The organism is Campylobacter concisus (assembly GCF_003048445.1).
In the GTDB taxonomy this organism is placed as follows: Bacteria; Campylobacterota; Campylobacteria; order Campylobacterales; family Campylobacteraceae; genus Campylobacter_A; species Campylobacter_A concisus_BF.
The window spans coordinates 1-57,671 of the sequence record NZ_PIQW01000002.1 but is presented as its reverse complement, the minus strand read 5'-3'; the positions used below and the strand labels follow the sequence as shown (position 1 = coordinate 57,671).

Below are 57,671 nucleotides of genomic sequence, written 5' to 3'. Positions count from 1 at the left end.
AAAAGTTTCTTGAGTTACCACAACTACATCCTCTATACCATCTTTATTTAGATCACCCTTTATGGCATCATATAGTGCAGTTTGGTTTGGCAATGATGCTTGCACTACCGCTAGCATCTTATCATCTAGCTTAGATAAATTCTCTATCTCATACTCATTGCCAGAAAAAGGTATGCTCATCTGCTTTAGAGTTTTTAGCATAGATGTTGAGTTTTTCTCTACATTACTCGTATTAAGATCTTGAGCAAAGGTAAAATTTAGCATTAAAAAAAGAATACAAACGAGAACTCCAAATTTAAACATTTTTGTTCCTTTATCTTTACATTGCTATATAAATTTAAACTAAAATTTCCCTCTGACCCTTTGCATTTACAGGGCTTAAAACGCCCATTTTTTCCATCTGTTCGATTATATTTGCAGCTTTGTTGTAGCCTATTTTTAAGCGTCTTTGTAGGTAACTGATAGATGTTTTTTGCTCGCTTAAGATGATCTCTTTTGCCTCTTCGTATAGCTCATCAAGCTCATCTTCACCTAGCGCACCAGCAGCTGAGCCTGCATTAGAGCCCTCCTCTGCTAGAAATTTCTCATCGTAAATCACATCTTGTTGCTCTTTTAAGAAATTTACGATCGTCTCGATCTCTTTTTCGCTCGCAAATGGCGCATGCAGTCTGATCACTCCAGGACTTCCAGGAGGCGTAAATAGCATGTCCCCACGTCCTAGCAAGCTCTCAGCTCCCATTTGATCTAGGATGACCTTACTATCGATCCTCTGCCCTACTCTATAGCTTATCCTGCTTGGTAAATTTGCCTTTATAAGACCAGTCACGACATCGACACTTGGGCGCTGAGTGGCGACTATCAAGTGTATGCCACTAGCCCTTGCCATCTGCGCTAGACGGCCTATATAAAGCTCCACATCCTTGCCGCTAGTCATCATAAGATCAGCCAGCTCATCGATGATCACGACGATGTATGGGAACTGCTCGCCGCCCTCACTCTTCATCTTTTCGTTGTAGCTCTCAATGTTTTTTGTGCGAGTTTGGCTCATTATCTTATATCTTCGCTCCATCTCAGCGACCATGTTTGAAAGTGCTGTGATCGCCTTTTTAGCCTCTGTGATAACAGGCGTCAAAAGGTGCGGGATGTCGTTATATATGCTAAACTCAAGCATCTTTGGATCGATCATCATTAGGCGCAAAGTTTGTGGGCTATTTCTATAAAGCAAGCTTAAAAGCATCGCGTTTATGCCCACACTCTTGCCAGATCCTGTTGTACCTGCGATTAGTAAATGTGGGAGCTTTTTGAGGTCAGTCACAAAAGGAGCGCCCACGATATCCTTGCCAAGAGCCATGGTTAGCGGACTGCTCGCGTTTTTAAAGACTTCACTTTCTAAAATTTCTTTTAGATAGATCGTCTCTAAATTTTGATTTGGCACCTCGATACCAACGACGTCTTTGCCAGGGATCGGCGCTTGGATACGGATAGTTTGAGCCTTTAGCGCCATCGCTAGGTCATCTTGCAAAGTGAGGATTTTACTCACTTTGATATGTGGGGCTGGGCGAAACTCAAATGTCGTGACGATAGGACCAGTATAGGTTCGCACCACGTCACCATCTATCTTAAATTTACGCAGCTTATCGAGTAAATTTGAAATTTGCTGGTCGATCTCTGCCTCATTTATATTGTGCGAGCGCTTTGGCGGGTCGTTTAGAAATTTAAGCGGTGGCAAGACAAAGTCTTTTGGTTTTTCGACCTTGCCGCGCTCTATCTGATCAAGAAGTTTTTTGTTTTCAGCCACTTCATTTAAAATTTCAACCCCGCCTATGGTTGCAGGTCTGCTCTCTTGTGCCGGCTCCATCTCTGGCTCTGGTTCAAATTCTGGCTCACTATCTAAATTTGGCTCATCATCATTTAGCACCTGAGCGTCTATAAGCTCTTCTTCTTTTATCTCTTCAGCTTTTGGCTTTTTGCGCTCTATCTTTGGTATCTGCCTTGCCCTTACCTCTTTTACGCTTGCGCTTTTTTCTTCATAGCTATTTGGCTCTTTATCTACAAAAGCCTTTCTTAAAACGATGATAAAATTTTCTCTAAAAGCAAGTCCAAGTGAGATGATAAATATCATAAGTATAGCAACCGCAGTGCCGATAGCGCCGATGACTTCTTTTAGCGCTGAGACTATAAAGCCGCCTATAACGCCGCTATTTGCTCCAGATGTTGTGAGAGCTTGAAACATCAAAAATGCGATAAAAAATAGAAAAATCCCAACTACAAACTGAGCAAAATCAAAGTCAAATTTCTTAAAATTTTTATATACAAAATAGCCTAAAACGATAAGTAAAAATGGATAAACATAGGCTATAAGGCCAAAATATTTAATATTAAAAACGCCAAGGCTTTGTCCAAGTGAGCCTACAAAATCAGCAGTCGGAGCAGCCGTAGCGATGCCAAAATATATAAAAAAACAAACAAAAATAGTAAATAATATATGTCTTAAAATTTTAGATCCTTTTGTTAAAAAGGCTTATTATAGCACGCTTGAGTTTAATTTTTAAAAAATCAGCAAGCTAGGCCTGCTGATTTATCATTTTAGTTTAGGTAGTTTAACAAGCTTAGTTGATTTATCTTAGCGCTTGCTTGAAGAGTAGCTTGATATGAGAGTGAAAGCTGTGTAAATTTAAGATATGACTCTGCATAGTCTGCGTCTATGACGTCATTTTTAACAGTTAGCACATTTACTTTCATGACCTCTGCACGCTGATTTGTCGCAGTTAGTAGCTTTGTTTGAGAGCCTATCTTTGTAAGCTCTTTATTTGCGTGATCTATCAAGTGATCTAGCCTTTTTAAAGCGCCTTGCATGCCGGTATTTCGTGGATCGTGATTGTTAGCATCTGCTCTATAGTAGCCATTTCTAACGGCAAATATCATATCATCAAGGTCTTGAAAGACGCTTGTGCTTGGCTCATCGATACTTAAAGCGTTATTTTCGTTAAAGCTAAATACTGAGCCCTTGCCTTGAGGGTGGCTTGCAGCGCCGGCTGTGTTCATACCAGTGCTATCTCCGTCAAATATATCTCCATTTTTCGCATCATACATGGTTAGCTCTATATTTGTAACAGATTTCGTCTTATCAGTTAAAACCATCCTGCCTTTATCGTCTAAATTTACTTCTACTGCGCCTTTAGTCTTTGACAAAGCGTCTTTATAGGCATTGTAGTTTTGATCTCTTCTTACCTTTTCGATATCTGTATCAAAGTTTGCATTCTCTGCGTGCGGAGGATTTGGGATGTTATCGCTTGCAGCCATCGCTACGATATCCATTAGCTGGCGATATGTAAAGTCGCTTGCATAGGTTCTGTAACTGCCAAATTCATCTGAGTTATAGACGGTCAAATTTCTAGTTGGAGATACCACGCCAGCAGCAGTTGTTGATGTTATTTGAAACTGCACTGGGGTATTTACACCACCTGCTTCGCCCATTTTTACTTTGATGTCATACATTGTGCCAGTGATTGATTTTACTTGAAGACCTATCTCTTGATTATCTATATTGTAAAGCTCTCTCTTTCTAGCATCGACATCTTTTGGGTATAAATTTCTATTGTAGCTCTCTTTTGTGCCAGAGACCTCGCTTAGCTTTGTCTGATCAGTTGCAAACTCGCCTGTTCTTCTAGCTACTTGAGGTAAATTTGCTATTAATTCATTGTCTTTTCGCTCAAATCTAACCTTGTCATAGTCAAATGCGTTTGTCAAATTTCCATCTTTATCAAGGTATTTGCTCTTTGTAAATTCAGTTATATGAACCGTTTTTGGCACAGCATTTGCCATATTTTCAAGGCTTTGTAGAGAATTTATCGTATCAAGGGTATTGTTTGGAGCTATCGCACCACGATTTGCCGCCACAGAAGTAGCTGCAACCATGTGAAAGTCTATAGTTTGATTGCCTTTAGTAAGGTCTTTTATGTTAAATTGTCCGTCGTTATTTATGCTCACATCGACAACTTTTGTCGTCTTTGTGTTGCCAAATTCCATACCGATCTTCTCCATCAAACCAGCCATTGACGTATCAGCACTCATCTTAAATTTACTTGTAAATGTCGTGCCGTCTGGCTTTTTGCCCTGCATGAAAAAGTATGTGTCAGGGAAATTTACATTTGAAGTATCCAAAAAGTCAAAATCAGGCTCGATCGTACCTTTATAAGAGCCGTCACTGCCCACGACTGAGTCGCTTGCGTAGTTTAGACCGATCATATTTTTTATCTTGCTATTTTCATTAAGATATTTTGGCGCATAAGAGATGTCGGTTCTAGTTTGATCAGCTAGCATCACGTTTGTTGTTAAAATTTTGTTGTAGTCGCCATCTTTTCCTAAAAATAGATCAAATCCTGGGATGTTGTAAGGTAGCTCTACCTGCGCGCCAGCTGAAGTTTTCATATAGTCGCGGTTGCCTTGATATTTACCTGAGCCATCGATCGGCTTAGTATCCACAGCACTTCCTGAGAATAAAAACTGCCCATTTATAGAGGTATTTGCGATATTTACAAGGTGGTTTTTAATGCCTTGAAGGTCGTTTGCCAAAGCTTCAAGAGATGTTGTGCTATGCACGTCGCTGGCTGCTTGAACGACTTTTGTTTTAAAATTTTCAAGTTGTTTTTCAAATTCTTGCAGCGCATTGTCCGTGTTTTTTGCAAAATTTACTGACTTACCAGTAGCATCTGCCACTTGAGTGAGAGTGGTCGCTTCATAATCAAGCCTCATCGCATCGTTATAAACCGCAGCACCGTCGTATGGATCTTGAATTTTTAGTCCGTTTGAGAGCTGCTGGTAGCTTTTATTTACGCCAACCATATTTTTTTGATAGTCGTGCAAAGTCTGACTAAAACGTAGTTGATTTGTAATTCTCATAATTTTTCCCTAAATTTTTATTCACTCTAAGCAAGAATAATTCCGCTTTGTGATATATCGGTGAAAATTTGATTTTTTTTAGTGCAAAAAAGTTTTATTGTATAATCTGCCAAAATTTACATATATAAAATAGGAAAGAAAATGGCATTAAAAATCCTCTTCTCACCAAGCGAAAGCAAAATTTCTCTAAATACAAATGATAAATTTGATGGTAAAAATTTGATATTTTCTGAGCTTTTTGGCAAAAGGGCTGAAATTTTAAAAAGATATGATGAGTTTTTAAAAAGTGCAAATTTAGACGAGATAAAAAAGCTTTTTGGACTAAAAGAGCTTGAGGATAGCGAGCAGCTGCGAGAAAGTTTATCTAAAAAAGGTAGCATAAAAGCTATCTTAAGATATGACGGAGTTGCCTATAAGCACCTAAACTACCGCGGACTAAGCGATGAGGCTCAAAAATATATAGATAATAATGTTTTGATATTTTCAAATTTATTTGGGCCAATTTTAGCAAAAGATGAGATAGCTGAGTATAAACTCAAGCAAGGCGAAAAGCTAGCCGGCTTTGATATTTGTAAATTTTATGAGCAAAATTTTAGCAAGGCAGTCGATAGCTTTTTAGAAAATGATGAAATTTTAGATCTTAGAGCTAAATTTTATGAGAAATTTTATGTGGTAAAAAAAGAATTTACGACATTTTGCTTTTTGAAAAACAAAAAGATACTAAGCCACCATGCAAAAGCTTATAGAGGTGAGGTTTTGCGCCAGATCGCAAATGCTAAAGTGACAAACAAAGATGAGCTAATGGCTCTAAATTTTGAAAATTTAAAGCTTGTAGATATGAAAAAGATAGGGCTAAAAAACGAGCTTACGTTTGAAATTTGTGAGTGAAAGTTCAAATTTTGGTCTTTTTTACTAAAAAAATGCAAAAAAAGAGCTAAATTTAGGGAAAAAGTATTGTATTTTTTTTTAAAAGAGTGTAGAATTGCCGCATAACTTCTTAAAAGGATGGTTCATGAAAAAAGCTGAATTTATTCAAGCGGTTGCCGACAAGGCTGGTCTTTCAAAAAAAGATACTCTAAAAGTTGTTGATGCTACTTTGGAGACAATCCAAGCGGTTCTTGAAAAAGGCGATACAATTAGCTTTATAGGCTTTGGTACTTTCGGTACTGCTGACAGAGCTGCAAGGAAAGCTAGAGTTCCTGGAACTAAGAAAGTAATCGACGTTCCTGCTAGCAAAGCAGTCAAATTCAAAGTTGGCAAAAAACTTAAAGAAGCAGTTGCTGCTGGTGCTGCTAAAAAAGGTAAAAAGAAATAATTTTCTTTTTCGGGGAGCAAGTCTCCCCTTTTTCTTTCTTCTCACAAATCTAAAAATTCAATCTTAACTTAGCCCGAGTGGTGAAACTGGTAGACGCGTCAGACTCAAAATCTGATAAGGGCAACCTTGTGTCGGTTCGAGTCCGACCTCGGGCACCATTATAAGCTTAAACGTTTTATAAATTTAGCCGATACTATTTGCAACATCTTTAAAAGGATTTTAGATGAATGTTGCACTGCAAAAATATGATTTTATAAATTTAAATGATTTACAAAATCTCTCCAAAAGATTTTCAAATCATAGCGATCAAAACAGTTCAAAAGTAAATTTAAGCCAGTTTAACGAGCTTTATGAAGCAAATAAAACAGATACTATCTACATAACTGAAGCTGATATCAAAGAATACAACAAACGTCTAGCAACACAAAAAGCAAAAGAAATTTTGAAAGATTACACGCAAAATTTAATAGATAGCAACAATAAAATTTACTCAGACGAACCTTCTAATGGCTTTAGCAAAAACGCCTACTTTAAAAACATAAACGCCACAGATGATGCTGCCATGCTACCTGTCTTAAAAAGTGGCTACTTAGAAAATACAAAATTTAAAAATTTAAACGACTACGCCTACTCAAACACTCTAAAGACAAATTATGGTGAAGTGGAAGTCTTTTTAGACATTTATGGCGATAACGATGAGCTAGGCATTGGAAAGCCAGAAAACAACAGCACACTTTTTAGCTTCGATAGCAATAATGACGGCATGCTAGATCAAAAAGATATGCTCTTTGACAAGCTAAAAGTAAGAGGATACGACAAAGACGGAAATGAAAAAATAGCAAATTTAAGCGATGTTACGGCTAGAGTTGATCTTAGGCAGTTTATCAGCACAAATGTCATAAACCACAATCAAATAGCAAGAGAAGAGCTAAACCATAAAGCAATAATCACAAATAGACCCGATCTTTACGTAGATACAAAAGAGATCGATCACAGGCACTCCTACTACTCCTCAGATCCAAATACCTTATTTGCTGCAGAAAATAGATATGAAAAGATAGGCAAAAATGATATAAATAATTTCTTTAAAAAATACGCTCAAAATGACGGCTGGGTCGATCTAAGACACAATAATATCTTTGGCAAGGATAGCTCTTTTAAAAATTTCGCTTACACAAAAATAGGCTTTGATGAGAGCGCAAGACTAAGCGAGTTTAACCCGATCATCGAGCCAAGCAAAGAGCAGAAAAAAGATGAAAATTTCTCATACACAAAATTTCAAAAAGATAGTTTTATGAAATTTTATAATGACTACAACGCTGAGCTTGATGCACACAATAAGATGATAGAAAATCTTAGCGCTAATTTAAAGAAATTTGACGAAAATGCGGACGCTTACATATCAAAGCTTGAAGATACAAAATCAGCCAAAATGATTGCAATGGAAAATGAATTTAAGCAAGCAACTGGGCTTGATTTTAGCATCTCAAATCTAAAAAAGGTAAAAAAGGCTTTTAGCGCAAATGAAGCCACAGCTGCCACTGCACTGCGAGATAGCGATAGCGTCATAGCTATGAAACTAAATCAAGATGGCACGATAAGACTAAAATTTGATAGCGGCAGAGAGCTGGACGTAAATGAGCTTTACAATGACACTGGCAAGCTAAATACGCCAAGCGAGCTAAAAACTAGCGTAAATTTAGATGCAAAAAAGATGGATGATGGGCAGCTAAATGGGCTAAATTTCAATGATATCGGCGTCATGCAAAATGGCAAAATCACAAGCTTGAAAGATGCTGGAGCAATAGCTATCATCAACCTATCAAATAAATTTGAGAGTAAATTTTTAATCAGCCTAAATAGCGGCAAAAGCATATCTGCAAGAGAAATTTATAATATCAGCTATCTTGAAAACGATCTAAAAAATAAAGAAAAGATAGATGAGAGGGATAAATTTTACAAAAAGGTTGATACTAGGGTTTAAATTTGAGGGTAAAATCCAAAAAAGTTTATTGTAATTTAATCTTTTGGGGCATATAATCAACTCTTTGTAAATTCCAAACTTAAAAGAGACTGCTATGAATTTCACACCACTTTTTGCAATATTTTTCATAATCGCAACTGGTTTTTTTGCTAAAAAAGTCGGCATTGTTGAGCAAAAGCACTCGATCCCTTTTGTGGATTTTGTCCTTTGTTTTGCAATGCCTGCGCTAATCTTTGATAAAATTTACCACGTAAATGTCGATGCCTCGCTTATAAATACGATCTTAATAGGCTTTGCCTCAACCGCCATTAGTGCTGCTTTAGCATTTGTCATAGGTAAGGTTTTTAAATTTACCAAAATAACAACCGTCAGTATGGTCATGCTAAGCCTTTTTGGTAACACCCTATTCGTCGGTATGCCTGTCATTCAGGGCTTCTTTGGCGATGCGATGGTAAATGAGGTTATCTTTTACGACCAAATAGCCACTGGTATCCCGCTTTCTATCCTTGGACCACTCATCCTATCTTTTGCCGCACCAGAGAAGGTTTCGCTATTTCAAAATACAATGAAAATTTTAAAATTTCCACCATTTATCGCGCTTATTATGGGGCTTGTCTTAAAAGAAGTCCCGCTTCCAGATTTTATCTTTGCGCCACTTAGGATGTTTGAAGGCAGCGTCACTCCAGTGGCACTTTTTGCGATCGGCGTTGGTCTTAACTTTAGCAGTATCACAAGCTCATATAAAGGCGTTAGTGTCGTGCTTTTGTGCAAGATGATCTTGCCAGCTATCGTATTTTTCATCATATTAAAAGTCTCAGGTATCCAGATGAGCAAAACTTGGGTCGTTGGTCTCTTTCAATGTGCGATGCCAACATCAGCTCTTGCAAGTGCGATGGTCATAAAAGCTGGACTTGATAGCTCACTAGCCATCTCATCAGTTGCTATTGGCGTGCTTTTTTCATTTATCACGCTTCCAGTTATCTATTTTGTATTTGCGTAAATTCACACTTATTTCACACTAAGTGACTACAATTGCAACATAATTTAATTTAAAGGAGACTTTATGAAAAAGTTAATCTTAGTTGCACTTGGTGCTATGTTTATGTTTGGCGGTCTTGCAAATGCTACTGAAATGATGCAAAAGGACAAGATGGGCAAAGATGAGATGATGAAGAAAGAGCAGATGATGAAAGATGATATGTCTAAAAAACATCCTGTCAAAAAACACGAAGCTAAAAAAGAAGACATGGGCATGAAAGACGACATGGGTATGAAAAAAGACGACATGGGCATGAAAGACGAAATGAAAAAAGATGACATGGGTATGAAAAAAGACGACATGGGCATGAAAGACGAAATGAAAAAAGGCATGTAAAGGCACTTGATGGTCAGAATTTTGCTCGTTGAAGATGATGAAACATTACTTGATCTAATAAGCGAGTATCTGGGCGAAAATGGTTACGATGTCACCACTACAAACAATGCCAAAGACGCACTAGATCTTGCATACGAGCGAAATTTTGACCTACTTATACTAGACGTCAAACTCCCGCAAGGCGACGGCTTCTCCCTACTTTCATCGCTACGTGAGCTTGGCGTCACAACACCTAGCATATTTACCACCTCGCTAAACACCATAGACGACCTTGAAAAAGGCTACAAAAGCGGCTGCGATGACTATCTAAAAAAGCCATTTGAGCTAAAAGAGCTACTTATCCGCATGCAAGCTCTCATAAAAAGAAATTTCTCACACCAAAACGGCGAAGATATCAAAATTTTAGATGATCTTTGCTTTCACCCACAGAGCAAAACTCTAAGTAAAAACGGCGAAAATGTAAATATCTCGAGCAAAGAGAGCGACCTGCTCGCCCTATTTTTGCAAAACAAGGGCAAAATTTTAACCAAAGATGAAATTTTTAATAAAATTTGGAAATTTGACGAGGAGCCAAGCGAGCTTAGCCTTCGTGTATATATCAAAAATTTACGCCAAATTTTAGGCAAAGATGCCATTTTAAACAAGCGTGGAGACGGCTACATCTATGTCTGAAAAGACGCAAATTTTATTTAAAATTTTATCCCTCTATCTTGTTAGCTCCGTGCTCTTTCTGGGCTATTTTTTCATAAATGACTATAAAAATAAAAAAAACGCGCTCATCTTAAACGAGGTCAAAATGCTAAAAGAGATAAAGATGGGCATTTACATGAAAGCAAGGACAAATGGTCTTAGTTCGGTTTCAAGCCTAACAAAAGAAAAAGGGGTAAAAGCTTGCATCATCTCAAAAAATGGAGCGAAAATTTATCAAGACTTTGCCTGCGAAAATATAGATAAAGAAAAAAATATAAATTTGATAAACGGCAAGGTCACGATCTTTGAAAACATCCAAAGCATGGATAACGACATAACAGACGAGCTATCTAGCGCTGAGATATTTTTAGTAGGCAAGGACATCAAAAAAGAGATATTATCCCTTGTAATTTCATGCGTTGTGGATGCTATATTTTTCCTTTTTATACTGCTTTTCATCGCCTTTTACTTAGCAAAACTGAGCCTAAAGCCACTTTATGAAAAGATAGATACGCTAAATCACTTCATAAAAGACTCAACGCACGAGATAAACACGCCCCTAAGCGTCATCTCGATGAGCATAGAAACGGCCGATCGTGACAACCTAAATGAGCGAAATTTAAAGCGTTTTAACAACATCAGCCTTGCCGCAAAGAGCCTAGGCAGCATCTACGATGCGCTCGTTCATCTAAGCTTTAACCTCGATAAACCAAGTAAAAAAGAGCTAATCGATCTAAATTTACTAACCACGCAAAGACTTAGCTACTTCTCGCCATTTTTTGCTAAACGCGGGCTTAAGATAGATGCTAGCCTAAAGCCAAGCTTCATAAACGCAGACCTTGAGGATGTGAGTAAAATTTTAGACAACCTCTTAAGCAACGCCTCAAAATATGCAGCGCCAAATTCAAAGGTTAGCATCGTTTTAGAGCCAAATTTCTTTAGCATAAGTAACTCTGGGCGCGGCATCAGCAAAGAGGATCAGATGAAAATTTTTGATCGCTACACGAGATTTAACGACGATCAAGGCGGCTTTGGCATAGGGCTAAATTTAGTCAAAGAGTGCTGCAAGAAAAATGGCATCACCGTAAAATGCACAAGCGAGCTTGATGGCGAGACTACGTTTTTGCTCTCTTGGCAGAGTTAAATTTAAAACCACTCTACTCTAAATAATAAAATTTATTAAAAAAGAGAATTTATATCCAAAATTTATTTTTGATAAATTTTATTAATATTATAATCCTTTTACAAAATCTTAATCAAGGAGAAAAGTATGAAACTACTTGAAAAATATGGGCTTTTCATAAATGGTGAGTGGCGCGACGCAAAAGACGGTGCTACACTTGATGCCAAAAATCCAGCAAACGGCGAACACCTTGCAAAGATCGCTGACGCTACCGAAGAAGATGTAAATGACGCAGTTCGTGCTGCACGTGAAGCTTTTAATAAATTTAAACACACCACAGTTAGCGAGCGCGCAAAGCTGCTAAACAAGATCGCTGATATCATCGATGAGCACAAAGAGCACCTCGCAAAAGTTGAAAGCATGGACAACGGCAAGCCAATCCGTGAGACGCTAAATGTCGATATCCCTTTTGCAGCAGAGCATTTTAGGTACTTTGCTGGCGTTATCATGGGCGAAGAAGGCAGCGCAAATGTGCTTGACGAGAAGCAACTCTCTATCGTTTTACGCGAGCCAATAGGCGTCGTGGGTCAGATCGTGCCTTGGAATTTTCCATTTTTAATGGCAGCTTGGAAGCTAGCTCCAGTGATCGCAGCAGGCGATGCGAGCGTGTTTAAGCCTTCAAGCGAGACAAGCCTAAGCGTGCTTGAGCTATTTAGGCTGATAGATAAAATTTTGCCAAAAGGTTTGATAAACATAGTAACGGGCAAAGGCAGCAAGAGCGGCGAGTGGATCAAAAACCACCCAGGCCTTGACAAGCTAGCATTTACTGGCTCAACCGAGATCGGCCGTGATATCGCCATAGCTGCGGCTCGCCGTATCATCCCAGCTACACTTGAGCTTGGCGGCAAGAGCGCAAACATCTTCTTTAGCGACGCAAATTTAGACAAGGCGCTTGACGGCCTTCAGCTTGGAATTTTGTTTAACCAAGGTCAAGTTTGCTGCGCGGGATCGAGAATTTTCGTAGAAGAGAGCTTTTATGAGAAATTTATAGAGGCTGCGGTTAAGAAATTTAGCACTATAAAAGTTGGCGATCCACTTGATCCTAACACTCAAATGGGCTCTCAGATCAATAAAAAACAAGCTGAACAAATCCTAAACTACGTCGAGATTGGCAAAAAAGAAGGTGCAAAAGTGGCAGTCGGTGGCAAAGCATACACAGCAAATGGTTGCGACAAGGGCGCATTTGTCGAGCCAACGCTGCTAGTTGATGTGACAAACGATATGAGAGTGGCTCAAGAAGAAATCTTCGGACCAGTTGGCGTTGTCATCAAATTTAAAGATGAAGCCGAGCTTATCAAAATGGTAAATGACAGCGAATACGGCCTTGGTGGTGGAATTTTCACGCAAGACATCACAAAAGCACTTCGCGTTGCAAGGTCTATGGAGACTGGCAGGGTCTGGATCAACACTTACAACCAAATCCCAGCAGGCAGCCCATTTGGCGGATACAAAAACTCAGGTATCGGCCGTGAGACGCACAAGATCATCCTTGAGCACTACACTCAGATGAAAAACATCATGATCGATCTAACTGGCAAGGTTAGCGGCTTTTACGCACAATGATTTTAGGGGGTTTAGCCCCCTCTACTGCTTTAAATTTCATAAATAACTTTTCTTTCTAATTTTATCAGCAAATAACAATCTTTATTTTTAAGTTTAATAGACTAAAATTTGGCGCAAAGGAGAAAATTTGAGCGAGCAAATTTACATTATCGGCGACGTTCACGGCTGTTTTAACACGCTTTTAGAGCTTATCAAGCAGTTTCCAAACAAAGAAAAATCTCAAATTTGCTTTGTTGGCGACGTGATAGATCGTGGGCTTTTTAGCTGCGACGTGGTCGAGCTTATCATGCAAAATAACTATAAAATGGTAATGGGAAATCACGAGCGAAGGCTGCTAAGTAATAAACTTGAATTTCTAAACAACAAAGTGCCATTTGACAGGAGCTGGTTCTTTGGAAACGGCGGAGAAGCGACATATAGATCATATCTTGGACAAAGCGTAGAGTTTAAGCAAAGGCATGTGGATTTTTTAGAAAGCAGGCCAGTTTATCTGGAATTTAAAGAGTGCAAAAACCAAAATGGCGAGCATCTAGTCGTCTCTCACTCAGCCGTTGGCAATATGTGGGAGCTAAGAAATGACAAATATGCTAGTGAAGAGTTTAAAAGGCATCTGCTCTCAGGCAGAGGCGACGAGATGCAAGTTAGTGGCATCTTTAACGTCTATGGTCACACGCCAGTAAGAGAGGTGAAATTTTATAAAAATAGCGCAGATATCGACACAGGCTGCGTTTTTAACGAAGTTGGTTATGATAAACTAAGTGCGTTAGAGTTTCCATCGATGAAAATTTATACGCAAAGAAATATTGAAAATTTTAACAAAAAGGATAAAGATGTGGTTTTCTAAAAAGAGTTCTAGCTTTGCTAGCAGGGTTGATAAATTTTGGAGCGAATTTGGTAAAAATTTAGACAAGATCAAGCAAAATTTAGAGGATAAAAATTACGAATCTGCAAGTAAAATGACTGAGGAGGCTCTAAATTTATGTTTAGTTGATCCAACCTTTATGATAGGCCTTGTTAATGACAAGATCGATCTAGTGCTAACACCAGAAGGGATGAAATATAGGCTTTTTTGGCTTAAATTTATCAAATCACGCATGCCAAAAGAGTATGAGACAAAGCTTACTTGCACGCTTGGCAAACCACGTGCACCGCGCGAAGTAGCCACTATACAGATGTATGGCGTGAGTGTTGATGCAAACGAGGTCATGGTCTATGCAAATTTTGAAGAAAAAAGCGTGGATATGTGCCTATACAACGAGACTTTAAGCAAGCTAAAAAGCGAAGATGAAAACAAGGCCTACACGCTAGCTTTTATACTTTGCGACAACGTTGTTGGCGAGACGGCGATGATAAACACGCTTGGAGAGTTTGAGATCGTGGACGAGCCAAGAGAAAAAGGCGTACCACTAATCGACTTTGCCGATCTTATAGATGATAAATTTGGCAAAGAGGCATCAAGCGAACCGCTAAAGCAGTTTAGCTTTTACGAGCTAGAGCCTCGCTCAGATACACTAAGAGATGATGTTTTTATGGGATATACAAGCCTAATCCCACTGCTAAATGAGTACTATGACGGCAAAAGCGATATCTATAATGAAGCCTACGAGCTTGGTATAAATTTCTGCTTTTTAGTATTGTATCACGGTGGCGACGTGCAGTTTGGCATTGATAGCAAAACTAAGATAGAAGATGAGCTTGAAACTAGCACTTTTTGCGAAGGCATGGGCGCAGCGACTGGCACTAAGTACTCTTATGTTGATCTCATCTGCTTTGATAAAGACGAGCTTGAGAAAAAGGCTAAAGAATTTAGCAAAGAGCTTGATATAAAGATAGAAATTTGCGAATTTAAACGCTAGATACATAAAATTTCACGTAAAATATTGCATATTCTGCTAGCTGGTAAATTTACAAATTGCCAGCTAACAATAAATTTATCCTTTAAATTTAGAGCTGTTTGAGAGATAGGCGCAAAACTTAAGCCCATATAAAAAGATGATCCACGAGATGTAGATCCACACAAAGAAGAAAAGTACGGCTGAAAATGAGCCATAGACGCTTAGGTAGGTCTTGTTGTAAAGGACGTAATAGACAAAGGCTGACTTGCCAAGATACCAAACAAGCGAGGCGGCAAACGAGCTAAAAAACGCGCTTTTAAATTTTATCTCGTCATTTACTGAGATGAGATATGTGACGCAAAATATCGCCCAAATGATGAGATATGGCACTATGCTTAAGAAATTTATCGAGCTTGTGATCACGTTTGAATTTAGCATATCCTGAATGAAGCTTGATAGATAAAAGCTGCCAGCAAGGCCAAGTGGCGCAAGCGTGATGAGCGTCCAGTACGAGCTAAGTGCCGACCAAAATCCCCTAGCCTTGCTAGCTCTTGTCACTTTTAAGACTACGTATTCATAATCGCTAAAAAACATAGCCGAAGTAAATATCATCGCCACAAAGCCAACTATGCCTAAATTTCCGCTATTTTGAAGAAAATTTTGCAAGTAGTTTGAGATAATCTCTTGGTTACTTGGCAAAAGAGCTGAGAAGACAAAGTCTTGAATTTTGGCGTAATAATCCTCAAAGCTAGGCAGTTTTGTAAAGATAGAAAACGATATAAGAAGTATAGGTATGATCGATAAGATCGTATGAAAACTAAGGCTTGCTGCGTAGTGAAAGAGCTCTTTGTCCTTAAGAGCAGCTAGCAAATTTAAACCACTCTTTAAATCGCTCTTGCTTAAGGACAAACGGCTCATTTATCAGTTATCTTCTTCAAAAAGTTTTTCGTAGTGAGCGTCGTAGTTGTTGATGTGCTCGCTATTTAGTTTCCAAAATACAGTGTCTATGTCGCTAACTCTTGTGTAAAATGGTAGTTGATAGTACTCAACCTCGCCAGTTTTAAACTCTTTTAGCACCTTAAAGCTTTGGCAATCAGCAAAAACGCTTCTGCCATCCATCGCGACAAAGATAAGTCCAGCTGCACTTTGAGCGCACATCTTTCTAAAGTCATCTCTGCTTGGATTTGGCTTGTATTCGTAGCTTAAGTATGCTCCGACAAGGTCTGGGTGGATAAATATCATATTAGGAAATGCGCCCAAAACCTCTTCATAAATTTCTTTATTTGGCACGACGATTAGTGAGCGGTTATAAAGGTAGTTTAGCACGACTATATCACCACTTGCAGGTGCGATGCCAGGGAGTGGAAGAGCCTTTTGCTCGAGCAGATCAAAGACCTCAAATCTAACCTTTGCAAAGCCGGCATTTTTAGAGACAACGCTCACTCTTGCTATGATAGAACTATCAGTGTCAAATTTGTGAAGCACGACACCGCTTGATCCGATCAAAATTTCAGGACTATCAACTATCGTTGCTGTGCCGTCACTCTCGACGCTAATAAGAGGAGTTCTATACTCATTTAAAGAAAAATCAGCCCCAAAAGCAAAGCCAAAAAACAGCGATAAAATCACGATTATACGTTTCAAAAATATCTCCTAAGTTTAAATTTTTAGAGCGATTATAGCCTAAAATGCTTTATCTTTTGCAAAATTAAAGCAAGTTTTAGTTAAAATCCCATCCAGCTTTTTAAAAGGATATCGATGCCTCGTATTTTTGTGATTTTTGCAATATTATGTATAAATTTATATGCCATAAAACCAACTGTCGATGAGCTTAGTTGGCCAAATGGCAGCAGCTTTTTAAATTTCCTAGAGACAAATAAAATCCCACTTTCACTTTACTACAACCTAGCAAGCGAAGATCAAGAGCTAACAGAAGAGATCATAGCCGGCACAAAATATCAAATTTACAAAGACGATAACGGCGAGGTTAAACAAGCTCTCATCCCAGTTAGTGACGAGCTTCAGATACATATTTATAGAGATGACAAGGGTAAATTTCAGCTTGAGTTTATCCCGATCTTATACCAAAGCGAAGACAAAGTTTTAGCCCTAAAAGTAGATAAATCAGTCTCTGAAGATATCTTTGACTACACTGGCTCTGGCACGCTAGCACTTGGTTTTAAAGAGGTTTTTAGCGGCAGCGGGATCGATTTTAAAAAGATAAATAAAGGCGATACGATCGCTATTGTCTATAACCAAAAGCTACGCATGGGGCGCTCTTTTGGCACGCCTGAAATTTACGCAGCGATGATAGAGACTAAAAACAAACGCTATGTGATGTATAAATTTGAAGATAAATTTTATGATAAAAACGGCAAGAAAAATGACAAATTTTTGCTCGTTCGCCCTCTTGCAAACGCTAGGATCACATCAAATTTCACTCTAAAAAGATGGCATCCGATCCTTCAAAGATATAGAGCGCACCTTGGAGTTGATTACGGTGCTCCAAAAGGCACACCGATCAAGGCTGCAGGCGATGGCACGGTCAAATTTGTCGGTCAAAAGAGTGGTTATGGCAGAACTGTCATCATCTCTCACGCTGGCGGCTACGAGACACTTTATGCCCATCTAAATGGCTTTGCAAAGGGCATAAGAAGCGGTCTTAAAGTAAAACAAGGCACGCTAATAGCATACGTTGGCACAAGTGGCATGAGCACTGGCCCTCACTTGCACTTTGGCCTCTATCTAGGTGGCAAGCCGATCAATCCAGAAAGCGCCATCAAGGTCGTAAAAAACATAGAAGACAAGAAAGAGTCGGCTAAATTTAAAGCAGTCATAAATAGAAATGATGAGCTGATAAGACAAGCTCTAAGCAACGACAAAGAGTATCACAAGGTGGAATTTTTCCCTAACGTAATAGATTTTTAAAGGTAAAACTTGAGCCAAGAACTAGAAGAAGCAAAAGAGCTGATAGATCAGCACTTAGATGAAAATTTAGAAGACGGCGAGCTCTCTGCTTACGAGCTAGCCCAGCATCTTAAAACACTTAAAAAGCACGATGAAGAGCTTTTTGCCAAGTATCTTGAAAAGCTAGATCCTGAAATTTTGGGTGATGTGGCGATAGAGTTACCTGATCACATGCTAAAAGACGTGATCGACACGCTCCCAGCTGAAAAGATCGTAGAAGCGCTTGAAGAGCTAGAGAGTGACGATGCGACAGACCTACTTCAATACATCGAAGATATCGATGAAGACAAGGCTAGAGAGCTTTTTAACGAGCTAGATAAAGAAAATCAAAACGAAATTTTAAGACTTAGAAGCTATGACGAAGATAGAGCTGGTGCGCACATGCAAACAGAGCTATTTTCAGCTCATCTTGAAGAGAAACTTGGCAGCGCAGTCGCAAGACTAAGACAAGAGAAGCAAGAAGGCAAACTAGAAAATGTCTCACAGCTTTTCATCATCGATAAAAATAGTGTCTTGCAATACGCCATCCCGCTTGAAGATCTCATCCTTTTTGACTTTACAAAGACGCTAAAACAAAATATCGAATCAACCCAGATCGACCACTACAAGCCTCACATGGCAAACGATATGGATCTCATGCAAGATGTCGCTGATATGTTTCAAGAGTACGATCTAAATGTTATCGCAGTTACAAGTAGCACTGGCATACTGCTTGGTCGTATCACGGCTGATGATATCCACGACTACATCCAAGAGAGCGCAACAGAGCAAATTTATAACCTAGCTGGCGTTGATGACGAGTCAGAAGAGGATGATACGTTATTTAAAGCTGGTCGTGGACGTGCGGTTTGGCTTGGTATAAATTTACTAACAGCCCTTTTTAGCTCATCTATCATCGGACTTTTTGACGAGACGATCGCAGCTTACGTCGCACTTGCCGTGCTTATGCCAATAGTCGCTTCAATGGGTGGCAACACCGGCACACAAGCACTTGCCGTTACAGTTCGCCGCTTGGCACTTGGCGAGATAGAATTTAAAGATGCAAAGAACGTTTTAAAGCGTGAGGTGACGATCTCACTCGTAAATGGCCTCATCTTTGGCGCTATCATGGGCGTGATAGCCGCTGTTTGGTTTGATAAAGGCATGCTTGGCGTAGTTATTGGCCTTAGTATGGTTACAAATTTGTTCTTCGCTGGCTTTTTTGGCACGATCATACCTTTGACGCTAAGGCGCTTTAACATCGATCCTGCCGTTGGCTCGGCGGTCATTCTTACTACATTTACTGATGCGATAGGATTTTTTAGCTTTTTAGGACTTGCAAAATGGATACTACTATAACAAATTTAGAAATTTTACCTCTTGGTGAGTCAAAATACCTAAAGCCATTTAAGATGAAATTTAAACAAAATGGCTTGCAAAGGGACTGGGACTGCGTCAAGGTGATGAATAGCGTTAGTATATTTTTATATCACGAGGAAAAAGATGCATTTTTGTTTGTCAAGCAGTTTCGTCCAGCCGTTTGGTACTCGCAAGAAAAAGAAGGCATCAAAACAAACGAGCAAGGCTTTACTTATGAGCTTTGTGCAGGGCTTATGGATAAGGGGCTAAGCGAAGAACAAACCGCTAGAGAAGAGGCAATCGAAGAGGTCGGATATGAGCTAAAAGAGATGGAGCGCATCACGATGACTTACGGTGCTTTTGGCTTTGGCGGTAACATGCAAACGATGTTTTACGCAAAGATCAATGAAAGCATGAAGGTAAATTCAGGTGGTGGCGTTGATGGCGAAGATATCGAGCTAGTTTTTATAAAACGAGAAGATATGATGAAATTTGCCTTTGACGAGAGCAAGGTCAAGGGCTTTGGGCTCATCTTTGCCTACTTGTGGTGGGAGAAATTTAAAGGCTAAAAAGAGACCTTTTTGATGAGCGCAAAGACAACAACCGCCACAACAAAAATGCCAACTAATATAATGTAATCCGACATAAAAAACCTTTACGTTTAAAATTTGCACTATTGTAACTAAATTTTTAACAAAATAAGAACTTTATAACCGCACATATCATAAAATAATCAAAAATCATAAGGAGAAAATGATGAGCGAAAACGAAACTCTTTTTATCAACCGCGAATTAAGCTGGCTACGCTTTAACTCAAGGGTGCTCGCTCAGTGTGAAAAGGATATACCTTTACTTGAAAAGCTAAAATTTATAGCCATTTATATGACAAATCTTGATGAATTTTATATGATAAGAGTGGCCGGACTAAAGCAGCTTTTTGCAGCTGGAGTGACGACAAGTAGTAGTGACGGCATGAGCCCTCTTGATCAGCTAAGAGAGATCAGAAAGTACCTGCAAGATGAGCAAAATTTAGTCGAGGCTCACTACAAAAACACTGTTGATGCGCTTAGTAAAGAGGGTCTTTTTATCAAAAACTATGACGAGCTTGATGATAGTTTAAAACAAAAATGCGACGAATACTTTTTCTCAAACATCCTGCCAGTCATCGTGCCAATCGCTGTTGATGCGACACATCCATTTCCGCACCTAAACAACCTTAGCTTCTCGCTTGCCGTTAAGCTAGCTGACATCGAGCATCCTGAAATTTTAAAATACGGCATGATAAGAATTTCAAGAGTTTTGCCAAGATTTACCCAGCCAAGTAGCAACGTTTTTGTGCCGATTGAAACGATCGTGCACCGCCACGCAGAAGAAATTTTCCCAGGGTATAAGCTCATTAGCTCGGCTGCTTTTAGAGTGACAAGAAACGCTGATATCGTCATCGAAGAAGAAGAGGCGGATGATTTTATGATGATACTTGAGCAAGGGCTAAAGCTTCGTAGAAAAGGGGCTTTTGTGCGTATGCAGATAGACAAAGATGCAGACGCTGATATCTTAGAGTTTTTAAATTTCCATATGAAAATTTTTCACAAAGATATCTACTTTTCAAGCATCCCACTCACACTTAGCTCTCTTTGGGAGATAGCTGGGAGCAAGAACTTCAGCCACCTAGCAAACCCACCATACGCCCCAAAAACCCTGCCTCCATTTGGCAACGGCGTCTCGATCTTTGATGCTATAGATAAAGAGGATGTGCTGCTAGTTCATCCATTTGAGAGCTTTGATCCAGTCGTTAGCTTTATAAGAGAAGCGAGCAAAGATCCAAAGGTGATCTCGATACGCATGACGCTTTACAGGGTCGATAAAAACTCACCGATCATCCAAAGCCTGATAGACGCTGCAAGCGACGGCAAGCAAGTAACTGTAATGGTCGAGCTAAAAGCAAGGTTTGATGAAGAAAATAACCTCCACTGGGCAAAGGCGCTTGAAGATGCTGGCGCACACGTGATATATGGCATCACAGGCTTTAAAGTCCATGCAAAAGTTAGCCAAGTGATCCGCCAGATCGGCGATAAACTCAAATTTTACATGCACTTTGGCACTGGCAACTACAACGGCAGCTCAGCTAAAATTTACACCGACGTTAGCCTATTTACGAGCAAAGAGGAATTTAGTCAAGATACGACCTCGTTTTTTCACATCCTCTCAGGATATAACAAAAACCGCCGCCTAAACGCCCTTAGCATGTCGCCCTTTCAGATAAAAGAGCGCATAATAGAAAAGATAAGAGTGGAGGCCAGCAAAGGCAGCGAAGGTAGGATCATCGCTAAGATGAACGCGCTAATAGACGAAGATGTGATAAACGAGCTTAGCCGTGCTTCAAACGCAGGCGTGAAGATCGACTTAATCGTCCGAGGTGTCTGCGGACTAAGGCCTGGCGTAAAAGGCAAAAGCGAAAACATAAGAGTTCGCTCGATCATAGGCAAATACTTAGAGCACGCCAGAATTTTATATTTCAAACACGCTAATCCAAAAATTTACATCTCAAGCGCTGACTGGATGCCACGAAATTTAGAGCGCCGCTTGGAGCTCATGACGCCTATCTTTGAGCCAAGACTTCAAGAGAGATTGCTTGAAATTTTAGAGCTTCAACTAAGCGATAACGACCTAGCATTTGAGCTACAAAATAACGGCGAATACACAAAAGTAGCTAGACGCGAGGGCGAAAAAGTGATCTCTTGCCACGAAGTTTTAGAAAACTACATCTCTAAAATTTACAAATCCGTCAAAAAAGACACCGACAAAGCAAAAGCAGATATGCTTGCAAGCAAGCTTTTAAAAGAGAGCTAAAAGATAAATGGCTTTTAAATTTAAGTTTAGAAGCCATTTTTACCCTAAATCCTAGATCTTAAATCCAAATTTCTAAATTTTCATATACTTTAAATTTACATTATAAACCTCTATAATGCTAACTTTTATCGCATAATAATTTTTATATATAAATTACTCATAAAATTTCATAATTAATTATCAAATTTTATATTTTAAATATTACATAAGCATAGGCGTTATAATATTTAAACAAATCCCAAATCAAAGGAGGCTTTATGAAAGATAGTAGTGATACTAAAAAACTCATCATCGGTACGATCACACTTGCAATTGCGATCGTTTTCTTCGGAGGTTTTTTACAAAATACCTATGGTGGCATCTTTGACTTTAGCAAACTTGCTGGTCAATTTCCAGAATGGTTTAAAACAGGAAGCGGCACTAGCGCAAAAGGCGGCTTTTTATTTGCCCTTAGCCTTGCCCCTGCCGTCATGCTCGCACTTGGCTTTGTTGCTATTTTTGAGAAATACCATGCACTTTACGCAGCTTCAAGACTGCTAACACCTGTTTTAAAACCACTTATTGGAATACCAGGATGTTGCTCTATCTCTTTGATAGCAAGCACGCAAAGCACCGACGCAGGCAGCTCAACGGCTAAATTTTTGCGTCAAGATGGCCTCATCTCACACAAAGAGCTTCTCATCTTTGCAGCGTTTCAGTTTAGCGCTGGTGCGATGATCACAAATTTCTTATCTTCATTTGCTCCGGTTTTACTAGTGACTGACAAAGCTGGCAACACAGCCCCTGCTACCATAGCCATGGTGCTTGGCATAGTCTTTGTCTTTAAAATTTTAGGAGCAAATTTGATGAGACTTTATGTCAAAAAATTTGTCAAAGATGATGAGGAGTAAGAGATGACTGAAAATAAACTAATAACCGACGTATTTGTAGAGGGCGCTAGAAAAGGCTGGGACATTGCCGTAAAAAACACTATCCCAAACGTGCTTATGGCCTTTGTCATCATTCACATCCTAAAAGTATCTGGCGCGCTTAGCGTGATAGGCAAATTTCTGGGGTTTATCATGCTTCCACTTGGTCTTCCAGGTGAGTCCATAGCCGTTTTCATGGCTGCATTTTTGAGCTGGGGCGGCTCAGCAGGCGTGCTAGTAGCGCTTGTTGGAGATGGTACACTAAATGCAAACGATATCGCTGTCTTGCTTCCTGGCATGGCGCTAGTTGGCTCGACTGTGCAGTACATGGGACGAGTTTTAGGCGTGCTTGAAGTACCAGGCAGACACTATCTCGTGCTTTTTGGAATTTGCATCCTAAATGCCTATTTAGCAATGTTTGTGATGAGCTTGCTCGTATAAGGATAAAAGATGAAAGATAGTGAAATAAATGAATATTTAGCCGATTTAAAGGAGCTAACCGACATCGAAAGCCCAACTTCAAGCATAGATGGCGTAAATGAAGTTGCAGCTTGGTTTAAAAAAAGAGCTGAAATTTTAGGCTTAAAAAGCAGGAGCATAGAGCTTGGCACTGACAAGGTCGCTCCTTGCCTTTTCATCTCAAACGACCTTGAGACAAAAAGCTACGACTTTTTATTCATCGGACACATGGACACCGTTTTTCCTGTGGGCACAAAGGCTGATGTGCCATTTAGCAAGATAGATGAGCGCATCAACGCACTTGGCGCGATCGACGATAAAGGCGGCAGCCTGCTCTCGCTTTACGTCATCAAAGAGCTTGATCTTAGCAAACTAAAGATCGGCCTCTTTTTAAACTCACATGAAGAGACTGGCTCAAATTTCGCCAAAGACGCCATAAGAGAGCTAGCCAAGAAGTCTCGCTACGCCCTAGTCGTCGAGCCTGCAAGAGAAGATGGCTCGATGGTGGCTACTAGAAAGGGCGTGATCTCTTATGTGCTAAATTTCCGTGGCGTTAGCGCGCACGCTGGCAACCACCCAGAGCGCGGCCGTTCGGCTGTCGTGGAGGCTGCAAATTTCATCGTTGAGCTTTCAAAACTCACTGATTTTAAGGCTGGTCATACATTTAATAGTATAATGACAAAAGGTGGCGACGCCCAAAACGTCGTGCCAGACTTTGCCAGTGTGACATTTGAGATGAGATATCGCCACGCTAGCTCGGTAGAGTTTTTGCATAAGAAAATGGACGAAATTTTATCTCATCCGATAGTGTCAGAAGTGAGCTGTGAGCGCATCCTTATAAACGAAGAAGGGCCGATGATAGACGAGGTAAATTTGCCAAATATCAAAAAAGTCTTTGACGAGGCTGCGAAGGCCACTGGCACAAAGGTCACTTGGGTCAATGCTGGCGGACTAAGTGATGGCAATATCAGCGCATCGGCAGGATGTCCTACGATAGACGGCCTTGGTCCAACTGGTGGCAACATGCACACGAAAAACGAATATCTAGAGATAAACTCAGTCGTTAAAAAGTGCAACCTCATAGTTGAAGCGATCAAAAAACTTTCGTAGTTTAGGCAAGCTATATGCTTGCCTAATTTTTAAATTTATAACATTACAGCGATCAAAACCTACCCAAATATCTCAAATTTATGAAATAGCTCAGGCTCATCTTTCACTACGCCACGCTTCACAAGCTCAGCCACCACTTCGCGCTTGCAGTCAGTTTGCATAGGCCAACCACGCGTGTAGCCCTCTAGCTCACTCTTGCTCGTCGCATCCACGCAGAAATTTTTGATTTCACCACGCAAATAGGCGTTTTGCTATGCGTTTTAAACTACCTAAGCTCCCTGACATTTGGCGTAACGCTTTGAAATTTAGCCAAAAGTTCATCGTTGCTTTAAAGGCTAAATTTAACTCCAAATTTATCACGCAGTTTTAGCGAAAGTAAATTTTCACATTGGTGCAAGCTCTAAATTTGTTATAAAAGCAAAACCACCTAGCAAACTGTGTCATCGACATCAGCAGCTATACATATAAAAAACTGGCATTCACGAGAAATTTATCACAATGACAACGCTATTTAGGGCTTTTATAAAGATCAGCGCTTGCAGGGCGATAGATCGCGCCGTTATTGAAAGCATGATGATCGCAAACTAAGAAAAGATAGACGATCTCGTTTAAACAGGTCATAGCTAAATCAAATTTCTAAATTCCCAGCCAAGAGACTTAAATTTAAACCAGCCCTACTCCAAAGCTTTTAAAACCGACTCTGGTTTTAGCTTTACGCTTGGGGCATTTTTGCTAAAGCTTATGAGATCCTCTGTAGTTTGGATACTAAAAGGTAGGCGAGTTAAGCAGACTTTAAAGATTTCAGCAGCCGCTACCGCGTCATTTAGGGCTCTGTGATGGGTGTTGTTTATGCCAAGAAGCTCCTTTAGCGAGCCAAGGCCGTATTTTTGCGAGGCAATGGTGCGGCGGCTAAGATCGATGGTGCAAAGCTTTCTGTTTAGCAGTATGCCAAGGCCGATCTCATTTAGGCTATGAGAGATAAATCCGTAGTCAAAATTTACATTGTGCGCGATAAAGACGCTAGTCCCCAGAAAAATTTTAAACCGCTCCAGCACGTTTAGCAAATTTGGCGCACCAACTAGATCGCTTGCTCTTATGCCAGTTAGCTCTGTGATATTTTCAGGCACCACACTAGCTGCTACAAAGCTTTCAAAGCGCCCTATTTCGGTGCCATTTTTCATTTTTATAGCGCCTATTTCGATAATCTGGCCATTTGTCGTGCCACCAGTCGTTTCGATATCCACGACGCAAAATTCCTGCTCGCTAATATCTCTAAATCTCGTGCCAAGCTCGATCTCGTTGCTTTCATTTCTAGCGATGTCAAGCCCGAGAGTTCGCCACATATCAAGGTCGCGCACGTCAATGAGCGATGAAATTTCCTCGATATCGCTAAATTTCAAGATAAACTCGTGATAGCCTAAATTTTGCCTAGCTAAAATTTCAATGCTATTTTCTAAACGCTGTTTTTTTGGTTTCAAAACTCAAGCTTTATGGCGCGAATGGCTTGTTCGTAAGAATTTGATGAGAAGATATAGCTGCCAGCCACCAAGACATCAGCCCCAGCCTCTTCAAGATCAGGCGCATTTAGTCCGTTCACCCCGCCATCTACTTCTATGAGGCACTTGGCGTTTTTGCGCTCTATTAGCTCCCTTAGTGCCCTTGTTTTCTCAAGCACGACTGGCATAAATTTCTGACCACCAAAGCCAGGATTTACGCTCATTAATAGCACCATATCGACTTCATCGATGATGTGCTCGATCGCACTAACTGGCGTGTGCGGATTTAGCACGATGCCAGGGCTAACGCCATTTTTTCTGATGTGATCGATGAGCCTCATTGGATGCTTCTCTTCTTCTATGTGAAAGGTTAGAAATTTTGGCTTTAACGGCAAGAAAAGGTCGGCAAAAAATGAGTTATTTTCAACCATCAAATGTATATCAAGTGGCTTTGTAGCAGCCTTTGCAACGGCACTTACCACGACTGGTCCGATGGTTAAATTTGGCACAAAATGCCCATCCATAACATCAACATGCACCAGATCGCACCCAGCCTCGCAAATGGCTCTTATCTCAGCTGCTAAATTTCCAAAATCAGCCGACAAAATACTAGGTGCAACGTACATTTTAAATCCTTATTTACTTATAAAAATCACGCCAGTTTGGCTCTCTTTTGCATTTAATGTGGCAAAAATTCCACTGCTTGCTCTGTCAAAAAACATCTCATTTTCGAAAAATTTAAAGTTGCTAAGTTTTACCTTTAAATTTCTCTCGATGAAAATATCTAAAATTTTGCTTGCAATGATACTAAAAATTTGAGAAAATCCGCTTAAACAGCCACACTCCAGATCGCCATTATCTGAAAAAATAGAGCAAATTTTACCAAGCTTGTCCTTTTTAACACCAAGCAAAATTCTCATCTGTACGTCGCCATAAAAGAGGACGCAAGCCCGCAAATAGTCATTTTCACCCTCTACGTTAAAGTTGCTGATCTTCGCATCAAGGCATAAAATTTCACTCTCTATTAAAGGCGAGAGCACGTCTGTGACACTTGAGATCACAAGCGGCAAAAACTCAACCAAGTTTTTATTCATCTTTGTAGGCTCAATGTCGATAAGGCGCTTTTTAAAATAAAGCGTCGAGTCATCTTTGAAAAAGTCATCCATCTTTTTATATAAAAGTATCTTTGCCGCTTTTAAATTTGATGCAAGTGTCTCTGAGATGTTGCCCTCATTTAAGCCACAAATTGCCACTATACCGCCACTTTTTTGGCTCAGCTCAGATAGCTTTATCAAAAAACTAGCACCTATGGTATTTAAAGCACCAACCGAATCAGACCAAAAAACAAAGAATTTAAAGCCTACCTTTTGCAACCTTTCGTGAAATTTATAGTCAAATTTCTGCACAAAAGAGCTATCTATAAGCCCTGCTGCCTTATAAATGACAACGTCGCCTCTTACAAAGGTACTAAACTCTTTTTTGCCTAAAACGATGTGATTTAGGGTGCTGATGGTGTATTTGTAGGCTTGTTTGGCAGCGTTAAATTCTTCTACGCTTTTTACAAATTTACACTTGTAACATTTTTGCTCCAAAAGCGAGTTGATGTAGTCTTTATACTGCTCGTTTTTGTTATAAATCACGATGGCTTCGCTGCTATATGCTAAAGTATCATTTAAAAATAGCGTCGCAACTTTTTCATTTTCAAAGAGTGAAAATCTCAAAATATTTTTTGAAGTCTTTGCGACAAGCTCGTAAAAAGTATCGTCATAGTCGCAAACTGCAAACTCAGCGCCTATCTCTCTGGCGATGCCTGAGAGATGCTCGCACGTGCTATTTAGCCAAAGTGGGCTAAAAAATGTGACATTTTTTAATGAAAGCAAAATGGCGCTTATCTGCCTTGCGCAAATTTGCTCTATATCGGCCTTTTTGATACTTGAAGGGGTGATATTAACCTCTAAAAATCCAAATGGCCTAACAATGGCCAAAGAGCCCTCAAAAGTTACTTTCATTTTCTAAGAGCCTTTTTTAAATTTATAACCATATCAGCCGAAGCATGGACACTAACATCGGTGATCCTATCGATGCCAAAGTCAAAAAATTTAGCAATGCTAGCCTCGTAAGAGAGCAAAATTTTAAAGTATTTTAAAACCAAAACTTCTTCTCTAGTGAGCCTATCGCTCTCCCATCCTGCAAGCTTTAAAAGTACTCCAAATAGCGAAATATCAAACCTTCGCTGCAAGATCCTATCAAAGCTCATATCAGAAAAGCCAACGATATGTTTAAGCGAGTGTGGATACTTCAAAAAGATCAGCTCGCAAAATATAAGAAGAATAAGCGCGTAGGCAGCTAGAAATAAATTTTTTTGATTTTTTAGCCCAAGGTAGTTTAGAAGTTTGCTCCAGTCAGATAGAAATTTGGCATTAAACTCCATCATCGAGTGTAAATTTACACCAAAATTTTTATATCTTTTTGGAGATTTGATAAAAACAAAATAAGAGCAAATTATCATTTTTAGGTTGTCTATGCCTAGCGGATAAGCCATCGCATAGATATCTCTAGTGTTGTTTTGAACGCCAAAATCGCCTAAATTTACTATCGTAGCAAAGTACGCTTTAAAAGTCTCACTACCCCTAAAAAGCTCCATAGCAGCAGTGATGTCGCCCTCATCCAAGTGCTTTTGGCACTCATAAAAAGCATCGGGCATTTTATAGATAAAATTTGAAATTTCATCTATTTGATTTTTAGTTAGCATTTTTGTTTTACCGATTTTTTATTTTGGGGCTATTTTAGCCTTAATTAAATAAAAAATCAACAAAACTTATAAATATAAATCTTCATTTTAAGCAATACTTTGGTTTTGTTTAGATAAAATCAGCAGAAATTTTTGTTTATAAGGAAAAAAAATGTCAAAAAGATGTGCGATAACTGGCAAAGGACCAATGGTAGGCAACAACGTGAGCCACGCCAACAATAAAACTAAAAGAAGATTTTTACCAAATCTTAGAACTATCCGTGTTACTCTAGAAGATGGCACAACAAGAAGAATAAAAGTTGCTGCTTCTACTCTAAGAACTATGAAAAAGCAGTCAAACTAAGAGATAAAATGAAGAGGAATTTATGTCTTTTCTCTCAAGACTTTTAAAATTCCTCAACTGGTCAAACTCCGCAAAACCAGAAATAAGCCTAGATACTGAGCTTTACGAACAACTAAAACCTTTTAGATTTCCACTAATTTCAGTGGTACTACTGTTACTTTTTGGAACACTGGGTTATATCTTTATAGATAACTTCTCTCTCATAGATGCCTTTTACCAAGCAGGTATGACCTTCACGACGGTCGGTTTTACCGAAGTTGCGCCCATAACTCCAAAGGGACGAATTTTTACTATAACATTTATCCTTGTTGGCTTCATTATTTTTACGCTATCAATCGGTATCGTTGTAGAAGTTCTAAAAAGAGGCACATTAATTAGCATTTTAAAGGAAAGGCGTATGCTTTACAAGATCGCAAGACTAAAAAATCACTTCGTTATTTGTTATCACAACCTATACACGATTGAGCTTAGCGCTCAGTTTCGTGAAAATCACATACCATTTGTGGTGGTTGACGACAGAGATGATATCGCAGAAATAGCTCAAATTTACAAGTATCCATACTTCATAAAAGCTCAGCCTCACACTCAAATCGCCTTTTTAAAAACGCATCTATCAAGCGCAAAAGGACTAATCACTCTTAGCCCAAATATCGCTGACAATATCGCACTTATCGCATCTGTTAGACTTTATGAAAAAGAGATAGGCCGCAAAAAACCTTACCATATCATCACAAACTCAGATAGCGAAGATGACACACAAAGGCTAAAAAAACTTGGTGCTGATAACGTAGTCAGCCCATCTCGCCTAGTTGCACAGCGCCTAAGTGCCATGAGCGTAAGACCTGATATGGAAAATTTACTAGAGCAATTTCTATACACAAAAAGCTCGCCTATCGACATAGAAGAAATTCTTGTGCCTGACTACTCTTGGATAAGGTTTAAAAGGCTAAAAGAGACACACCTAAGAAATATCACAAATGCTGACGTGGTAGGCATTAGAGACATAAATAACAAATTTATCCCGATGCCAAATGGCGACACTCTAATTGGCACAGGCACAAAGCTTTTAGTCATCGGTACAGTTGATGGCATACGTCTAACCAAGCGCCTAGTAAAGAGCAAACACAAGCCAGAAGAGCTAAAATACGTTTAGTTTTTGCGTTTTGTGATAATTTGGCTTAAACACTAAGCTTTTATAGATCTAAATTTAGATAGCCAAACATTTACAAAGCCTTGTTAGAATTTATAAATTTTTTACAGGAGCTACGTATGTTACACGAATACACTGATCTCATAAATGAGTTGAAAAAAGCAGATGTTCATTTTGCCGCACTTTGCAAAAAGCATGACGAGCTAAATGAAAAGATAGATAACAAAGCAGCGCAAGCCTCTGAGCTTGATGCCTTGAAAAAAGAAAAATTAAAACTAAAAGATGAAATTTACGCTCAAATTTTAAAATATAAAGAGCAAAAATAAGAAAAAGCCAAACTAACAATGGAGCCAAATTTCGCTTAGCTCGTATTTTAGGCTTTTAATAGACTACAAATTTAAAAAAGCCCAAATTTCTTTGGGCTTACAAATTTTATATAGCTTTTATCATCACTTTTGTTAGAAGTTCTGAAAATTTAGCTGGATTTTCTAGGCTCATGCCCTCATTTAGCCTTGCCATATCAAGAAGCAAAGGCGCTATGTCATAAACCATCGCCTCATTTTTCTCAAGTTTAGCAAAAATTTCATGATCAGCATTTATCTCCAAGATCGGCTTAACTTTTGGAGCATTTGCGCCTTGTCCCATCTGTTTTAACATCTCTTGCATAGCGTAATCAGGGTCGTTTTTATCATATATTAGCACAGCAGCCGAGCTTGAGAGCCTTGAGCTTAGCCTAACGTCTTTTACCTCGTCTTTTAAGATTTCTTTCATCTTAACAAGTGTGTTTGCAACCTTGCTCTCATCGACCTTCTCATCGTTTTTGATCTCATCATTTATATCAGCGTGTGAGACTGATTTTAGAGGTGTTTTATCAAATTCATTGACCATTGGCATGACGATCGTGTCGATCTCTTCGTCCATTATTAACACTTCGATGTCGTTTTTCTTAAAACTCTCAAGAAGCGGCGAATTTCTTAGCATATTTTCGTTGTTGCCGCTGATGTAGTAGATAGATTTTTGATCCTCTTTCATCGCTTCTTTGTACTCTTTTAGGCTGATAAGTCCGTCTCTTTTTGAGCTTTTAAATAGGCAAAGATCCAAAATTTGCTCTTTTTCAGCGTTAAAGCCGTAAAGTCCCTCTTTTAAAACCTTGCCAAATAGTTTGTAAAATTTTATGTATTTATCGCGGTCGCTCTCTTTTACTTTTGCAAGCTCGCTTAAAATTTTCTTCACGCTTTGCTCTTTAACGGTTCGCATGATCGCATTTTCTTGTAAAATTTCACGGCTAACGTTTAACGGCAGGTCTTCAACGTCGATCACACCTTTGATAAATCTTAGATACGGTGGCAAAAGCTCTTTTGCATCGTCAGTTATAAAAACCCTCTTCACATAGAGCTTCACGCCACTTTGATAATCAACCCTAAAAAGATCAAACGGCTCAGTGCTTGGCACATAAAACAGTGTCGAATACTCGATCTTACCCTCAGCTTTTGTGTGGATGTAAAGGAGCGGATCGCTGCTATCGTGTGAAATTTGCTTATAAAAGTCGTTGTAGTCTTGCTCTTTTAAGCTGGCTTTATTTAGCCTCCAAAGCGCATTTGCCTTGTTTATCTGCTCGTTTTTGGTCTCATAAGTGCCTTCTTTTTCGCCTTCTTTTGGTGCGACGTAGCTCTCTTTATCCATAAATATAGGATAAGGGATGTGGTTTGAATACTTTTTAACTATCTCTTCGATACGCCAAGGATTTGCAAATTCATCGTCGTTTAAATGTAAGATGATATCCGTACCAAAGCCATCTTTGCTAGCATCTTCTATCTCATAGCTTTTTGCATCAGATGTCCATTTGTAGGCTTTGTTACTTAGTGCTCGTTTGCTTATGACTTCGATCTTACTTGCCACCATAAATGCTGAGTAAAAGCCCACGCCAAACTGGCCGATAAGCGAGCTATCTTTTTTGGCATCGCCACTTAAGCTTTGCATAAAACCTTTTGTGCCACTTCTTGCAATGGTGCCTAAATTTGCGATTAGCTCGTCTTTATCCATACCTATACCGTTGTCGCTGATGGTTAAAGTCTTAGCTTTTTCATCTACTTTGATGTCAATCCTTGGAGTGTAGCTTAGGCTTTTATACTTTTCATCGGTCAAGCATAGGTAGTTTAGCTTGTCAAGTGCATCGTTTGAGTTTGATATGAGCTCTCTTAAAAATATCTCTTTGTTTGAGTAAAGAGAGTGGATCATCAAATTTAAAAGGTCATTGACCTCAGTTTGAAATTCAAATTTATCTGCCATTTTCTTTTCCTTTTTTTAAAATTTTTGGCAGATTATAACACAAAGTGATAAAAATACTCTTAACATTGATAGTAATGCTATCAAGTTTTTTAACAATTTTTTAGGCATATATGATAATTTATAAATAAAATAAAAATAGATATTTAATTTTTATTATTAAAAATGCTAATTTGTGTAGTGTTTATTTAAAATAATGCAAATTTAGCTATAAATCTTTTAGAAAATGTTACTAGTCTGTCTTTCAAAATAAGAAACAAATACCGATAGAAATGGATAACAAAGATCAAAAACCAATAAATTTAAACTATTTGGCCTGAAGTTTCAAACGTTTTATCTATTTTTTAATGCCGCATGAGGTGACAAATTTGAGTTTAAAAACTAAAAAATAGCTCTATGATGTTTGGCTTTAAAGGCATTTAAATAAAAACCACTTTTAAAAATTTTAATTCACCAATAATCGCTATGCAAGCAATCTTTGATACATACTTTGCAAATTTTCGCCACTCTGACTTAATCGCAAAATATGACATAAACGCTGTATATTTCATTAAAATTTAAATCGAGGCAAATAGCAAACTAAAAACTAATTAAAAAATGCATACAAAAGCAAAAATTAAAATAGCAACTAGTAAGCATCAAATTTAAAGAGGTAGCAGTGGATAAAATAAAACTTGCCACCTCTTCATAAAAGCGGTGGCTTTAAATTTTAGTGGTTTAACAAATTTTGTTTATGAAATTTTCTTTTGTTTTGGGCGGAAAACTTTCATCACGTTTTCATCAGTCTCGATAAATGCACCCTCGATAAGGTCTATGCAGTATGGCACCGCTGGAAATACCGGCTCCAAGCACTCTTTTATCGCCTTTGGCTGGCCTGGTAAATTTATAATTAGCGCGTGGCCTCTGATGCCTGCTGTTTGGCGTGATAGGATCGCAGTTGGGACGTATTGCAAGCTTGCGGCTCTCATTAGCTCGCCAAAGCCTGGCATCATCTTCTCACAAACTGCCTCAGTAGCCTCTGGAGTGACGTCTCTCACAGCTGGTCCTGTGCCTCCAGTAGTTAGCACAAGGTCGCATCCTAGCACGTCTATCATATGTACGAGCCTCTCTTTTATGAGATCAAGCTCATCTGGTATCACCTCGTAAAAATACTCTCTTTCGCTTACTATCCAGCCGTCAAGCACCTCTTTGATCGCTGGGCCTGATTTATCCTCGTATGTGCCCTCGCTTGCGCGATCTGACATAGTTAGAATTCCTATTTTTGCTTTCATTTTTTCTCCTTTATTAGTAGTTTTCATTTAAAATTTTAGCAAGCGTCTCTTTATCTACGCTTTCATAAGCGAGCAGATACGAGCTTATCCTTGCGATTTGCTCGTTTGTGCCCTTTAAAAATGAGATTATCTCATCTTTTGCTTGTTTTAAAATTTCTTCCACATCGTTTGGATTTGGCACGAAAGAATTTCCCATGCCATACTCATAAACCATCTTTGAAGCGATCTCTTTTGCCAAATTTAGATCGTTGCTTGAGTTTGAAAAGATGTCGTTCTCATCTATCTCGAGCTTGCACATGCCAGAGATTAAAACCTTTATGCGTGAGAGCATCTGTGACTTTGACTCGATCTCTTGCTCAGTCGCCATAAAGCGGTCTTCAATGAGCGAAATTTTTTCAAATTTCACATCAAACCAGTAAGCACTTAGCGCCTTTGCGCCTTGATAGATGGCTTGAATTTTCTTCTCGCTCTCGCTGTAGCTTAGCACCTTTTTCTTACCGAGCAAGACCTTGTTTAAAACAGCCTCAAAGTCTCTCATCCTAAGCACGCTTTCGCCGTTTCTTAGAGCGTTTATCGCTGCTTCATTTACAAGTGTGCTAAGTGCCGCACCAGAAAAGCCAACGCTCATTCTAGCGATATCTTCAGCTGTCACTTCGCAGTTTTTATCTCTTAGATATGTGTTTAGGATCGCCACCCTGTCGTTAAAATCAGGCATTGATAAAAATATACGCCTATCAAAGCGCCCTGATCTAAGTAGCGCCTCGTCGATCATCTCGATCCTGTTTGTTGCAGCTATGACGATGACACCTGAGTTATCTTCAAAGCCGTCCATCTCGGTTAGCAGCTGATTTAGCGTGGCTTCTCGCTCGTCGTTTCTAGTGCCACCCCTACTCTTACCAACAGCGTCTATCTCGTCGATAAAGATGATTGATGGTGCGTAGGATTTGGCTCTGCTAAAGAGCTCTCTAACTCTTTTTGCGCCCATGCCGACGTAAATTTGCACAAAGCTTGCGCCATTTTGGTAAAAAAACGGCACATTTGCCTCGCCAGCAACTGCCTTTGCCACAAGCGTCTTACCAACGCCTGGAGGGCCTATCATCAGCACGCCTTTTGGCATTTTGATACCAAAATTTCTATATTTTTGTGGATTTTTAAGAAAATCAACTATCTCACTAAGCTCGCTTTTGACCTCGCTAATGCCTGCCACATCGCTAAATCTAACGTTTGAGATGACTGGCATCGCATTTTGATTTAGCACGCTTTCTATCTCAAAAGCACCGTCCTTTTTGCTTAAAAGGCTCTCCTCTTTTTTCTTAATAGCCCGAAAAATATAGGAGTACCAAAGCACAAGACAAACAAAGATGATGCTTCCCCAAACCATGCCAGGCGTGATATATTGCACGCTTCGCTCGACTGGGACCTTTTTGATGAGCTCTTTTATGTCTATGCCCTCTTTTATGATGGCAAAGCGGTTATTTTGCGCATAGAGGATGACCTCATCTTCGTCGATGACCGCTTTATCGATGAAATTTCCATCCATTAGTTGCATATATTGCGAGTAGGTGATGTTTCGTGGCTCTTTGCTCACAGCAAAAAGTAGCGCTATTATTAGAGCCATAGCGGCTATTATCAGGATATTTTTCTTGTTAAATTTAAATTTTTGCATAATTGGCATCTGGCTTAATTTCATATTCGCTTACCTCCAACCACTCTTTTGTTATGTCGTTTTGACTAGAAATTTTAGCTTTGTTGTAAAACTGATCAAAGCCCTCGTAAAAGTCGCCGTTCTTTTGCTCGACTAAAATTTTTAAAGTCCCGTTATGTTTTTTTCTAAAATTTTCATTATTTTGCAAAGCAATGCCTTGCAAAACCTTCAGCCTTGCCTTTGCCACATCGCCGCTTACATCGCTTTTTAGTGTCGATGAGTGCGTATCGCGCCTTGGCGAATAGACAAAAGCGTGCAGGTGCGTGATAGGAAATTTCTTGAAATTTTCCACCGCTTCTGCCCAAATTTCCTCACTCTCACCTGGATGACCCACGATATAGTCAGTCCCCAAAGCAAAGCCAAGTGAGCTAAGCTCATTAAAAAGCTCTAAGTCGCTAAATGCGTTATTTCGCCTGCGCATGATCTTTAGCATCGCCTGGCTCGTGTGCTGAAGTGCGATGTGTAGATGACGCTCCAGCCACTCCTCTTTTAAAATTTCTCTAAAGCTCTCATCTATCTGGCTTGGCTCGATACTGCCAAGTCTTATGCGTCTGATGCCTGAAATTTTGCCTAAATTTGCTAGCAATTTGCCAAGAGAGCTATTTGTATCCTTGCCGTAACTGCCTATGTTTGTGCCAGTTAGAACGAGCTCATTATAGCCATTTTGAGCTAAAATTCTAGCTTCTTTTAAGATCATCGCCTCATCCATGCTCCTAGCTTTGCCACGCACTGAAGGGATGATGCAGTAGCTGCAGTTAAAGTTGCAGCCTTCTTGAATTTTTATAAAGGCCTTTGTGTGATTTTCGTAGTTTGTGACGATGTTTTTATCGACTGAGTTTAAATTTCCAAGCTCAAAAAATGGCTTTTCTTGTTTTAAAAGCTCATTTAGATCACTCTTTTTACTAGCTCCTAGCACACCAAAGACGCCGCTACTAAAAAGCTCTTTGCCCTTGCTAACTGCGCCACATCCTGTTAGTATCACCTTTGCCCCACGTCTTTTTACGCCGTTTATATAGTTTCTAACGCCACTATCAGCTGAGTTTGTCACGGTGCATGAATTTATCACGACGATATCAGCGACCTCTTCGTCGTTTGTGATCTCGTAGTCTTTGATGTAGCTCTTTAAAAGCTCGGTGTCATAGATGTTTGTGCGGCATCCAAACGTCTTAAAAAATATCTTTTGCATTAGATATTTTCGCCCTCTTGCTCGGCGTGAGCTACGTGATCGCTTGGCGTTTCTTTTTTGCCTATAAACATAGTTTGTGTTGGGTAAGCTATCTTTATATCATCGTGAGCCAAAAATGCCTCGATTATCTCAGCGCTTATCGTGCTTCTAAGAGCGAGCGTGGCGTATGAGTTTGACATAAACCAGCATGAGATATTTATACCATAAGGCTCAAAAAATGTATAAATTCTTGGCTCTACGTTTGGATTTTTGATGCTGTACTGGCTTCTTAGCTTGTTCATCTGACGTTTTGCGATGTCAGTGTAGCCTTTTGAATATTTTTTTACTATATTTTTTGCTAGATAGGCGGCCTTTTTGTGATTACTATCAAAGCTTATCACGACATCTATGCCGTCCCAAACGGTCTTCATGCCGTAGTGTGAGTAGTTTGCGATGAGGTCTGTAAAGATGTAGTTATTTGGCACAAAGATGATCCTACCTGCACGGCGGTTTGTCTTATAGGTCGAGTAGCTAACGTCTTCAAAAACGGTTAAGCGAAGTAGTGAAATGTCTATCACATCGCCCACAAATTCGCTCCCGTCGTGATAGACTCTGACGCGGTCACCCACGTGGATCGTGCCACCAAACATGATAACCATCCAGCCAAGCATGCTCATAAACATATCTTTCATCGCGATAGCGATACCAGCTGAGGCAAAACCTAGAACGGTTACTAGATATGTGACGTTTTCGATGTATGAAAAGAGCAGGATTATGATGATAACGGTGATGTTTAGCACGTTTAGAAATTTATTGACCGTGTAAAATCTCTCATTATCCGTGATCGTTCTTTTAACGATAAATTTAGCGATAAACGTTAGTCCGATCGTTAGAAGTATGACGATGGCTGTGTAGCCCATGCTTAAAAACTGAGCCTTGATGTCAGAGGTCGTCATATTTACCGCTTCATCTGCTCTTTTTTCATAGACGCTATAAGTGGTATCAGCGATCTGTTTTGCCGCTTTGAAGTCGCCTATCTCTTGCTTTGCAAGGTTTAGACTTGCTCTATTTTGCTCGCTATCATCTATCAAATTTAGCCTATTTAGCAAATTCTCTTTTGCTTCAAGCTTCTCAAGCAAGGTGTCAAGCTCTTTGATGTGCCTTTGGTACTCGATCTTGTCGCTTCTTATCTTTTTGATGTATGAAAAGCCAGATACCAGCGCCACTGGGCTATTTATCCTAGGTGGTGTCTCCATTTCTGGTGCTGCTAGCATATTTGAAAATGGCGTTTTCTCATACTCTTTTAGCAAATTTATCTGCTCTTTTAGAGTTTGACTTCTCTTTATGAGATCGCCACCTCTTTTTGACCCTTTATCAAGCTTTTTAAGCTCATTTTCATTTTGCTCTAGCTCATCAAGAAGCTTTTGATAGGTGTTGTAGTTGGCGTATCTTGTGATCCAGATGTTGTTTTTTAGGGAGTTATCTAGGTTTGAAATTTCTTTTATAAGCTCGCTATTTTGTAAATTTTGTGAGACATTTTGCTCAAGCGTAGCGTTTTCTTCAGCATAAAGTGCAAAGCAAAAAAGTAGAAAAACTAGGATCTTTTTCATTTAAATTCTCTCAAAGTTTCTAAAACGTCCTCTTTTTTGACGTCATTTTTGATGACCGCACTGCCGATTTTATCTGCGATGATGAAATTTATCTTATCACCTTTTGTCTTTTTATCCATAAAAAACGCCTCGTAAAATGCATATTCATTTTCTATTTTGTAGCTTACAGGCAGATCAAATTTCACTAAAACCTGCTTGATCTCTTCTGCCTGTGCCTCGCTCATGAGACCCAGTCTAACGCTTAGGCGATTTGCCATATTCATACCTATCGCCACCGCTTCGCCGTGCAAAAATTCTTTGTAGTTTGTCTCGTTTTCGATGACGTGAGCGAATGTATGACCGTAGTTTAGGATGGCTCTTAGCCCCTTTTCTTTCTCATCTTGCTCAACCACCCTAGCCTTTAAATTTATCGACTTTTCAACTAGCTTTGCTAAATTTTCATCGTCTAAATTTACGCTTTTTAGCCAGCTAAACATCTCTTTATCAAATGTCACAGCCATCTTTAAAGCCTCAGCCACGCCAGCTGCAAATTCTCTCTTTGGCAATGTTTTTAAGAAATTTATCTCGCAAAAAACTGCCTTTGGCTGATAAAATGAGCCTATTAAATTTTTACCAAATTTGTTATTTACCCCAGTCTTTCCGCCCACACTAGCATCGACTTGTGCTAGAAGCGTGGTTGGGATATTAATGAAGCTTATCCCTCTTTCATATATGCTTGCCACAAAGCCAGTCATATCGCTGATGACGCCACCGCCAAGAGCTATGAGCGTAGATGAGCGGTCAAATTTACTAACAAAAAGCTGCTCTAAAATTTGCTCTATCGTTGTTAAGTTTTTATACTCCTCCCCGTCTGGCACGCTTATGATAAATTTCTCATCGCACTTTAAAACGCTAAGTAGCTTTTCAAGGTGAAGCCCCGCAACTTTGGCATTTGTGACGATGCCGACCTTGCCCTTTAGCTCTAATCTCTCAAGCTCGTTTATATAAATTTTATAGCTTGACGCCTTTTCCTTAAGGTTTAAATTTATCTGCATTTTCTACTCACTTACTGGCACAAAAAGCTGTGCGTTTTGGCTTAGTTTTTTATAAAGTCTATTTAAATTTGTCGATAAAAAGGCAAAAGCGCTGCCATTTGCCACGCTCTTGCTAAACATCACAAAATGAAGCAGATCATTTGTGCCTTTTAGCTTTACAAGCGGGTTTTTCAGGCTGTGATTTTCTATCTTTATGCGCTTTGAAAAGAGCGTGCTAATGCTCTCAAAGTGCTCTTTTAGCGCCTCATCGTCGCTATGCTTGTTATCAAAATAGTAAAATCTCATCTCCAAATCAAGCTGCGCGCAGCAGTCTGTAATGACGGCTGATTGATTTTCCACCTCTTGGCTTTGATCGCCCAGTATCACGCCCTCTTTTATCTTTGAGAGCAAAATTTTGCCCGTTTTTAGTACTGGGATTTTAAGCTCATAAAATAGCTTTTGAAATTTAAAAAAGTATCTATCGTCACTTATGATTAGTCCGATGTCGTGTTTTAAAACGTCATCTTTTATCGATTTATTATCGCTATTAAAATAATCCATCAAAACAAGGATATTTTTCTCTTTTATCGCCTTTAGCGTCTCTAAATTTTCGCCCAAAGTCGGATTTATCACTCTAAAGATAAGGCGTTTGTTATTTAGCTTTGAATGCACATATAAGCTATCTTTTATGAGCTTGCTAACTCGCTCCTTGCTCATTGATCTCATATCGATTAGCGTGTAGATGTTGCTGCCAAATGGACTTGGAAACTGCCCGCTTTCGCGTTTTATCGAGCGATAAACGTTTTGAAGTACGTTTGGATCGCCAACGATTAGCAAGATATCGCTTGGCTGGATCATTGTATTTGGCTTTGGCAAGATGATCTCAGCGCCCCTGTAAATGAGCGCTATCCGCCATCTTTTTTGAGCGATCGAGCTTACATGGCGATACATATATGAGCTGCCAATAGGCACCTTAACCTCCATGATCTCGCCCTCGCTAAAGCCGATATTATCAGCATATACAGGCATATCTGGCAGATAGTCCATGAGCCTAGAAGCTGCGATATCTCTTATATCAACCACGCTTAGGTGCTTATCGCTTGCAAAAGTCTCCTTGCACTTTTCATCAAGCTCCCACGAGTTCATAAAAATGGTCTCAGTCTTTGTGCTGATCTGTCTTAAATTTTCATAAACAGCAACCGCTTCATCTTTGTTCTCACTCACGATACAAAACTGGCTAAAATAGCCATCACTTATGCTCTTTAGCTTTGAAAGACTGGTTGGATCAAACTGATAAAATGTGAAATTTTCGTAATTTGCCTTTTGGCTGTGATCTTCGTTTGAAACAACGATGTAGTGGTGTAAATTTGACTTTGCTCCAAGAAGTCTATCTAAAAAATTTCTTGCAAAAGCTCCACCAGCGATTATTAAAATTTTCTTCATTAATTCTCCGTATTTTAAATCCGCATTATAACAAAAGGTCTTTAAAATAAGCTATTTTTGGCTGTAAATTTAAGCTTTCACAGCCAAAAAATTTAAGAAAATTTTAGTAGATTATTTCAGAGATTAAAGTATCGATAGCTGAATTTGCAGCCTTGTTTATCGTCTCAAAAATGGTGCTTGAGCTTGGGTCTGGGCAGAAAATTTCTTTTGTGATCATGCCTGATTTTAGCGAGTTGTTTGCGTTAAATAGCTCATAAGCTAGCGAAACTTCGGCTTTGTCGCCTCTTATTTGAAGTGAGATGATGCTAACTTTTAGCCTAAGATCCTTTGCATTTGGCGAAAATATCGGCTTTGCAGCGCAGTTTGAGTAAAGTCCTTTTACGAGCGACTTATAGATCATCTCGCTTGGCTCAGAGACAAATTTAGCGTCTGTCAAATATCTTATCTTATTGTTTTCAGCGACGATTAGTATCTTTCTGGTATCGACCATATCAAGGGCGCTTACGTTTTCTATGAAGACATTTTTTAGCTCTTTTTGCTTGTTTTCAGCTGAGCACTCTTTGTTTGAGTAGTGAATTTCATACATAGTTGCCATTGGCACGTCGGTCTTTAGCGAGCAGCCAAAAAATAAAAATGCAGCCGCTAGAAAGATTAAATTTCTCATTTTTTATCTCCTTTGTCATTTGGCACTGGATTTGTGAAGAAGAACTCGTAAGGGTTATCCTCAAGCCTTTGAAGCGCGCCTCTAAACTCACGTAGCGTCTTGTCAAATCCATTTAAAAACTCGCTAGCCTCTCTAAGAAGCGGAGAGACCGTGTTTCTAAGGTCATACTCGCCGTTTTTTACCTTTTGAGTGATAATATCTTGAAGCGAGCTATATCCAGTGACAGCCGAATTTGCTGATTTGAAAACTGAATTTGCACTCGCGATTAGCGTGTTTAAATTTTTAGCAAGCTCTTTTGTATCTGTTTTGTTTAGGCTGTCGGTGAAATTTTTTACATTTTTAACGATGCTATCAACCTCGCTTAGACCATTTTCATCGGTTAAAACCTGAGTAAATTTATCGATATTTCTTAGGATTGACTCGATGTGAGAGATATTTTCAGCTGAGAAAAAGCCATCAACTTTATCAAGGGTTTGATTTATCTTTAAAGTGATGTTCTCAGCGTTGTTTCCAAGCTTTGAAAGAAGGCTCTCTTCAAGCTTTAAGATAGGCTTATCGCCTGGTTTAAAATCCTTCGTGCCTCGGCTTATATTGATACTAGCCACACCGCTAATAGCCTGAACTTCGATGCTAGCCACGCTATCAGCCTTGATAGGCAGATCCTCTCTTATCTTCATTGTGATGTTTATAAGAGCGTTTTTGTCATCGACAAAATTTATATCACTAACACTTCCAGCTGGCACGCCGATAAATTTAACCGTAGAGTCCACTTTTAAGCCGCTTGGCAGCTCGCTTGTGTGGATGTAATACTCCTTAAAATCAACCTTTGTGTTATTTTTGCTAGTCATCCACCAGATAAATATGGCAAATGCTGTAAGGCAGGCTATAAAAAACATGCCGACAATGGTATAAGAATTTCTATTTTCCATCTACTTTTTCCTCATTTTAAATAGCTCTTCAAGCGGGTTGTTTTCAAGATGCTCAAGCTCTTTTATATCTCCCTCAAAGGCTATCTTTTTGTTATCTATTATCAAAAATCTATCCAAAATATCAAAAATACTATCCGCATCATGCGTCACCATGACGACAGTTACGCCGATGCTATCACGAAGCTCTTTTATGAGCGCGTCCATCTGCCGCGAGCTAACTGGATCAAGACCGCTATTTGGCTCGTCCAAAAATAGCACTCTTGGACTTAGCACCAAGGCTCTTGCAAGCGCGGCACGCTTTTTCATACCGCCACTTAGCTCGCTTGGATAGAGCATTGAAACCTCTTTTTTAAGCCCCACCTTTTGTATCCAAAACATCGCTATCTCATCGATCTGGCGCTTGTTAAATTTAGAGTATTCATGAAGCAAAACGCCCACGTTATCAAGGATAGTCATCGAGCTATAAAGCGCTCCAAACTGAAACATCGTCCCACTTTTTAGCTTTATCTCTTGCTGCTCTGCTTGACTACTTTTCCACATATTGACGCCATCAAAAAATATATCGCCCTTACTTGGCTTTTTTAGATATATCATCGTCTTCATAAGCGTCGTTTTACCAGCGCCACTACCGCCTAAGAAGCCGTAAATTTCAGCCTCTTTGACGCTCCAGCTCACATTATCGTGCATTATCTTGTCGCCATAACTTGTCGTTATGTTTTTTCCAACTATTATCTCGTTCATATCTTTAGCCACATAAAAATTATCGCGAAAAATGCATCAAGCGCAATGACCCAAAATATCGCATTTACAACGCTAACGGTTGTCATCGCTCCAAGGCTTTGGGCGTTTTGACTCACGCCAAATCCCCTCATGCACCCAATGATCGCTATCACCGCGCCAAAAAACGGAGCCTTTATCATGCCAACAGCAAAGTGCCTAAGCTCAACCATCTCGCGAAATCTATTGAGATAGTCGCTAAAGCTGATATCAAGAATAGTTTGGCAAATGATCATCTGCCCTAAAATGCTTATGCTATCAGCTATAAAGATGATGACAGGTACGCAAAGCACCATGGCGATGATGCGTGGCAGCACCAAGAAGTTAAATGGCTCAAAACCCATCGTCTTCATCGCGTCTATCTCCTCAGTTAGCTTCATAGCGCCGATTTGCGCGGTAAAGCTAGAGGCCGACCTGCCCGCCACGACGATAGCAGCGATGAGCGGGGCCACCTCTCTAAGCGTTAGCATGCCCATGATCTCTACTATAAATATACTTGCCCCAAAGCTTGCAAGCATCGCACTGCCAAGATAAGCAAGCACGACGCCTATCAAAAAAGCGGTGAGCGATACGATGAAAACGGCATTTACACCACCATCTTTTATGTAGTTACTAAATTCTCTAAACCTTAAATTTGCAGGATTAAATAAAATTCTCACGCTTTTTATCAAAAACTCGCCTAAAAATGAGCCAAACTCAAGCAAATTTACAAATCCCTCGCAAATTTTCTCACCAAGGCGCGAGAAAAAATTTAGGCTATTGTGAGGCGGCATGTAGTTAAAGTCGATCTTTTCGTCATTTAAAAGATTGCTCATCGCCTTTATCTTTTCGTCGTTTGTGATGATCTCAAATTTCTTGCCATTTAGCGTATTTTTTAAAAGGATCAAAACAGCGTAATCAATGCTCTTTAGCTCACTAAAGTCAAATTTAACATTGCCGTTAAGCTTTTGGATTTTTTTAAAAATGCTTTGTAAATTTTTTGCGTCTTTGTAGCTAAACTCACCTGCAAATTTTATGGTCGCAGTGCCGTTTGCTTCGGTAAAAACGATATCATTTCTTTTTTGCAAAAAGTTCCTTTGCCTTAAAATTTCTGGATTATATTATAAATTTTGTTAAAATAAAAAATCAAAAATTTTAAGGACTTAGATGAAATTTGAAGTTATAAAAAAAGATGGCAACGCAAGGCGCGGCATTCTCACGACTGCTCACAGCGTGATACAAACGCCAGTTTTCATGCCAGTTGGCACGGTTGGCGCAGTTAAAAGCCTAGACGCCTTTGATATGAGTGAAATTTTAGACGCAAAGATAATCCTAGCAAACACCTATCATATGTATCTTCGCCCTGGTAGCAGAGTCGTGCGTGAGTTTGGCGGACTTCATGGCTTTTCTAAATTTGAGCGCTCATTTTTAACTGATAGCGGCGGATTTCAGGCATTTTCGCTTAGGTCAAACACCAAAAACGACGATGGTGGGATAAAATTTAAAAGCCACATCGACGGCAGCACGCACTACTTCACGCCAAGGTCCGTCCTTGACACGCAGTATGAGCTAGGCAGCGACATCATGATGATACTTGATGATTTGGTTGCATTGCCAGCTGAGCCAAAAAGGATAGATCTAAGCATAAAACGAACGATAAAATGGGCAAAAGAGGCGATTGATTACCACAAATTTATGCAAAGCAAGGGTGTTGGCTTGCAGCAAAATATCTTTGGTATCGTTCAAGGTGGCACCGACTATGAGGCACGTAAATTTTGTGCGCAGGCACTAAACGAGATGCCATTTGACGGCCTTGCAATAGGAGGTCTTAGCGTTGGCGAGAGCAATGAGGCGATGTATGAGACGGTTGAGGCGGTTATGCCATTTATGGATGAGCTTAGACCTCGCTATCTAATGGGCGTTGGCACACCTGAAGACCTAGTTGAAAACGTGGAGCGAGGCGTTGATATGTTTGACTGCGTCATGCCAACAAGAAACGCAAGAAATGGCACGCTATTTACTAGCTTTGGCAAGATAAATATAAAATCAGCCAAATTTATAAACGACCACGCGCCGATAGACCCAGCTTGCCAGTGCTACACCTGCAAGCGCTACTCAAGAGGCTATCTAAACCACCTTTTTAAGGCTAGAGAGCTCACATTTTTTAGGCTAGCAAGCCTTCACAACCTGCACTACTATCTAAATTTGATGAAAGAGATGAGAGAGGCGATAGAGGTCGGCGAATTTGCTAAATTTAAGCGAAATTTCTATGCAAAAAGGAGCGCAGATGAGCTATAAAAACGTAGTTTGTGGATATTTTTATGGAGATGCATTTGACTACATCACGCTCATTTCGCCGTCACAAAAGCAAGTTTTTAAATTTTTATTTAAAGATGGCAAAATTTACAAAGAAGATCTTGAGCATGAATGCGATAAAAGCACGTTTGAAGCAGCTATTAAGGGAATTTGTAACGAATATGCAAATAAAATTTTAGAGCATCAAGACGAGCTAAATGAGTATGAGAAAATTTATGCTAGCCAAAAAAATTTTGAGAAATTTATAAAAAGACACCACTTTTTAAAGTATGAGATCAGAAAATTTCAAAATAGCATTTCGCACTTTTACGAAGCTCTTGCAATATGTCAAAGTGAGCAAGAAGAGCTGAAAAAAGAGCTTAAAAACAGCATCCACGAAGCTAGTGTCTTTAAAACCATAGCTAACGAATATGCCTGCAGGGTAGAAGACATCTATACATTTATACAAAGTGCCAAAAACGACAAGATAAACAAAAACATCTACCTCTTAACGCTCATTTCGGCTCTATTTTTGCCACTAAATTTCATCACTGGCTTTTTTGGTATGAATACAAATGGTATGTTTTTAAGCTCATTTAAAGATGGCACGTTGATAGTCTTTGCCTTTGTAGCGATGCTTTGCGTGCTATTTTTTATATTTTATTACAGGTCAAATAAGGATATTAGTTAAATTTATTTATGCTTGGCAAGTTGATCCAACCTGCCAAGTAAATTTTAAGTTATTTTTTCTTAATGATGATCTTCTCGCCATCGCTATCAATGGTGATCTCATCGCCACTTTCAAGCTCATCTTTTAAGATCATATCAGCGATCTTGTCCTCAACTAGCTCATAAAGCGCTCTTCTAAGAGGTCTTGCGCCATAAACTATGTCAAAGCCAGCTTTTGCGATAAATTTCTTAGCCTCTTCGCTTAAAACCGCCTTGATACCACGGTTGTGAAGAGTTTTTTCAAGCTCCTTAAACATGATCTCAACGATAGATATCAAGCCTTGCTCGTTTAGAGGATTAAAGATGATAGTATCATCTAGCCTATTTAAAAACTCAGGCTTAAAGTAGTTTTTAAGCTCGTTTTTAACAGCCACGTCACGGTCTTCACCCTTTAGCTCCATAATGAAATTTGAAGCGATGTTTGAAGTTAAAATGATGATCGTGTTTTTAAAATCAACCGTTACACCCTTATTATCAGTCGCGCGTCCATCATCAAGTATGCCAAGAAGTATGTTAAATACGTCTTTGTGAGCCTTTTCAACCTCGTCAAAAAGTATGACTGAGTATGGTCTTCTGCGAACTGCCTCTGTTAGCTGACCGCCCTCATCGTAGCCTACATATCCTGGAGGCGCACCAAGAAGCCTGCTCACGCTATGTTTTTCCATATATTCGCTCATGTCAAAGCGGATAAGTGCCTTCTCATCGTCAAATAAGAATTTAGCCAAAGCCTTAGCAGACTGAGTTTTTCCAACGCCTGTTGGTCCAAGAAATAAAAACGAACCAATCGGCCTTTGACCCTCATTTAGCCCTGCTTTGTTTCTCTTAACAGCACGTGCAAGTGCGTGTAATGCGTCATCTTGACCGACAACACTCTCTCTTAGATGCTCTTCGATACGCAGATATTTCTCTTTTTCGCTTGTTAGCATCTTTTTAACTGAAATTCCAGTCCATTTGCTCAAAATTTCAGCCACAAGCTCTTCATCGACTTGATTTTTAAGAAGCACGCCCTCTTTTTTCATGTGCTCCCATTTTTCTTCAAGCTCATGTTTGTGCTTTTTGGCGTCTGCTATCTTGCCGTATTCTATCTCGGCAGCCTTTTGAAGATCGCCATTTCTTTTTGCTATCTCAGCTTGTGATTTTAAGCTATCGATCTCTTTTGTTGCTTTTGAAATTCCGCCAAAAACGGCCTTTTCATTTTCAAATTTAGTATCAAGCGCTAGCTTTTTCTCATTTAGATCAGCTATCTCTTTTTCGATCTCGCCAAGTCTCTCTTTATTTTTATCCGCATCCTCCATCTTTAGTGCTTCTTTTTCTACTTGAAGCGTTACGATCTCGCGTTTTATCTTTGAAAGCTCGTATGGCTCGCTCTCTATTTGCATCTTAAGCTCAGCTGCTGCCTCATCTATAAGATCTATCGCCTTATCTGGCAAGAAGCGGTTTGCGATATATCGGTCGCTTAGCCTTGCAGCGGCAACTAGCGCGCTATCTGTTATCGTGATGCCGTGATGAACTTCAAGGCGCTCTTTTATACCACGTAAAATTTGCAATGCCTCATTTACACTTGGCTCTTTAACGTCTATAGGCTGAAAACGTCTTTGAAGCGCTGCATCTTTTTCAAAGTATTTTCTATACTCTTTTAATGTTGTCGCACCAACAGCGTGAAGCTCTCCACGTGCAAGAGCTGGTTTTAGGATATTTGCAGCGTCCATTCCGCCCTCGCTCGCACCAGCTCCAACTATGGTGTGAATTTCATCTATAAAAAGTATGATATTGCCAGCTTTTTTGACCTCGTCGATGACAGCTTTTAGCCTATCTTCAAACTCGCCTCTATACTTTGCTCCAGCTACAACTGCGCTCATATCAAGTGCGATGACACGCTTGTTTGCAAGGCTTGTTGGCACATCGCGAGCCACTATCTTTTGAGCTAGCCCCTCAACGATAGCTGTTTTACCAACGCCTGGCTCACCAAGCAAGATAGGGTTATTTTTGCTCTTTCTTATTAAAATTTGCATCATTCTAGTGATCTCTTCATCACGTCCGATGACTGGATCAAGCTCTTTATTTAGGGCTTTTTGTGTTAGATCGATACCAAATTTCTCTAAGCTATCAAGAGTATCATCGCCAGTTTGGCTATCTATCTTTTTACCACCTCTTATGCTCTCAAGATTCTTTTTGATCTCTAAGATGTCGCAAAATTTGCTTAAAATTTGTTTGATCTCACTAAGCTCAAGAGCCGAGATGATCCAAGTATCAACAGCTATGTAGCTATCGCCCATGCTTACCATTAAAGCTTTTGCATTTTCAAGCGAATTTATAAGCTCTCTTGAAACTGAAACGTTATCTTTTGTGACGTTTGAGCTGCTTGGGAGTGACGAGATCTTGCTTTTTATCTCAAGCTCGACTGCGTCTTTGCTTATGTTCATCTTATTAAATACTTGATTTAAAATAGAATTGCTATCAGCGAGTAAAGCCCAAAAGACGTGAAGTGGCACAACTTGTGGATTTTTAGAAAAGATCGCTAAGCTAACGCCTTTTTCAAGTGTCTCTTGCATCTGCGCTGTTAAATTTTCTGTTATGTCAGCCATTAAAGCTCCTTAAGTTATTTTATAATGGCGGCATTATATAACTTTAGTCTTATATTGTCAAGTATTTTTATAGCCTTTGTCACTCTTTTTATATAATTGCTAAAATTTGCTGTTATAAATTTGTGTTAAAAATAGACAAAAGTTAAAAATATAAGGTTAAATTTATGCTTTTTTTAGCCAAATGTTAATAAAATTAAGCCAAAAAATATAGGAGATATTTTGAATAAATTTACTAGATCTTTTGCGCTAAAAATAACAGGCGCCCTGCTCATCTCAAGCGTAGCAGTAAATGCACTTTTTGCTAAAACTGAAGATGAGGCGAGTGCAAAACTTGAAGCACTTTCAAAACTTACAAAAACCATCTCAACTGTTGAAAAATACTACGTTGATGATATTAAATTTAAAGAGATAATTGACAAAGCCATCGCTGGTTTGATGCAAAATTTAGATGCTCACTCGAGCTTTTTAAATGAAAAAGCATATAAAGATATGCAGGTCCAAACAAGCGGAGAATTTGGCGGACTTGGCATAACAGTTGGCATGAAAGATAGCGCACTAACCGTTATCTCGCCTATCGAGGACACTCCAGCTGATAAAGCAGGCATAAAAGCAGGCGATATCATTTTAAGGATCGATGGCAACTCAACTATCGGCACAACGATAGATGAAGCCGTAAATAAGATGCGCGGCAAGCCAAAAACTCCGATAACAATTACGATTTTGCGAAAAGGCGAGCAAAAGCCATTTGACGTAAAGATCATAAGAGATCTTATAAAGGTTGAGTCTGTCTATGCAAAAATGATAGAAAATGAAAACATCCTTTATATACGCGTCACAAATTTTGACAAAAACGTCGTTACAAAGGTAAAAGATGCTATCAAAGAGCATCCAAAAGCAAATGGCATCATACTTGATCTTAGAAACAACCCTGGCGGTCTTTTAAATCAAGCTGTTGATCTAGTGGATCTTTTCGTGGATAACGGCGTCATCGTCTCTCAAAAAGGTCGTGATACATCTGAAAATGTAGAGTATAAAGCAAGCGCTAGCAAAACCTTATCAAAACTCCCACTTGTAGTGCTGGTAAATGGCGGAAGTGCAAGTGCTAGCGAGATCGTAAGTGGTTCACTGCAAGATCATAAGCGTGCTGTGATAATTGGTGAAAACACCTTTGGTAAAGGCAGCGTTCAGGTGATCCTACCAATAGACGATACAGAAGCGCTAAGACTAACCATCGCAAGATACTACTTACCAAGTGGCAGAACTATCCAAGCTGTTGGCGTAACACCAGATGTAGTCGTGCATCCTGGCAAAGTGCCGCAAAGTGACGATAGCGCATTTAGCATCAAAGAGAGCGAACTAAAAGCACACCTAAAGAGCGAGCTAAACAAGATAAATCCTACAAGCGAAGGCAATAAAACTGAAGCAAAAGATGATAAAAATATAATCACACAGAAAAAAGTCGATGAGGATATTCAGTTAAAAACAGCGATTGATACGATCAAAATTTTAAAGATAAAACAACAATAATCTAAAGGAGAACAACATGCAAAAAAGAGAGCTTATCTACGAGGGAAAAGGCAAGAAAATGTACGCCACAGACGATCCAAATCTACTTGTGGCTGAATTTAAAGACGATTTAACAGCGTTTGATGCTCAAAAAAGAGGCAACGAAGCTGGCAAAGGCGCACTAAATAACAAAATCTCTACTCAGCTTTTTAAACTGCTAGAGAGCAAAGGTATCGTGACTGACCTAGTTGAAACCATCAGCGACACCGAGCAAGTAGTTAAAAAATGCGAGATCATACCTCTTGAAGTTGTTGTGAGAAATATCGCGACTGGCTCACTTAGCAAAAGGCTTGGCATAAAAGAAGGCACAGTTCTACCTTTTACACTTGTTGAGTTCTACTACAAAAATGACGATTTGCACGATCCACTAGTTACTGATGAGCACTGCATCATCATGGGTCTAGTAAAGAGCGAAAAAGATCTTCAAACACTAAGACACACAGCAAGAGAGATCAACTCTATATTATTTAAATTCTTTGCAGAGAGAAATTTAAAACTAGTTGATTTCAAAGTCGAATTTGGTATCGACAAAGATGGCAACATCATCTTAGCAGACGAGATAAGCCCTGATAGCTGCAGATTTTGGGATGCAACAACAAACGAAAAACTTGACAAAGATAGATTTAGACAAGACCTTGGTAGCGTAAAAGTAGCTTACGAAGAAGTTTTAAGAAGAATTCTTTCTTAAGGACAAAGATGAAAGCTGTCGTAAATATAGCATTAAGAAGCGGGGTCCTTGACCCTGCTGGTAAGGCAGTGGAGCATGCGCTAAATTCACTTGGATTTAGCGGTGTTTCAAATGTCAGGATAGGCAAACAAATCGTTTTAGATATCGACGAGAGCGATAAAAGCAAAGCAAAAGAGCAGCTAAAAGTGATGTGTGAAGAGCTTCTGGCAAACACCGTCATCGAAGACTACGAGATCGTGCTATGAAAGTAGCGATCATACTTTTTCCTGGCACAAACTGCGAAGAAGACACAGCTCACGCTTTTAAGCTACTTGGCTGCCAAACGCAGATCATCTGGCACAAAGAGGATAAGATCGATGCTGATCTAGTCGTTTTGCCTGGTGGTTTTAGCTATGGCGACTATCTAAGAACAGCTGCGATAGCTAAATTTAGCCCTGCTATGCAGGCTGTAAAAGAGCATGCGAAAAAAGGTGGCTACATATTGGGAATTTGCAATGGCTTTCAGATGCTTCTAGAGCTTGGACTTTTAAAAGGTGCGATGAGAAGAAATGAAAATTTAAATTTCGTCTCAAAATACCACCACCTAAAAGTGATCTCAAATAACAATAAATTCCTAGCAAATTTAGCTAAAAACGAAGTGGTAAATATCCCTATCGCTCACGGCGAGGGCAACTACTACACTGATGAAGATACGCTAAAAAGCCTATATGATAACGAACAAGTCCTGCTAAAATACTGTGGTATCAACGGCAATGAGATAAATCCAAATGGCTCAGTTGATAGCATAGCTGGGATTTGCGATGAGAGTAAGAGGATATTTGGTCTTATGCCTCACCCAGAGCGCGCTTGTGAGAAAATTTTAGGCACAGATGATGGCATGAAGATGTTAAAAGGGCTAGTTTGGTAAAACGAACACTTTTTATCGCCCTACTCGCGCTAAATTTATTTGCCGCAAACACTGATGAAGTCAGTGTTTTTGACATGATGGATGAGGCAAGAGAGGATAAATTTGTAAATAGCCCAAGTTCAAAGCCGCAAACAAAGACTCCAAGCGAAGAAGAAATATCAAGAAAGCTCGTCTCTCCACGCTCTATCGCCCCACAGCCAGAGCGTATCACTCCAGAGCAGATGCGAAATATCGTACCGACAAACGAACCAGACATCAGCGTCCCTGACAATCAAGTCTACGACAAGATCAAAATAAAAGACCTTCTTTTAAAAGCGACAAATATCCCTAAAAATGTCGTAGTAGGAGAAATTTTTAGCGTTGAGATCGTAGCCGATACGCAAAGCGACCTTGAGTTTGAGTTTGAGACACAGCTTGATGAGACAAATATCAAATGGCTAAATAAGAAGAATTTTCAATGGGTAAAAGGCGAAGAAAACAAATACATCGGCACTTTCTACCTTGAAGCAACAAGCATTGATGCAAAGACTTTACGAGTTAGCTTGGATCTAAAAAGAAATGGCGAGAACTATCAAAATTCAAACATAAATATCTTTTTACCAAAGCTAAAAGAGCTTAGAAGTGACGAGAACTACAATCACATCGTCGCTGACAACCTTGAGGTAAAGAAATTTAAAACGACTAAATTTGATGATATAAACAACATCATGGTCGTTGAGATTTACGGCAACAATGTCGATCTAAGCGCCTTTAATATCGAAAACAAAACGATCCTAAAGCAAGGCGTAGATACGATAAACGGCGACTTTAACTCACAAAGTGCATATTATTTTGCAGTGTTTAAGCCAAACAAAAAGACGCTTGACTTTAACTACTACAACCTAAAAAAAGCTAAATTTGAGAGCTTTTCACTGCCTGTGAGCGTCGAAGAGGACGAGGTTAGCACGCAAATCGGTCTAAACCCAAAACAAAGCGAATTTAGCACTTACAAAGATATCACGATCTACTCTTTAGTCGCTATCTTTATCTTGCTAGCGATCTGGCGAAGAAAGCTAAGCTACTTCTTTGTGGCAGCTGTCTTTATCGCACTTGGAATTTACACTTACAATCCTTTTGGCAAAGCAGTGCTTAAGCCAGATGTGAGCGTCACTATCTTGCCAACTAAAAATTCAACCGTTTTTTATACATCTCGTAAAAACGAAAATGTTGAAATTTTAGACACAAAAGATGACTACTCAAAAATTTTATTCGCAGATGGCAAAATCGGCTGGGTAAGAAAGGGTGATCTTGTCAAAAATTAGAGCTTTTTTCTTTTCTATTGAATTTGTGATAAGTGTCGTTATTGTCGTATTTTTTATGTGGCTCTTTAACTCTAAAAATAGAGCCATAAGAAAATTTTGGGGTAGATCGCAGAGATTTTTTGGCGGATATAAGCTAGAAGTTATCGGTAAATTTAGCGACGAAGCAAATATCTTGCTGATAAATCACCAAAGTATGCTTGATATCATCGTGCTTGAAGAGATCCATCCTAAAAATATCTGCTGGATCGCAAAGGCGCAAATAGGCAAGATCCCGATCATCGGTAAAATTTTGAGCCTCCCAAAGATGATAGCGGTCGAGCGAGAAAACAAGCACTCGCTAATAAAGCTTTTAAGCGAAGCAAAAGACAGGGTAGAGAATGGACGTGTTTTAGCGATATTTCCAGAAGGCACAAGGTCTCAAACTAAAGAGCTCTTGCCATTTAAAGGTGGCGCAAAACTGCTAGTTGAAAAGCTAAATTTAAAGGTTCAGCCTATCGTAATCGTCGGAAGCGATGCGATGAAGGTGAAAGAATTTAGCTTTAAAAAAGCTGACATCAAGCTCTTTTGTCTTGATCTAGTCGATACCTCAAAACAAAACTGGCTAGAGGCGACTAGAGAGAGCATGCAAAAAGTCCTAGACGAAAACAGAAAATAAATTTAGCTTTGTAAATTTATTTTATAAAATTCACATTTTAAGTAGCCACCATAAAGAGTTAAAATTAATAAGTGATAAAACAAGTGTTAGTGTGATACTACCTTATAAATTTAGGCAGATCACCTTAGTAAAAAGAATTTTATCCACCAGCGTTTTGCTAATGTCTTTTAGAAGTTCTTATATATCAAAGTATGTGCCAAAATTTGCTTTTTACCGCCACGAGCAAACAACCTGTAGTAGATGGACTGCTCTCTACATCATTAAGCACAAAAATGACTACATCTCATAACACTTTGCTCATATAAGTTCAGCTATTTTATTATGAGCATTAAATTTTATTTAAGTCTAATGCCTAAATTAGATCTCTTACTGGCTATTTTTATTAGCCATAAGTGTTAGTTTGGGATTGCGGTGAAATAAAACAATAGAAAAATTTAAATTTAAATTATAGAAGTACGACAACTATTTGGCGGAGAGCTCCGCCAAATTTAGTTTTTCTTAAAAAATCTCAATATCTTTGCTTGTAGTTTAAACTGCTCTGAAAGCTCCATTATCGGATAAGCTCCAGCGTATTTTTTGCCGCCAGGTAGGTCTTTGCTAACGCCGCCGCGTGCCGCGATCTGAGCAAAGTCTCCAACGCTTACGTGACCAGCTGAGCCGCTTTGTCCGCCCATGACGACGTTTCTGCCTAGCACTGTTGAGCCAGCAAGTCCAGTTTGTGAGACGATGAGGCAGCCATTTCCAAGCTCGCAGTTGTGGCCTATTTGAACGAGATTGTCTATCTTTGTATAGTTTGCGATCATCGTACTTTCAAAAACGCCACGATCTATCGTAGTGCAAGCGCCGATCTCGACAAAATCGCCCAAAACAACGTTGCCGTTGTGATAAATTTTCACATGCTCGCCAGTTTTTGTATGCGCATAGCCAAAACCGTCGCTGCCTATAACGCAGTTTGCTAGCAAGTGGCACTCATTGCCTATGACGCAGTCATTATAGATGACGACGTTTGGGTGGATGATGCAGTTTTTACCGATAGTTACGTTATCGCCCAAAAACGCCCCAGCCATCACTATCGTATTTTCGCCCATACTCACGTTTGAGCCTATATAGACATTTGGCATTATAGTTGCACTCTGGGCGATATTTGATGGTTTTGGCTCGCAAAAAAGCGGCTTAGCGTAAATTTTACTAAGGATGGCAAATGCAAGGTGCGGGTTGTCGCACACAAGCGCTACCATGCCAGCTGGCACCAAGTCCAAAAGCGATTTTGTCACCAAGATAGCTCCAGCGTTTGAAGTGCTTATAAATTTAGCATTTTTCTCGCCATCGCAGTATGTTAGTTCAGCTTTATTTGCATTTTTTAAAGAATTTAGAGCAAAAATTTCAAGATCTTCTCCGCTAAAAGTAGCATTTACTTTTAAGGCTATTTCGCTTAGTTTCATCATATATCCATTATCACAGATCCGCCGCGCACGACATCAACTGGGTTAAATTTCTTTATCGATTTTAAAAAGCTCTCTACCCTGCTCGCATCATCAGCCACCATGACGACGATGTAGTTTTCATTTGTGTTTGTGACGATGCCATTATATGTCTTTAGTATCGCCTCAAGGCCTGCAAAATTTTCACCAAGCGGAATTTTCACAAGTGCCATCTCTTTTTCGACAAATTCGCCACTTTCTATGACTTTATATGTTGGTATGAGCTTGTGAAGCTGTTTTACGATCTGCTCCAAAACCCTCTCATCGCCGCTTGTGACGATGCTTAGTCTTGAGAAGTTGCTCTCAGGTATCGGAGCGACTGTGAGCGTGTCGATGTTGTAGCCCCTGCCTGCAAAAAGTCCAGAAATTCTAGCCAAAACGCCATGCTCATTTAAAACTATAACCGAAATCGTTCTTCTTATACTCATTTTTCTTCCTTGCTCTTTAATATCATATTATAAATCGCAGCCCCAGCTGGAACCATAGGAAGCACGTCCTCAAAGCGGTCGATCCTAACGTCGATAAGAGCTGATTTTTTACTCTTGATCGCCTCTTTTAACGCCTTTTTAAACTCATCTTTACTCTTGCAAACAAAACCAACGCCGCCAAATCCCTCAGCGATCTTCGTAAAATCAGGCTGCAAGCTAAGATCAGTCGATGAGTAGCGCTTCTCATAGAAAAATGTCTGCCACTGGCGCACCATGCCTAGGAAGTTGTTGTTTAGGATGATGTTTATGACAGGGACATTTGCCTCGCAGGCGGTCATGAGCTCTTGAATATTCATAAGTATCGAGCCATCGCCTGTGAAATTTACAACCAAATGTTCAGGCTTCGCGCACTTTGCGCCAATCGCTGCAGGCAGACCGTATCCCATCGTGCCAAGACCACCACTTGTGACAAGCTGCCTTGCGCGGTTAAATGGATAAAACTGCGCCACCCACATCTGGTGCTGACCGACGTCAGTTGCGATGATAGCCTCAGGGCCAACTATCTTTGCGGTCTCTTCAACCACCCATTGAGGCTTTAAGACCTTGTCGCTATCTGTGTAGCCAAGAGGATTTAACTTTTGATATCTATCTAAAATTTCTCTCCAAGGCGCATAGTTTTTAGGCTCACCTTTCACCTCTTCATAAAGCTCGCTTAACACGTTTGTAAGGTCGCCAACTATCGGATAGTGAGCGTTTATGATCTTTGAGATAGAGCTTGGATCGATGTCGATATGAATGATCTTTGCATGTTTGGCAAACTCGTCAGTTTTACCTGTGACCCTATCGCAAAATCTAGCTCCAAGCGAGATAAGAAGGTCACACTCGCTAAGCGCCATATTTGAAGCGTAGCTGCCGTGCATGCCTGCCATGCCTAAATTTAGCTCATCTTTTGCGTCAAGCACGCCAAGAGCCATAAGTGTCTCAACCGCTGGGATGCCAGTTTTTTTCATAAATTTACGTATGATCTCGCTTGCTCCAGATGCGACTGCGCCGCCACCTATGTAAAGAAGTGGTCTTTTTGCTTCATTTATCGCAGCTGCGGCTTTTTTTATCTGCTTAGAGTTGCCTTTATATGTCGGTTTGTAGCTTGGGATAGAAATTTCTTTTGGATAGACAAAGTCACCAAGCCTTGAAGTGACGTTTTTTGGGATATCGATATGAACTGGTCCTGGGCGGCCTGATCTTGCGATGTAAAACGCCTCTTTTATGATGCGAGGTAGCTCCTCGACGCTATTAACCAAGAAGTTATGCTTGACACAGGGGCGTGAAATGCCGACTGCATCGATCTCTTGAAAGGCATCTGTGCCGATCATAAAGGTTGGTACTTGACCGCTTATAAGCACAACTGGGATGCTGTCGCTGTAAGCCGTAGCAAGGCCTGTCACTGCATTTGTAAAGCCAGGACCACTTGTCACAAAAGCCACGCCCACTTTTCCGCTAACCCTAGCGTATCCGTCTGCTGCGTGAACGGCTGCTTGCTCGTGGCGAACCAAGACGTGTTTAAAATAAGTTTGTTTATATGTCTCGTCGTAGATATTTAAAGCTGCACCGCCAGGATAGCCAAAAACTATCTCAACACCCTCTTCGTGCAAGGCTTCGCTTATCATCTGCGAACCAGAAATTTGTTTTATCATCACTTTAGCCTTTTGATAAATTTAACGCAAATTATATCCCAAAGCATTTTAAATCCATTTTAACTTTTTAGCGAAATTTGGGCGTTATCTTAAATTCTTTGAAAAAATTTTGAGTTAAAAAAGTAAAAAATACAAAATATTTTACATATATTTATACATATTATTTTTAGTATTTTGATAAATTTGGCAAATTTAGAGCAAAATTTAAAAAAGCGGAGGGGCGATAACCAAGCCAACCAAGCCAACCAAGCCAACCAAGCCAACTCTCGCAACCACCACT

Annotated in this window: 53 protein-coding genes and 1 tRNA gene (1 of these 54 running past the window's edge); 29 read left to right on the top strand and 25 right to left on the bottom strand. The window is 39.6% G+C overall.

Going from position 1 to position 57,671, the window contains the following annotated elements:
* The 3 genes from CVT14_RS01540 to CVT14_RS01530 all read right to left on the bottom strand — a co-directional run.
* Window positions 1-303, bottom strand: partial view of a hypothetical protein gene (locus CVT14_RS01540; protein WP_021089105.1) — the beginning only. Its footprint begins 696 nt before the window's first position; 303 of the gene's 999 nt are visible here — the first part of the coding sequence; its start codon is at window positions 301-303; its stop codon lies off the left edge, out of view.
* A 34-nt stretch (window positions 304-337) separates the two neighbouring features.
* A complete protein-coding gene (locus CVT14_RS01535) occupies window positions 338-2,443 on the bottom strand; it encodes a DNA translocase FtsK 4TM domain-containing protein (protein ID WP_413784372.1) in 2,106 nt (701 codons plus the stop codon).
* A 143-nt stretch (window positions 2,444-2,586) separates the two neighbouring features.
* Window positions 2,587-4,902, bottom strand: coding sequence for a flagellin (locus tag CVT14_RS01530; protein WP_107849522.1), 2,316 nt, complete (start codon window positions 4,900-4,902; stop codon window positions 2,587-2,589).
* 141 nt (window positions 4,903-5,043) lie between these two features.
* Here CVT14_RS01530 and CVT14_RS01525 point away from each other — a divergent pair, with 141 nt between their 5' ends.
* From CVT14_RS01525 to CVT14_RS01475, 11 genes are all read left to right on the top strand, one after another.
* Window positions 5,044-5,790: a YaaA family protein gene (locus CVT14_RS01525; RefSeq protein WP_107849521.1), complete on the top strand. Its 747-nt coding sequence runs from the start codon at window positions 5,044-5,046 to the stop codon at window positions 5,788-5,790.
* Window positions 5,791-5,914: 124 nt separating this feature from the next.
* Complete coding sequence (locus CVT14_RS01520; RefSeq protein WP_012001719.1) at window positions 5,915-6,217, top strand: HU family DNA-binding protein; 303 nt, start codon at window positions 5,915-5,917, stop codon at window positions 6,215-6,217.
* Window positions 6,218-6,288: 71 nt separating this feature from the next.
* Window positions 6,289-6,375, top strand: a tRNA-Leu gene (locus tag CVT14_RS01515).
* Between the two features lie 65 nt (window positions 6,376-6,440).
* A complete protein-coding gene (locus tag CVT14_RS01510) occupies window positions 6,441-8,201 on the top strand; it encodes a response regulator (protein ID WP_107849520.1) in 1,761 nt (586 codons plus the stop codon).
* Window positions 8,202-8,295: 94 nt separating this feature from the next.
* Entirely contained in the window at window positions 8,296-9,201 is a 906-nt protein-coding gene (locus CVT14_RS01505) for an AEC family transporter (protein ID WP_103610693.1), read from the top strand.
* 63 nt (window positions 9,202-9,264) lie between these two features.
* Entirely contained in the window at window positions 9,265-9,576 is a 312-nt protein-coding gene (locus tag CVT14_RS01500) for a pyruvate kinase (protein WP_107849519.1), read from the top strand.
* A 9-nt stretch (window positions 9,577-9,585) separates the two neighbouring features.
* Window positions 9,586-10,248 carry a response regulator transcription factor gene (locus tag CVT14_RS01495; RefSeq protein WP_002940533.1) on the top strand — a complete coding sequence of 221 codons (663 nt, stop codon included), beginning with the start codon at window positions 9,586-9,588 and terminating at the stop codon, window positions 10,246-10,248.
* A complete protein-coding gene (locus CVT14_RS01490; protein WP_107849518.1) occupies window positions 10,241-11,410 on the top strand; it encodes a sensor histidine kinase in 1,170 nt (389 codons plus the stop codon). Before CVT14_RS01495 ends, CVT14_RS01490 begins: the two co-directional genes overlap by 8 nt.
* A gap of 126 nt (window positions 11,411-11,536) precedes the next feature.
* Window positions 11,537-13,012, top strand: a complete 1,476-nt coding sequence (locus CVT14_RS01485) for an aldehyde dehydrogenase family protein (protein ID WP_107849517.1) — start codon at window positions 11,537-11,539, stop codon at window positions 13,010-13,012.
* 127 nt (window positions 13,013-13,139) lie between these two features.
* Window positions 13,140-13,856: a metallophosphoesterase gene (locus CVT14_RS01480; protein ID WP_107849516.1), complete on the top strand. Its 717-nt coding sequence runs from the start codon at window positions 13,140-13,142 to the stop codon at window positions 13,854-13,856.
* Window positions 13,843-14,868, top strand: coding sequence for a hypothetical protein (locus CVT14_RS01475; protein ID WP_107849515.1), 1,026 nt, complete (start codon window positions 13,843-13,845; stop codon window positions 14,866-14,868). Before CVT14_RS01480 ends, CVT14_RS01475 begins: the two co-directional genes overlap by 14 nt.
* A 75-nt stretch (window positions 14,869-14,943) precedes the next feature.
* Here CVT14_RS01475 and CVT14_RS01470 read toward each other — a convergent pair whose 3' ends face one another.
* Entirely contained in the window at window positions 14,944-15,765 is an 822-nt protein-coding gene (locus CVT14_RS01470) for a YihY family inner membrane protein (RefSeq protein WP_107849514.1), read from the bottom strand.
* Between the two features lie 3 nt (window positions 15,766-15,768).
* Window positions 15,769-16,491, bottom strand: coding sequence for a plasminogen-binding N-terminal domain-containing protein (locus tag CVT14_RS01465; protein WP_002942758.1), 723 nt, complete (start codon window positions 16,489-16,491; stop codon window positions 15,769-15,771).
* 114 nt (window positions 16,492-16,605) lie between these two features.
* Here CVT14_RS01465 and CVT14_RS01460 point away from each other — a divergent pair, with 114 nt between their 5' ends.
* From CVT14_RS01460 to CVT14_RS01430, 7 genes are all read left to right on the top strand, one after another.
* Window positions 16,606-17,775, top strand: coding sequence for a peptidoglycan DD-metalloendopeptidase family protein (locus tag CVT14_RS01460; protein WP_087581705.1), 1,170 nt, complete (start codon window positions 16,606-16,608; stop codon window positions 17,773-17,775).
* A 9-nt stretch (window positions 17,776-17,784) separates the two neighbouring features.
* Window positions 17,785-19,152 (top strand): magnesium transporter, encoded by a 1,368-nt coding sequence (mgtE, locus tag CVT14_RS01455; protein WP_107849513.1) that lies wholly within the window; start codon window positions 17,785-17,787, stop codon window positions 19,150-19,152.
* Entirely contained in the window at window positions 19,137-19,721 is a 585-nt protein-coding gene (locus CVT14_RS01450; RefSeq protein WP_107849512.1) for an NUDIX domain-containing protein, read from the top strand. Before mgtE ends, CVT14_RS01450 begins: the two co-directional genes overlap by 16 nt.
* 163 nt (window positions 19,722-19,884) lie before the next feature.
* Entirely contained in the window at window positions 19,885-22,002 is a 2,118-nt protein-coding gene (locus CVT14_RS01445; protein ID WP_265094435.1) for an RNA degradosome polyphosphate kinase, read from the top strand.
* Between the two features lie 257 nt (window positions 22,003-22,259).
* On the top strand, window positions 22,260-22,892 hold the full coding sequence (locus CVT14_RS01440; protein WP_107849511.1) for a nucleoside recognition domain-containing protein: 633 nt from the start codon (window positions 22,260-22,262) through the stop codon (window positions 22,890-22,892).
* 3 nt (window positions 22,893-22,895) lie between these two features.
* Entirely contained in the window at window positions 22,896-23,351 is a 456-nt protein-coding gene (locus tag CVT14_RS01435) for a YjiG family protein (protein ID WP_002942766.1), read from the top strand.
* A 9-nt stretch (window positions 23,352-23,360) separates the two neighbouring features.
* The gene (locus tag CVT14_RS01430; protein WP_021089181.1) at window positions 23,361-24,479 is read left to right on the top strand and encodes a M20/M25/M40 family metallo-hydrolase; all 1,119 of its coding nucleotides are present in this window, start codon (window positions 23,361-23,363) and stop codon (window positions 24,477-24,479) included.
* A gap of 59 nt (window positions 24,480-24,538) precedes the next feature.
* Here the strand turns inward: CVT14_RS01430 and CVT14_RS01425 are convergent, their stop codons facing one another.
* The 5 genes from CVT14_RS01425 to CVT14_RS01400 form a co-directional block, all read right to left on the bottom strand.
* On the bottom strand, window positions 24,539-24,718 hold the full coding sequence (locus CVT14_RS01425) for a hypothetical protein (protein ID WP_021089066.1): 180 nt from the start codon (window positions 24,716-24,718) through the stop codon (window positions 24,539-24,541).
* Between the two features lie 435 nt (window positions 24,719-25,153).
* A complete protein-coding gene (locus CVT14_RS01415; RefSeq protein ID WP_021089115.1) occupies window positions 25,154-25,957 on the bottom strand; it encodes a 3'-5' exonuclease in 804 nt (267 codons plus the stop codon).
* Window positions 25,954-26,601, bottom strand: coding sequence for a ribulose-phosphate 3-epimerase (gene rpe / locus CVT14_RS01410; RefSeq protein ID WP_009293926.1), 648 nt, complete (start codon window positions 26,599-26,601; stop codon window positions 25,954-25,956). Before rpe ends, CVT14_RS01415 begins: the two co-directional genes overlap by 4 nt.
* A gap of 9 nt (window positions 26,602-26,610) precedes the next feature.
* Window positions 26,611-27,984, bottom strand: coding sequence for a prephenate dehydrogenase (locus tag CVT14_RS01405; RefSeq protein ID WP_107849510.1), 1,374 nt, complete (start codon window positions 27,982-27,984; stop codon window positions 26,611-26,613).
* Window positions 27,981-28,727, bottom strand: a complete 747-nt coding sequence (locus tag CVT14_RS01400) for a hypothetical protein (RefSeq protein WP_107849509.1) — start codon at window positions 28,725-28,727, stop codon at window positions 27,981-27,983. The genes CVT14_RS01405 and CVT14_RS01400 overlap by 4 nt, the downstream gene beginning before the upstream one ends.
* Before the next feature lie 151 nt (window positions 28,728-28,878).
* Between CVT14_RS01400 and rpmB the strand changes: the two genes are divergently transcribed.
* From rpmB to CVT14_RS01385, 3 genes are all read left to right on the top strand, one after another.
* On the top strand, window positions 28,879-29,070 hold the full coding sequence (rpmB, locus tag CVT14_RS01395; protein ID WP_002942221.1) for a 50S ribosomal protein L28: 192 nt from the start codon (window positions 28,879-28,881) through the stop codon (window positions 29,068-29,070).
* A 22-nt stretch (window positions 29,071-29,092) separates the two neighbouring features.
* Window positions 29,093-30,223 carry a potassium channel family protein gene (locus CVT14_RS01390; protein ID WP_107849508.1) on the top strand — a complete coding sequence of 377 codons (1,131 nt, stop codon included), beginning with the start codon at window positions 29,093-29,095 and terminating at the stop codon, window positions 30,221-30,223.
* 116 nt (window positions 30,224-30,339) lie between these two features.
* Entirely contained in the window at window positions 30,340-30,546 is a 207-nt protein-coding gene (locus CVT14_RS01385; protein ID WP_107849507.1) for a DUF465 domain-containing protein, read from the top strand.
* A gap of 106 nt (window positions 30,547-30,652) precedes the next feature.
* On the opposite strand, the gene htpG is transcribed toward CVT14_RS01385, so the two are convergent.
* From htpG to CVT14_RS01330, 11 genes are all read right to left on the bottom strand, one after another.
* Window positions 30,653-32,509, bottom strand: coding sequence for a molecular chaperone HtpG (htpG, locus tag CVT14_RS01380; RefSeq protein ID WP_107849506.1), 1,857 nt, complete (start codon window positions 32,507-32,509; stop codon window positions 30,653-30,655).
* A 728-nt stretch (window positions 32,510-33,237) separates the two neighbouring features.
* Window positions 33,238-33,777 (bottom strand): molybdopterin adenylyltransferase, encoded by a 540-nt coding sequence (gene mog / locus CVT14_RS01375; protein ID WP_002940911.1) that lies wholly within the window; start codon window positions 33,775-33,777, stop codon window positions 33,238-33,240.
* Window positions 33,778-33,790: 13 nt separating this feature from the next.
* Complete coding sequence (locus CVT14_RS01370; protein WP_107849583.1) at window positions 33,791-35,443, bottom strand: ATP-dependent metallopeptidase FtsH/Yme1/Tma family protein; 1,653 nt, start codon at window positions 35,441-35,443, stop codon at window positions 33,791-33,793.
* Complete coding sequence (gene mtaB / locus CVT14_RS01365) at window positions 35,430-36,668, bottom strand: tRNA (N(6)-L-threonylcarbamoyladenosine(37)-C(2))-methylthiotransferase MtaB (RefSeq protein ID WP_107849505.1); 1,239 nt, start codon at window positions 36,666-36,668, stop codon at window positions 35,430-35,432. The genes CVT14_RS01370 and mtaB overlap by 14 nt, the downstream gene beginning before the upstream one ends.
* On the bottom strand, window positions 36,668-38,257 hold the full coding sequence (locus CVT14_RS01360; protein WP_021084642.1) for a mechanosensitive ion channel domain-containing protein: 1,590 nt from the start codon (window positions 38,255-38,257) through the stop codon (window positions 36,668-36,670). Before CVT14_RS01360 ends, mtaB begins: the two co-directional genes overlap by 1 nt.
* A complete protein-coding gene (gene aroB, locus CVT14_RS01355) occupies window positions 38,254-39,291 on the bottom strand; it encodes a 3-dehydroquinate synthase (protein ID WP_107849504.1) in 1,038 nt (345 codons plus the stop codon). The genes CVT14_RS01360 and aroB overlap by 4 nt, the downstream gene beginning before the upstream one ends.
* A 3-nt stretch (window positions 39,292-39,294) precedes the next feature.
* Window positions 39,295-40,713 carry a COG3400 family protein gene (locus tag CVT14_RS01350; RefSeq protein ID WP_021089182.1) on the bottom strand — a complete coding sequence of 473 codons (1,419 nt, stop codon included), beginning with the start codon at window positions 40,711-40,713 and terminating at the stop codon, window positions 39,295-39,297.
* A gap of 103 nt (window positions 40,714-40,816) precedes the next feature.
* On the bottom strand, window positions 40,817-41,377 hold the full coding sequence (locus CVT14_RS01345; RefSeq protein ID WP_021089141.1) for an ABC-type transport auxiliary lipoprotein family protein: 561 nt from the start codon (window positions 41,375-41,377) through the stop codon (window positions 40,817-40,819).
* Window positions 41,374-42,306: an MlaD family protein gene (locus tag CVT14_RS01340; RefSeq protein ID WP_002940905.1), complete on the bottom strand. Its 933-nt coding sequence runs from the start codon at window positions 42,304-42,306 to the stop codon at window positions 41,374-41,376. The genes CVT14_RS01345 and CVT14_RS01340 overlap by 4 nt, the downstream gene beginning before the upstream one ends.
* The gene (locus tag CVT14_RS01335) at window positions 42,307-43,047 is read right to left on the bottom strand and encodes an ABC transporter ATP-binding protein (protein ID WP_021089143.1); all 741 of its coding nucleotides are present in this window, start codon (window positions 43,045-43,047) and stop codon (window positions 42,307-42,309) included. It abuts the gene before it with no gap.
* Window positions 43,044-44,150 (bottom strand): MlaE family ABC transporter permease, encoded by a 1,107-nt coding sequence (locus CVT14_RS01330; protein WP_021089167.1) that lies wholly within the window; start codon window positions 44,148-44,150, stop codon window positions 43,044-43,046. The genes CVT14_RS01335 and CVT14_RS01330 overlap by 4 nt, the downstream gene beginning before the upstream one ends.
* Window positions 44,151-44,229: 79 nt before the next feature.
* Between CVT14_RS01330 and tgt the strand changes: the two genes are divergently transcribed.
* Together tgt and CVT14_RS01320 are read left to right on the top strand one after the other, a co-directional pair.
* Entirely contained in the window at window positions 44,230-45,360 is a 1,131-nt protein-coding gene (tgt, locus tag CVT14_RS01325; protein WP_107849503.1) for a tRNA guanosine(34) transglycosylase Tgt, read from the top strand.
* On the top strand, window positions 45,350-46,048 hold the full coding sequence (locus CVT14_RS01320; RefSeq protein ID WP_107849502.1) for a CorA family divalent cation transporter: 699 nt from the start codon (window positions 45,350-45,352) through the stop codon (window positions 46,046-46,048). Before tgt ends, CVT14_RS01320 begins: the two co-directional genes overlap by 11 nt.
* 49 nt (window positions 46,049-46,097) lie before the next feature.
* On the opposite strand, the gene CVT14_RS01315 is transcribed toward CVT14_RS01320, so the two are convergent.
* On the bottom strand, window positions 46,098-48,671 hold the full coding sequence (locus CVT14_RS01315) for an ATP-dependent Clp protease ATP-binding subunit (RefSeq protein ID WP_012001683.1): 2,574 nt from the start codon (window positions 48,669-48,671) through the stop codon (window positions 46,098-46,100).
* A 252-nt stretch (window positions 48,672-48,923) separates the two neighbouring features.
* On the opposite strand from CVT14_RS01315, the gene CVT14_RS01310 reads away from it, so the two are divergent.
* The 6 genes from CVT14_RS01310 to CVT14_RS01285 are packed head-to-tail and all read left to right on the top strand — an operon-like array spanning window position 48,924 to window position 53,788.
* Complete coding sequence (locus tag CVT14_RS01310) at window positions 48,924-50,198, top strand: S41 family peptidase (protein WP_234403105.1); 1,275 nt, start codon at window positions 48,924-48,926, stop codon at window positions 50,196-50,198.
* Window positions 50,199-50,214: 16 nt separating this feature from the next.
* Window positions 50,215-50,925 (top strand): phosphoribosylaminoimidazolesuccinocarboxamide synthase, encoded by a 711-nt coding sequence (gene purC, locus CVT14_RS01305; protein ID WP_009293856.1) that lies wholly within the window; start codon window positions 50,215-50,217, stop codon window positions 50,923-50,925.
* A gap of 8 nt (window positions 50,926-50,933) precedes the next feature.
* Entirely contained in the window at window positions 50,934-51,170 is a 237-nt protein-coding gene (gene purS / locus CVT14_RS01300) for a phosphoribosylformylglycinamidine synthase subunit PurS (protein ID WP_002941745.1), read from the top strand.
* Window positions 51,167-51,832 carry a phosphoribosylformylglycinamidine synthase I gene (gene purQ / locus CVT14_RS01295; RefSeq protein WP_107849500.1) on the top strand — a complete coding sequence of 222 codons (666 nt, stop codon included), beginning with the start codon at window positions 51,167-51,169 and terminating at the stop codon, window positions 51,830-51,832. The genes purS and purQ overlap by 4 nt, the downstream gene beginning before the upstream one ends.
* Window positions 51,826-53,133 carry an SH3 domain-containing protein gene (locus CVT14_RS01290; RefSeq protein ID WP_103586363.1) on the top strand — a complete coding sequence of 436 codons (1,308 nt, stop codon included), beginning with the start codon at window positions 51,826-51,828 and terminating at the stop codon, window positions 53,131-53,133. Before purQ ends, CVT14_RS01290 begins: the two co-directional genes overlap by 7 nt.
* Entirely contained in the window at window positions 53,120-53,788 is a 669-nt protein-coding gene (locus tag CVT14_RS01285) for a lysophospholipid acyltransferase family protein (protein ID WP_009293860.1), read from the top strand. The genes CVT14_RS01290 and CVT14_RS01285 overlap by 14 nt, the downstream gene beginning before the upstream one ends.
* Before the next feature lie 488 nt (window positions 53,789-54,276).
* Here CVT14_RS01285 and lpxD read toward each other — a convergent pair whose 3' ends face one another.
* Genes lpxD through CVT14_RS01270 form a run of 3 tightly spaced genes read right to left on the bottom strand, consistent with a single transcriptional unit; the run spans window position 54,277 to window position 57,388 of the window.
* On the bottom strand, window positions 54,277-55,230 hold the full coding sequence (gene lpxD, locus CVT14_RS01280) for a UDP-3-O-(3-hydroxymyristoyl)glucosamine N-acyltransferase (protein WP_107849499.1): 954 nt from the start codon (window positions 55,228-55,230) through the stop codon (window positions 54,277-54,279).
* A complete protein-coding gene (gene ilvN / locus CVT14_RS01275; RefSeq protein ID WP_223227413.1) occupies window positions 55,230-55,691 on the bottom strand; it encodes an acetolactate synthase small subunit in 462 nt (153 codons plus the stop codon). Before ilvN ends, lpxD begins: the two co-directional genes overlap by 1 nt.
* A 2-nt stretch (window positions 55,692-55,693) precedes the next feature.
* Complete coding sequence (locus tag CVT14_RS01270) at window positions 55,694-57,388, bottom strand: acetolactate synthase large subunit (RefSeq protein ID WP_234403104.1); 1,695 nt, start codon at window positions 57,386-57,388, stop codon at window positions 55,694-55,696.
* Window positions 57,389-57,671: the final 283 nt, after the last annotated feature.

What these genes read in the sequence shown, in the direction of transcription:
- CVT14_RS01470 (WP_107849514.1), bottom strand. Translation starts at nt 15,765, where the DNA reads ATGAGCCGTTTGTCCTTAAGCAAGAGCGATTTAAAGAGTGGTTTAAAT.
- CVT14_RS01440 (WP_107849511.1), top strand. Translation starts at nt 22,260, where the DNA reads ATGAAAGATAGTAGTGATACTAAAAAACTCATCATCGGTACGATCACA.
- mog (WP_002940911.1), bottom strand. Translation starts at nt 33,777, where the DNA reads ATGAAAGCAAAAATAGGAATTCTAACTATGTCAGATCGCGCAAGCGAG.
- CVT14_RS01475 (WP_107849515.1), top strand. Translation starts at nt 13,843, where the DNA reads ATGTGGTTTTCTAAAAAGAGTTCTAGCTTTGCTAGCAGGGTTGATAAA.
- CVT14_RS01495 (WP_002940533.1), top strand. Translation starts at nt 9,586, where the DNA reads ATGGTCAGAATTTTGCTCGTTGAAGATGATGAAACATTACTTGATCTA.
- CVT14_RS01360 (WP_021084642.1), bottom strand. Translation starts at nt 38,257, where the DNA reads ATGAAAAAGATCCTAGTTTTTCTACTTTTTTGCTTTGCACTTTATGCT.
- purS (WP_002941745.1), top strand. Translation starts at nt 50,934, where the DNA reads ATGAAAGCTGTCGTAAATATAGCATTAAGAAGCGGGGTCCTTGACCCT.
- CVT14_RS01530 (WP_107849522.1), bottom strand. Translation starts at nt 4,902, where the DNA reads ATGAGAATTACAAATCAACTACGTTTTAGTCAGACTTTGCACGACTAT.
- CVT14_RS01385 (WP_107849507.1), top strand. Translation starts at nt 30,340, where the DNA reads ATGTTACACGAATACACTGATCTCATAAATGAGTTGAAAAAAGCAGAT.
- CVT14_RS01450 (WP_107849512.1), top strand. Translation starts at nt 19,137, where the DNA reads ATGGATACTACTATAACAAATTTAGAAATTTTACCTCTTGGTGAGTCA.
- CVT14_RS01485 (WP_107849517.1), top strand. Translation starts at nt 11,537, where the DNA reads ATGAAACTACTTGAAAAATATGGGCTTTTCATAAATGGTGAGTGGCGC.
- purQ (WP_107849500.1), top strand. Translation starts at nt 51,167, where the DNA reads ATGAAAGTAGCGATCATACTTTTTCCTGGCACAAACTGCGAAGAAGAC.
- rpe (WP_009293926.1), bottom strand. Translation starts at nt 26,601, where the DNA reads ATGTACGTTGCACCTAGTATTTTGTCGGCTGATTTTGGAAATTTAGCA.
- lpxD (WP_107849499.1), bottom strand. Translation starts at nt 55,230, where the DNA reads ATGAAACTAAGCGAAATAGCCTTAAAAGTAAATGCTACTTTTAGCGGA.
- CVT14_RS01520 (WP_012001719.1), top strand. Translation starts at nt 5,915, where the DNA reads ATGAAAAAAGCTGAATTTATTCAAGCGGTTGCCGACAAGGCTGGTCTT.
- purC (WP_009293856.1), top strand. Translation starts at nt 50,215, where the DNA reads ATGCAAAAAAGAGAGCTTATCTACGAGGGAAAAGGCAAGAAAATGTAC.
- CVT14_RS01510 (WP_107849520.1), top strand. Translation starts at nt 6,441, where the DNA reads ATGAATGTTGCACTGCAAAAATATGATTTTATAAATTTAAATGATTTA.
- CVT14_RS01500 (WP_107849519.1), top strand. Translation starts at nt 9,265, where the DNA reads ATGAAAAAGTTAATCTTAGTTGCACTTGGTGCTATGTTTATGTTTGGC.
- CVT14_RS01390 (WP_107849508.1), top strand. Translation starts at nt 29,093, where the DNA reads ATGTCTTTTCTCTCAAGACTTTTAAAATTCCTCAACTGGTCAAACTCC.
- CVT14_RS01340 (WP_002940905.1), bottom strand. Translation starts at nt 42,306, where the DNA reads ATGGAAAATAGAAATTCTTATACCATTGTCGGCATGTTTTTTATAGCC.
- CVT14_RS01505 (WP_103610693.1), top strand. Translation starts at nt 8,296, where the DNA reads ATGAATTTCACACCACTTTTTGCAATATTTTTCATAATCGCAACTGGT.
- htpG (WP_107849506.1), bottom strand. Translation starts at nt 32,509, where the DNA reads ATGGCAGATAAATTTGAATTTCAAACTGAGGTCAATGACCTTTTAAAT.
- tgt (WP_107849503.1), top strand. Translation starts at nt 44,230, where the DNA reads ATGAAATTTGAAGTTATAAAAAAAGATGGCAACGCAAGGCGCGGCATT.
- CVT14_RS01490 (WP_107849518.1), top strand. Translation starts at nt 10,241, where the DNA reads ATGTCTGAAAAGACGCAAATTTTATTTAAAATTTTATCCCTCTATCTT.
- CVT14_RS01400 (WP_107849509.1), bottom strand. Translation starts at nt 28,727, where the DNA reads ATGCTAACTAAAAATCAAATAGATGAAATTTCAAATTTTATCTATAAA.
- CVT14_RS01370 (WP_107849583.1), bottom strand. Translation starts at nt 35,443, where the DNA reads ATGCAAAAATTTAAATTTAACAAGAAAAATATCCTGATAATAGCCGCT.
- CVT14_RS01335 (WP_021089143.1), bottom strand. Translation starts at nt 43,047, where the DNA reads ATGAACGAGATAATAGTTGGAAAAAACATAACGACAAGTTATGGCGAC.
- CVT14_RS01460 (WP_087581705.1), top strand. Translation starts at nt 16,606, where the DNA reads ATGCCTCGTATTTTTGTGATTTTTGCAATATTATGTATAAATTTATAT.
- mtaB (WP_107849505.1), bottom strand. Translation starts at nt 36,668, where the DNA reads ATGCAAAAGATATTTTTTAAGACGTTTGGATGCCGCACAAACATCTAT.
- CVT14_RS01405 (WP_107849510.1), bottom strand. Translation starts at nt 27,984, where the DNA reads ATGAAAGTAACTTTTGAGGGCTCTTTGGCCATTGTTAGGCCATTTGGA.
- CVT14_RS01345 (WP_021089141.1), bottom strand. Translation starts at nt 41,377, where the DNA reads ATGAGAAATTTAATCTTTCTAGCGGCTGCATTTTTATTTTTTGGCTGC.
- rpmB (WP_002942221.1), top strand. Translation starts at nt 28,879, where the DNA reads ATGTCAAAAAGATGTGCGATAACTGGCAAAGGACCAATGGTAGGCAAC.
- aroB (WP_107849504.1), bottom strand. Translation starts at nt 39,291, where the DNA reads ATGCAGATAAATTTAAACCTTAAGGAAAAGGCGTCAAGCTATAAAATT.
- CVT14_RS01435 (WP_002942766.1), top strand. Translation starts at nt 22,896, where the DNA reads ATGACTGAAAATAAACTAATAACCGACGTATTTGTAGAGGGCGCTAGA.
- CVT14_RS01430 (WP_021089181.1), top strand. Translation starts at nt 23,361, where the DNA reads ATGAAAGATAGTGAAATAAATGAATATTTAGCCGATTTAAAGGAGCTA.
- CVT14_RS01315 (WP_012001683.1), bottom strand. Translation starts at nt 48,671, where the DNA reads ATGGCTGACATAACAGAAAATTTAACAGCGCAGATGCAAGAGACACTT.
- CVT14_RS01350 (WP_021089182.1), bottom strand. Translation starts at nt 40,713, where the DNA reads ATGAAGAAAATTTTAATAATCGCTGGTGGAGCTTTTGCAAGAAATTTT.
- CVT14_RS01525 (WP_107849521.1), top strand. Translation starts at nt 5,044, where the DNA reads ATGGCATTAAAAATCCTCTTCTCACCAAGCGAAAGCAAAATTTCTCTA.
- CVT14_RS01320 (WP_107849502.1), top strand. Translation starts at nt 45,350, where the DNA reads ATGAGCTATAAAAACGTAGTTTGTGGATATTTTTATGGAGATGCATTT.